51 protein-coding genes and 1 other RNA gene are annotated in these 56,548 nt (G+C 60.5%); 27 read left to right on the plus strand and 25 right to left on the minus strand.

Features of this window, described 5'->3' with window-relative positions:
- The first annotated feature begins 514 nt into the window (after positions 1-514).
- Positions 515-1,174, plus strand: coding sequence for a hypothetical protein (locus ACP7CJ_RS00005; RefSeq protein ID WP_426099722.1), 660 nt, complete (start codon positions 515-517; stop codon positions 1,172-1,174).
- 2 nt (positions 1,175-1,176) lie between these two features.
- On the opposite strand, the gene ACP7CJ_RS00010 is transcribed toward ACP7CJ_RS00005, so the two are convergent.
- Complete coding sequence (locus tag ACP7CJ_RS00010; protein WP_426099721.1) at positions 1,177-2,370, minus strand: DNA cytosine methyltransferase; 1,194 nt, start codon at positions 2,368-2,370, stop codon at positions 1,177-1,179.
- A 504-nt stretch (positions 2,371-2,874) separates the two neighbouring features.
- Positions 2,875-3,855, minus strand: a complete 981-nt coding sequence (locus ACP7CJ_RS00015; RefSeq protein WP_426099720.1) for a tyrosine-type recombinase/integrase — start codon at positions 3,853-3,855, stop codon at positions 2,875-2,877.
- Positions 3,856-4,037: 182 nt separating this feature from the next.
- Here ACP7CJ_RS00015 and ACP7CJ_RS00020 point away from each other — a divergent pair, with 182 nt between their 5' ends.
- Both ACP7CJ_RS00020 and ACP7CJ_RS00025 read left to right on the plus strand, forming a co-directional pair.
- The gene (locus ACP7CJ_RS00020; protein WP_426099719.1) at positions 4,038-4,682 is read left to right on the plus strand and encodes an MBL fold metallo-hydrolase; all 645 of its coding nucleotides are present in this window, start codon (positions 4,038-4,040) and stop codon (positions 4,680-4,682) included.
- 212 nt (positions 4,683-4,894) lie between these two features.
- The gene (locus ACP7CJ_RS00025; protein ID WP_276196562.1) at positions 4,895-5,668 is read left to right on the plus strand and encodes an OmpA family protein; all 774 of its coding nucleotides are present in this window, start codon (positions 4,895-4,897) and stop codon (positions 5,666-5,668) included.
- 68 nt (positions 5,669-5,736) lie between these two features.
- Here ACP7CJ_RS00025 and ACP7CJ_RS00030 read toward each other — a convergent pair whose 3' ends face one another.
- The 4 genes from ACP7CJ_RS00030 to ACP7CJ_RS00045 form a co-directional block, all read right to left on the minus strand.
- Positions 5,737-6,318 carry a BON domain-containing protein gene (locus tag ACP7CJ_RS00030; protein WP_247406343.1) on the minus strand — a complete coding sequence of 194 codons (582 nt, stop codon included), beginning with the start codon at positions 6,316-6,318 and terminating at the stop codon, positions 5,737-5,739.
- Positions 6,315-6,908: a phosphoheptose isomerase gene (locus tag ACP7CJ_RS00035; protein ID WP_247406346.1), complete on the minus strand. Its 594-nt coding sequence runs from the start codon at positions 6,906-6,908 to the stop codon at positions 6,315-6,317. The genes ACP7CJ_RS00030 and ACP7CJ_RS00035 overlap by 4 nt, the downstream gene beginning before the upstream one ends.
- A 92-nt stretch (positions 6,909-7,000) precedes the next feature.
- On the minus strand, positions 7,001-7,372 hold the full coding sequence (locus ACP7CJ_RS00040; protein ID WP_247406349.1) for a YraN family protein: 372 nt from the start codon (positions 7,370-7,372) through the stop codon (positions 7,001-7,003).
- On the minus strand, positions 7,372-9,183 hold the full coding sequence (locus ACP7CJ_RS00045; RefSeq protein WP_276196563.1) for a penicillin-binding protein activator: 1,812 nt from the start codon (positions 9,181-9,183) through the stop codon (positions 7,372-7,374). The genes ACP7CJ_RS00040 and ACP7CJ_RS00045 overlap by 1 nt, the downstream gene beginning before the upstream one ends.
- A 187-nt stretch (positions 9,184-9,370) precedes the next feature.
- Between ACP7CJ_RS00045 and rsmI the strand changes: the two genes are divergently transcribed.
- The 18 genes from rsmI (at position 9,371) to lpxC (ending at position 28,933) form a co-directional block, all read left to right on the plus strand.
- Positions 9,371-10,276 (plus strand): 16S rRNA (cytidine(1402)-2'-O)-methyltransferase, encoded by a 906-nt coding sequence (gene rsmI / locus ACP7CJ_RS00050; protein WP_426099718.1) that lies wholly within the window; start codon positions 9,371-9,373, stop codon positions 10,274-10,276.
- Positions 10,277-10,372: 96 nt separating this feature from the next.
- An RNA gene (rnpB, locus tag ACP7CJ_RS00055) (RNase P RNA component class A) lies at positions 10,373-10,726 on the plus strand.
- A 355-nt stretch (positions 10,727-11,081) separates the two neighbouring features.
- Positions 11,082-11,537 carry a division/cell wall cluster transcriptional repressor MraZ gene (mraZ, locus tag ACP7CJ_RS00060; RefSeq protein WP_003171868.1) on the plus strand — a complete coding sequence of 152 codons (456 nt, stop codon included), beginning with the start codon at positions 11,082-11,084 and terminating at the stop codon, positions 11,535-11,537.
- Entirely contained in the window at positions 11,534-12,481 is a 948-nt protein-coding gene (gene rsmH / locus ACP7CJ_RS00065) for a 16S rRNA (cytosine(1402)-N(4))-methyltransferase RsmH (protein WP_425262724.1), read from the plus strand. The genes mraZ and rsmH overlap by 4 nt, the downstream gene beginning before the upstream one ends.
- On the plus strand, positions 12,478-12,771 hold the full coding sequence (gene ftsL, locus ACP7CJ_RS00070) for a cell division protein FtsL (RefSeq protein WP_247403609.1): 294 nt from the start codon (positions 12,478-12,480) through the stop codon (positions 12,769-12,771). Before rsmH ends, ftsL begins: the two co-directional genes overlap by 4 nt.
- Positions 12,771-14,513: a peptidoglycan D,D-transpeptidase FtsI family protein gene (locus tag ACP7CJ_RS00075; RefSeq protein WP_426099735.1), complete on the plus strand. Its 1,743-nt coding sequence runs from the start codon at positions 12,771-12,773 to the stop codon at positions 14,511-14,513. Before ftsL ends, ACP7CJ_RS00075 begins: the two co-directional genes overlap by 1 nt.
- Positions 14,513-15,976, plus strand: a complete 1,464-nt coding sequence (locus ACP7CJ_RS00080; RefSeq protein WP_426099717.1) for a UDP-N-acetylmuramoyl-L-alanyl-D-glutamate--2,6-diaminopimelate ligase — start codon at positions 14,513-14,515, stop codon at positions 15,974-15,976. The genes ACP7CJ_RS00075 and ACP7CJ_RS00080 overlap by 1 nt, the downstream gene beginning before the upstream one ends.
- Positions 15,969-17,339 (plus strand): UDP-N-acetylmuramoyl-tripeptide--D-alanyl-D-alanine ligase, encoded by a 1,371-nt coding sequence (locus ACP7CJ_RS00085; protein WP_426099716.1) that lies wholly within the window; start codon positions 15,969-15,971, stop codon positions 17,337-17,339. Before ACP7CJ_RS00080 ends, ACP7CJ_RS00085 begins: the two co-directional genes overlap by 8 nt.
- Entirely contained in the window at positions 17,339-18,421 is a 1,083-nt protein-coding gene (gene mraY / locus ACP7CJ_RS00090; protein WP_247403613.1) for a phospho-N-acetylmuramoyl-pentapeptide-transferase, read from the plus strand. The genes ACP7CJ_RS00085 and mraY overlap by 1 nt, the downstream gene beginning before the upstream one ends.
- Positions 18,422-18,427: 6 nt before the next feature.
- Positions 18,428-19,774 (plus strand): UDP-N-acetylmuramoyl-L-alanine--D-glutamate ligase, encoded by a 1,347-nt coding sequence (gene murD, locus ACP7CJ_RS00095; protein WP_426099715.1) that lies wholly within the window; start codon positions 18,428-18,430, stop codon positions 19,772-19,774.
- Positions 19,771-20,994 (plus strand): putative lipid II flippase FtsW, encoded by a 1,224-nt coding sequence (gene ftsW, locus ACP7CJ_RS00100; protein ID WP_425262723.1) that lies wholly within the window; start codon positions 19,771-19,773, stop codon positions 20,992-20,994. The genes murD and ftsW overlap by 4 nt, the downstream gene beginning before the upstream one ends.
- A complete protein-coding gene (gene murG, locus ACP7CJ_RS00105) occupies positions 20,984-22,054 on the plus strand; it encodes an undecaprenyldiphospho-muramoylpentapeptide beta-N-acetylglucosaminyltransferase (RefSeq protein ID WP_247401415.1) in 1,071 nt (356 codons plus the stop codon). Before ftsW ends, murG begins: the two co-directional genes overlap by 11 nt.
- On the plus strand, positions 22,047-23,507 hold the full coding sequence (murC, locus tag ACP7CJ_RS00110) for a UDP-N-acetylmuramate--L-alanine ligase (RefSeq protein ID WP_247401411.1): 1,461 nt from the start codon (positions 22,047-22,049) through the stop codon (positions 23,505-23,507). The genes murG and murC overlap by 8 nt, the downstream gene beginning before the upstream one ends.
- Positions 23,504-24,472, plus strand: coding sequence for a D-alanine--D-alanine ligase (locus ACP7CJ_RS00115; RefSeq protein ID WP_247401410.1), 969 nt, complete (start codon positions 23,504-23,506; stop codon positions 24,470-24,472). The genes murC and ACP7CJ_RS00115 overlap by 4 nt, the downstream gene beginning before the upstream one ends.
- 3 nt (positions 24,473-24,475) lie before the next feature.
- Positions 24,476-25,345 (plus strand): cell division protein FtsQ/DivIB, encoded by an 870-nt coding sequence (locus tag ACP7CJ_RS00120; protein ID WP_276196572.1) that lies wholly within the window; start codon positions 24,476-24,478, stop codon positions 25,343-25,345.
- Between the two features lie 15 nt (positions 25,346-25,360).
- Positions 25,361-26,623 (plus strand): cell division protein FtsA, encoded by a 1,263-nt coding sequence (gene ftsA, locus ACP7CJ_RS00125; protein ID WP_017845923.1) that lies wholly within the window; start codon positions 25,361-25,363, stop codon positions 26,621-26,623.
- An 80-nt stretch (positions 26,624-26,703) separates the two neighbouring features.
- Positions 26,704-27,909: a cell division protein FtsZ gene (gene ftsZ / locus ACP7CJ_RS00130; protein WP_247401408.1), complete on the plus strand. Its 1,206-nt coding sequence runs from the start codon at positions 26,704-26,706 to the stop codon at positions 27,907-27,909.
- Between the two features lie 112 nt (positions 27,910-28,021).
- Positions 28,022-28,933 carry a UDP-3-O-acyl-N-acetylglucosamine deacetylase gene (gene lpxC / locus ACP7CJ_RS00135; protein WP_065900836.1) on the plus strand — a complete coding sequence of 304 codons (912 nt, stop codon included), beginning with the start codon at positions 28,022-28,024 and terminating at the stop codon, positions 28,931-28,933.
- 99 nt (positions 28,934-29,032) lie between these two features.
- On the opposite strand, the gene ACP7CJ_RS00140 is transcribed toward lpxC, so the two are convergent.
- From ACP7CJ_RS00140 to ACP7CJ_RS00165, 6 genes are all read right to left on the minus strand, one after another.
- On the minus strand, positions 29,033-30,520 hold the full coding sequence (locus ACP7CJ_RS00140; RefSeq protein ID WP_276196573.1) for a sensor domain-containing diguanylate cyclase: 1,488 nt from the start codon (positions 30,518-30,520) through the stop codon (positions 29,033-29,035).
- Between the two features lie 86 nt (positions 30,521-30,606).
- Positions 30,607-31,935, minus strand: a complete 1,329-nt coding sequence (locus ACP7CJ_RS00145; protein ID WP_276196574.1) for an OprD family porin — start codon at positions 31,933-31,935, stop codon at positions 30,607-30,609.
- Between the two features lie 404 nt (positions 31,936-32,339).
- Positions 32,340-33,704, minus strand: coding sequence for a heavy metal sensor histidine kinase (locus ACP7CJ_RS00150; RefSeq protein WP_276196575.1), 1,365 nt, complete (start codon positions 33,702-33,704; stop codon positions 32,340-32,342).
- Positions 33,694-34,371: a heavy metal response regulator transcription factor gene (locus ACP7CJ_RS00155; RefSeq protein WP_247401400.1), complete on the minus strand. Its 678-nt coding sequence runs from the start codon at positions 34,369-34,371 to the stop codon at positions 33,694-33,696. Before ACP7CJ_RS00155 ends, ACP7CJ_RS00150 begins: the two co-directional genes overlap by 11 nt.
- Positions 34,372-34,380: 9 nt before the next feature.
- The gene (locus tag ACP7CJ_RS00160) at positions 34,381-37,476 is read right to left on the minus strand and encodes a multidrug efflux RND transporter permease subunit (RefSeq protein WP_426099714.1); all 3,096 of its coding nucleotides are present in this window, start codon (positions 37,474-37,476) and stop codon (positions 34,381-34,383) included.
- Positions 37,473-38,639: an efflux RND transporter periplasmic adaptor subunit gene (locus ACP7CJ_RS00165; RefSeq protein WP_276196577.1), complete on the minus strand. Its 1,167-nt coding sequence runs from the start codon at positions 38,637-38,639 to the stop codon at positions 37,473-37,475. Before ACP7CJ_RS00165 ends, ACP7CJ_RS00160 begins: the two co-directional genes overlap by 4 nt.
- Positions 38,640-38,854: 215 nt before the next feature.
- On the opposite strand from ACP7CJ_RS00165, the gene ACP7CJ_RS00170 reads away from it, so the two are divergent.
- Complete coding sequence (locus tag ACP7CJ_RS00170; protein WP_247400083.1) at positions 38,855-39,088, plus strand: hypothetical protein; 234 nt, start codon at positions 38,855-38,857, stop codon at positions 39,086-39,088.
- Between the two features lie 169 nt (positions 39,089-39,257).
- Positions 39,258-40,046 carry a transporter substrate-binding domain-containing protein gene (locus ACP7CJ_RS00175; protein WP_276196578.1) on the plus strand — a complete coding sequence of 263 codons (789 nt, stop codon included), beginning with the start codon at positions 39,258-39,260 and terminating at the stop codon, positions 40,044-40,046.
- Here the strand turns inward: ACP7CJ_RS00175 and ACP7CJ_RS00180 are convergent.
- The 9 genes from ACP7CJ_RS00180 to ACP7CJ_RS00220 all read right to left on the minus strand — a co-directional run bounded on the left by ACP7CJ_RS00180 (position 40,043) and on the right by ACP7CJ_RS00220 (position 48,025).
- Positions 40,043-40,786 carry a YkgJ family cysteine cluster protein gene (locus tag ACP7CJ_RS00180; protein ID WP_426099713.1) on the minus strand — a complete coding sequence of 248 codons (744 nt, stop codon included), beginning with the start codon at positions 40,784-40,786 and terminating at the stop codon, positions 40,043-40,045. The two genes, ACP7CJ_RS00175 and ACP7CJ_RS00180, sit on opposite strands and share 4 nt — an antisense overlap.
- Before the next feature lie 108 nt (positions 40,787-40,894).
- Positions 40,895-41,377 (minus strand): GNAT family N-acetyltransferase, encoded by a 483-nt coding sequence (locus tag ACP7CJ_RS00185; RefSeq protein ID WP_247400089.1) that lies wholly within the window; start codon positions 41,375-41,377, stop codon positions 40,895-40,897.
- A 3-nt stretch (positions 41,378-41,380) separates the two neighbouring features.
- Positions 41,381-42,283, minus strand: a complete 903-nt coding sequence (locus ACP7CJ_RS00190) for a chemotaxis protein CheV (RefSeq protein ID WP_247400090.1) — start codon at positions 42,281-42,283, stop codon at positions 41,381-41,383.
- Between the two features lie 96 nt (positions 42,284-42,379).
- Entirely contained in the window at positions 42,380-43,354 is a 975-nt protein-coding gene (locus tag ACP7CJ_RS00195; protein ID WP_426099712.1) for a 2-hydroxyacid dehydrogenase, read from the minus strand.
- A gap of 295 nt (positions 43,355-43,649) precedes the next feature.
- Complete coding sequence (locus ACP7CJ_RS00200; protein ID WP_247400094.1) at positions 43,650-44,258, minus strand: hypothetical protein; 609 nt, start codon at positions 44,256-44,258, stop codon at positions 43,650-43,652.
- A complete protein-coding gene (locus ACP7CJ_RS00205) occupies positions 44,255-44,863 on the minus strand; it encodes a hypothetical protein (protein WP_426099711.1) in 609 nt (202 codons plus the stop codon). The genes ACP7CJ_RS00200 and ACP7CJ_RS00205 overlap by 4 nt, the downstream gene beginning before the upstream one ends.
- Positions 44,860-45,474 (minus strand): hypothetical protein, encoded by a 615-nt coding sequence (locus tag ACP7CJ_RS00210; protein WP_426099710.1) that lies wholly within the window; start codon positions 45,472-45,474, stop codon positions 44,860-44,862. Before ACP7CJ_RS00210 ends, ACP7CJ_RS00205 begins: the two co-directional genes overlap by 4 nt.
- A complete protein-coding gene (locus ACP7CJ_RS00215; protein ID WP_426099709.1) occupies positions 45,471-46,922 on the minus strand; it encodes a PAAR domain-containing protein in 1,452 nt (483 codons plus the stop codon). The genes ACP7CJ_RS00210 and ACP7CJ_RS00215 overlap by 4 nt, the downstream gene beginning before the upstream one ends.
- Before the next feature lie 134 nt (positions 46,923-47,056).
- Positions 47,057-48,025, minus strand: coding sequence for a LysR family transcriptional regulator (locus ACP7CJ_RS00220; protein WP_276196585.1), 969 nt, complete (start codon positions 48,023-48,025; stop codon positions 47,057-47,059).
- Between the two features lie 182 nt (positions 48,026-48,207).
- Here ACP7CJ_RS00220 and ACP7CJ_RS00225 point away from each other — a divergent pair, with 182 nt between their 5' ends.
- Genes ACP7CJ_RS00225 through ACP7CJ_RS00240 form a run of 4 tightly spaced genes read left to right on the plus strand, consistent with a single transcriptional unit; the run spans position 48,208 to position 52,992 of the window.
- Positions 48,208-49,719: an efflux transporter outer membrane subunit gene (locus tag ACP7CJ_RS00225; RefSeq protein WP_426099708.1), complete on the plus strand. Its 1,512-nt coding sequence runs from the start codon at positions 48,208-48,210 to the stop codon at positions 49,717-49,719.
- 10 nt (positions 49,720-49,729) lie between these two features.
- A complete protein-coding gene (locus tag ACP7CJ_RS00230; protein WP_276196587.1) occupies positions 49,730-51,931 on the plus strand; it encodes an FUSC family protein in 2,202 nt (733 codons plus the stop codon).
- Entirely contained in the window at positions 51,921-52,121 is a 201-nt protein-coding gene (locus tag ACP7CJ_RS00235; RefSeq protein ID WP_071486049.1) for a DUF1656 domain-containing protein, read from the plus strand. Before ACP7CJ_RS00230 ends, ACP7CJ_RS00235 begins: the two co-directional genes overlap by 11 nt.
- A 10-nt stretch (positions 52,122-52,131) precedes the next feature.
- Positions 52,132-52,992 carry an efflux RND transporter periplasmic adaptor subunit gene (locus tag ACP7CJ_RS00240; protein WP_426099707.1) on the plus strand — a complete coding sequence of 287 codons (861 nt, stop codon included), beginning with the start codon at positions 52,132-52,134 and terminating at the stop codon, positions 52,990-52,992.
- A 54-nt stretch (positions 52,993-53,046) separates the two neighbouring features.
- Here ACP7CJ_RS00240 and ACP7CJ_RS00245 read toward each other — a convergent pair whose 3' ends face one another.
- From ACP7CJ_RS00245 to ACP7CJ_RS00260, 4 genes are all read right to left on the minus strand, one after another.
- The gene (locus ACP7CJ_RS00245; RefSeq protein WP_276196589.1) at positions 53,047-53,448 is read right to left on the minus strand and encodes a DUF4440 domain-containing protein; all 402 of its coding nucleotides are present in this window, start codon (positions 53,446-53,448) and stop codon (positions 53,047-53,049) included.
- Positions 53,449-54,261 carry an SDR family oxidoreductase gene (locus ACP7CJ_RS00250; protein WP_426099706.1) on the minus strand — a complete coding sequence of 271 codons (813 nt, stop codon included), beginning with the start codon at positions 54,259-54,261 and terminating at the stop codon, positions 53,449-53,451.
- Positions 54,262-54,275: 14 nt separating this feature from the next.
- A complete protein-coding gene (locus tag ACP7CJ_RS00255; protein ID WP_276196591.1) occupies positions 54,276-54,740 on the minus strand; it encodes a multidrug transporter in 465 nt (154 codons plus the stop codon).
- Between the two features lie 276 nt (positions 54,741-55,016).
- Entirely contained in the window at positions 55,017-56,468 is a 1,452-nt protein-coding gene (locus ACP7CJ_RS00260; RefSeq protein ID WP_276196592.1) for a mannose-1-phosphate guanylyltransferase/mannose-6-phosphate isomerase, read from the minus strand.
- Between the last annotated feature and the right edge of the window lie 80 nt (positions 56,469-56,548).

The raw sequence follows: 56,548 nt of genomic DNA on the forward strand, positions 1-56,548 counted from the left end.
GCATTCAGCCAAGCCGTTCAAGTGGAATAAAACGGCTGAGGCCATCATTAGCTCGGTACATAAAGCGAAGCTGAGTGTGATAAAAAATAAATTAATGGATTAACCGCTCAGGCCACTAGCGTTCAGATCGGTTGGGAGCCCAACGAAGCAGTCACCCCTTCCGGGGTCACTAACACCGAGACCAGGAGTTAGGTCTGCAGGGCTTGAGCAGCCGAAGCCCGTCATTTCACATGCCCACGCAGGCGGTAAAGGCCAACACACTGCGTGCCTGATCGATAGATTTGACTACCGTCGCCAAAAAGTGTCATCCAAAAGTATCTCGAAGCCTATGAAAGCTCTACAGCTAATCCCCTTCCATTCCTTGAAAAAATTTGTCACCATTCGAATTTTTCAGTAAAAACTTGAAGTGCATTCTATTTTAAAGCACACAAGAAACATGGGGCTCTATATGAATCGACACTTTTAAATAGAGCAAAACAAACATCGTTTACAAATGAAGTAGGGACTACAAGTTATGAAAGGGTTTCAGGATGATGATCGCGAACTGGCCATGTGTAAGCTATTTGAACTGCGCAAAGACGAACTTGAAAACCGGTCAGGAATAGACGCATTCCTTGATCTTAATGGAACTTCCATACCGTTCGAGCTTAAAACCACCTCTAAAGGCTCAGTAACCACCGTTAGAGACTTCGGACTTGACCACATAGAAAAATGGGTAGGCAAGCATTGGCTAATCGGGTTTTTCCACAAAGGACACAACTTCTATATGTATGGCTCACCTTGCGCAATGGAGCCATGGATTAAAAGCAAAGAGAACTATATTGCGCCAGATATAAAGTTAACAGCAATTTCCTCTTCAAAGCTAGACATGCAAGACGTGACGGAAATACTAGGTGACAAGGATGTCTATACACTAGACGACGCAAAATCACTTCAGAAAAAGCAGTATTCCAGCTCCAGATACCGAGAACTAATGGATGTCCGCGGAGGCTACAGTAAGGAAAGAATGCTCGAAATCATGAAAGACCGAGCAACTTATCTTATGGCGCGAGGCAGCACCCTGAATAATCCTCACATCCCTCTTTCGTACTTCGAGGGATGGATTAAGATCGAAGATAATCATGCCCGTCAGCTACGTGCATTAGTAACCACTTATCTTCTTGAAAAAGGTTGATTTTAATCTTTCAGCGCTAATGCGACATTTTTAGCAACTTGATAAGCAACTGGAGGGGCAACAGAATTTCCTATTTGCCCCAACACTTGATAAACCGCGCCAGAAAATTTCCAGCTCTGCGGGAATCCCTGAAGTAGAGCGACATCCTGGACAGACAATCTAAAGTGTTGATTTTTTGCCGGGAAACTCGACGCTGCCAGCCTGTCCTGCTGGACCCCGTTTGGCCACACCTCCATATCACCCCAAGTTTTTTGCCCCGCTGAGCTATTGAGAACTGACGTAGTGTTTCTTTTACCTGTAAATCCACTTCGAATGGTTGGAGCCAAGTTATCAAACTTGGTATCACTTAAACCTAAAGCCTCTCTAACCCCCATCGTTCGTTGTAGAACGCCTTCAAACAATGGAATCGTTTCCTGCTCAGAAAATCCATCCTTTGGACGCCACTGATGAGTCGGCTGAGGGATTTCAAACCTGTTGAAATCCTTGGCGCTCCTGAACCCAACAAAAAAGACTCGACGTCGAATCTGCGGAACGCCGTAATCAGAGGAGTTCATTTCAAACTTTACTATCTTGTAGTCTTTTAATTTATCTAGAATATAAATTCTTACAAATTGCTCAAACTTTGGATTTAGAATACCAAGAACATTTTCCGCGACAAAAGCCTTGGGTTTTATCGTATTAACAGCACGAATAAACTCCCCCCACATATTGCGCTCATCGTCGATGCCTTTTTGCTCGCCTGCGATCGAAAATGGCTGACATGGCGGACCTCCATGAACAATATCAACACCACTCTTGTACGAATCCCACTCGACCTTCGTTACATCACCGGAGTCTGGACCGCCGAAAACAGTCCAATTTGGTCTATTGCCGGTAAGAGTTTCTTTGCAGATTGGGATTAGTTCATAGGACGCAACGTGACGATATCCTGCACGATCGAAGCCTAAATCCAAGCCTCCGCCACCAGAAAACAAACTCAGGCAGCTAAGATTATTGTCCTCCAGTTGAGGCATAAGTGCACATGCGTCAAGTCTGGGAACATTCACTTTATGCAGCGACGTCAGCAGGCCCAACTTGGCGGAGGACTTTGCCAAGCGGGAGTCTTGAGAAGTTTGACGATAGTCGTCTCGCTTTTTATCAGTGAGCACATACTCCCTTTTTGGTGAGTTTTTGTACACAGATACGCTGCTAGCCACTATTCAATCCCCATTAGAGCGCAAAATTCATGCTCGCTATCCTACCAGCCTCATTTCCGAAAGTCAGCTGCTTTTTTTGAAGCAGCAGTGGCATAGGTGATCTGAGACCGTGATGGCAGACTGCCTTGAGATTCGAGGGGGTTTCTAGCACAGCTAAGGGGTTAGCCGGCCACGCACGCCCAACACAAGGGGGCTGTACCGAATCCTCTTTTGATTGACCTGATGGTCTCGATATCAGTTCATGAGAGTTGGGGACTCGAAATAACCCCGTTAATTTTATGGAGAGACACTCGCCATCAATCATTTTTATCCGCAAGATTCAGGGTGTGTGATGGGCAAGAAAGATACGCCCAAGGTGCGGCGCTCAGGTATTCCTACTTTTGCGAAACTACGCTCAACGCCTTTGATTACGTTGCATTCGGCTTGCTATACCTTCGCTAACCTATGTGCTATTTCGGTAGGCTCACCGCATGGCACGCGAAGTCATAATCAGCGGGTTGAGTGCTAGGTGAGCTTCTTGGCTAAATCCTCTGTTTTAGGATGGTAATAACGCATGAGCATGCGCGTATCCTGATGGCCAGTGATCTTGGTCAGTTCGTGCAGGGGGAAGATTTCCGCTAGACGCGAGGTTGCCTCATGGCGTAGATCGTGGAAGCGCAAATCCATCAGGAACGGATCGGCCTGGATGCACTTATCGATCTTGTCCTGTGAGAGTTTCTTGTGTTTGAGGTGGAGGGACAGACCTTCCGTGTAGGCGTTGCGTGCATCGGCGATAGCATTCGCGAATGCTTTGGTGATTGAGTCGGGCCTGCTCCGAAAACAGCGACCATCCTCTCGCTCAGCAAGGTTACTCAATATGTCTACTGCCTTGCTGGAAAGAGGAACGCCACGGGAAGAGCCGTTTTTGGTCATCGGCAGCAGAGCAACTCGCTTGTCTAGATTGACGTTAGCGCTTTGTAAACCAGTTATTTCACTGCGTCGCATCGCTGTTTCTACAGCGAAAGTCATGATTTTGGGTAGCTCGGTCGAGCGAGAGTAGCGGCAAATCATTTCCAGCTCGTCCACGTGCTCGTAAAGCAGTTTCCCACCTTTTTGCGTGCATACATCGGCACTGAGAATCCGTCGCTCGCGTGAGTCGTCAACGCTTGGTTGGCGGATGAGTTCGACTGGATTGGTCAGAGACTCCATGCGCCACTCTTTGCGGGCGATGGTGAATACGTGAGAGATCAAGGCGAGTTCTCGGCGGACCGTGGCGGGGGCCAGCCCCTCTTCGAGGCGTCTATCACGGTAACTCGCCATATCGGAGCCTCGAATGCTGGCAAGCGAGCGAAGAGCCAGTGGGTGACGTTGCATGGCCTGGATACGTGACAGTTCTGAGGCGCTGCTGCGTTTTTTGCTGGTCACCTCCTTGGCGTACAGCTCCAGGGCGCTGGCGAAGGGGGTCGCTTCGGCTTCGCTGCGGCTGACGAATACGCCGGCATCCATTTCCCTCTCTATCATGGTCGCCCAGGTTTTTGCTTCGAGCTGGGTATTGAATGTGCGTGTCTGTTGGGGCCACCCTTTACGTCTGATCTGGGCGTGCCATTGGTGGGGGCCTTTCTTCCTAAACGTCGCCATCGCTTTTCGCACTGTGCCAAAAATGTGCCATTAACTTTACAGGAACACCCATGGAAGCCGCAAAGCCCTTGCTTATTCGCGAAACCTTCCCCGTTGGCCCTTTGCAGTGCAACTGCACCATCATCGGCGACCCCATCAGTAAAAAAGCCATCGTAGTCGACCCCGGCGGCAATCACGAACTGATCCTGGCGCGGCTCGATGCGCTGGGTCTCAAGGTGGTGAGCATCATTCACACCCACGCCCACCTGGATCACTTCCTGGCTTCCGGCCAGTTGAAGGAGAAGACCGGTGCAACCCTGCACCTGCACAAGGCCGACCAGTTTCTCTGGGACAACCTGGAGATGCAGTGTCAGATGTTTGGCGTGCCATATACGCCGGTGCCGTCCCCGGACCGTTGGCTGGCCGACGATGAAGAGCTGGCCTGCGGTTGCGGCGTAGCATTGCATACGCCGGGGCACACGCCGGGGTCGATGAGTTTCTGGTTTGCCGACGCCAAACTGCTGATTGCCGGGGATACGCTGTTTCGCCGGGGCGTGGGCCGCACGGATTTGTGGGGCGGGGACCAGGCGGCGATCGTGCGGTCGATCAAGCAGCGGTTGTATACGTTGGATGAGGCTGCGACGGTGGTGACCGGTCACGGGCCGGATACGCGACTGGGTGATGAGATGCGTGAGAACCCCTTTGTGCGCGCATGACTGCAGCGCAAGCGCTCAAGCCCTGTAGCAAAAAACTCAGCATGTGTTCAGCGTGCGTCTGCTACGGTTTGTGCCGCGACGGTAGTCCTGAATCTTTTGTTACAGGTCGGGATGTGTCCACGGAATTTTTACCGTTTGTCGCGTTCAAATCTCGGCAAAGATCCATTGTCCATGTCCTCTGCACCACAGAGTGCAAAAGTAGGAGCTCCTCCATGTTCACTCCGCGTCGTCTGCTAGTTGTCGCTACTGCCGTAGCCTTGTTATCTGGCTGTGCTTCACCTAATCCGTATGACGGTAGCAGTCAGGGACAGGCGAGTAATGAATCCGGTGGCATGAGCAAGACCGCCAAGTACGGCGGCCTCGGTGCCCTGGCCGGTGCGTTGGCCGGTGCGGCCATCGACCATAACAACCGTGGCAAGGGCGCGCTGATCGGTGCGGTCGTCGCGGGGGCAGGCGCAGCGGGTTATGGCTACTACGCCGACCAGCAGGAAAAGAAACTGCGCGAAAGCATGGCCAATACCGGTGTTGAGGTTCAGCGCCAGGGCGATCAGATCAAACTGATCATGCCGGGTAACATCACCTTTGCCACCAACTCGGACGCGATCTCCAGCAGTTTCTACATGCCGCTGAACAACCTGGCCAACTCGCTCAAGCAGTTCAGCCAGAACACCATCCAGATCGTGGGTTACACCGATAGCACTGGCAGCCGCCAACTGAACATGGACCTGTCCCAACGCCGTGCGCAGAGTGTGGCGAATTACCTGACATCCCAAGGCGTCAGCGCCGCCAACCTGAGCGCTCGCGGTGCCGGTCCGGATAATCCGATTGCCAGCAATGCCGACGTCAACGGTCGCGCTCAGAACCGGCGTGTAGAAGTGAACCTGGGCCCAATCCCAGGCCAGCAGTACGGCCAGCCTGCTGCCCAGCAACAGGCGCCACAGCAGAACAACCAGTTCCAGGGCAACCCGTACTCGCAATACCAGTAATCACCCGCTAATAAAAAGGGCGCCCTGCAGTGAATGCAGGGCGCCCTTTTTTATGGCTGTCGGTTACATCAATCGATGTACTCGAACACCTTCACGATCCGCTGCACGCCGGATACACCCTGTACCAGGTTCGCCGCACGGGTCGCTTCCGCCTGGGTCAGCAGGCCCATCAGGTAAACGATGCCGTTGTCGGTGACGACTTTGATGCGCGAACCGGGAATTGCGTTATCGGTCAGCATCTGCGCCTTGATCTTGGTGGTCAGCAGCGCGTCGTTGCTGATGGCCAGCAGGGTGATCGGGTCCATGACCTGCAATTCGTTGTGGACCTTCTTGACTCGCTGCACGGCCGAGGCGGCTTGTTCGGCCTGGGCCTTGAGGTCGGCACGCGGCGTTTGGCCGGCGAGCAGCACCACGCCGTTGAAGCTGGTCACGACGATGCGCGACGCGCCATTGCCCAGGTCCGTAGCGGCCTTGGCGACGTTGACCTCGACCTTGGTTTCGATCAGCGAGTCGTCAATCTTGCTGCCGAAGGTGCGGGTGCCCTTGTCGTCCTGGATAGGGGTGTCACGTGTCGCGGTGATTGCCGTGCTGCAGCCGCTGATGCCGAGGCACAGCGCGATCGCCAATAGGCTGAGGCGTTTAACGGTCATTCTTCACTCCCGAACAGTTGGCTGTCGATCAGATCGCACAGGCAGTGGATCGTCAGCAGGTGGACTTCCTGAATACGTGCGGTGACATTGGCCGGGACGCGAATCTCCACGTCCTCGGGCAGCAGCAGTGAGGCCATGCCGCCGCCGTCGCGACCGGTCAATGCTACGACAACCATTTCGCGATCATGTGCGGCCTGGATCGCCTGAATAATATTCGCCGAGTTGCCGCTGGTGGAAATCGCCAGCAGCACGTCGCCCGGTTGGCCCAGGGCGCGGATCTGCTTGGAGAAGATTTCGTTGTAGCTGTAGTCGTTGGCGATCGAGGTGATCGTCGACGAGTCGGTGGTCAAGGCAATGGCCGGCAGGCTAGGACGCTCGCGCTCGAAGCGGTTGAGCAACTCGGACGAGAAATGCTGGGCATCGCCGGCCGAGCCGCCGTTGCCGCACGAAAGCATTTTGCCCTCGTTGAGCAAGGCGTTGACCATGACCTGACTGGCTTGCTCGATGTGCGGTGCAAGTACGTCCATCGCCTGTTGCTTGGTGTCGATGCTGGCCTGGAAAAGCTGGCGAATTCGGGATTGCATGTCCATCTGTGTGACCTTAAGTAGCGCGGCTATTTGGCACAGGAATGTGCAGCCCGCAAAGCAAAGAGCAAAAGTGTGTGGTGAAGATGTCCGGCGAATCAGCTGTCGAAGGCATCTTTGAGCCAGTTCAAATCAGCTTTGCCAGACGGTGTGCTTTCAATGGCAACCACATCGAAACGGCAGGGGGAATCAGCCCAGCGATGCTCCTTGAGCAGGAAAAACTGCGCGGCGAGTATCAGCTTCTGACGCTTGCGCCCATCGATACTGGCGAGCGCGCCACCCCATTGTGCGTGTTTTCTGTAGCGGACTTCGACGAATACTACTGTATCGCCGTCAAGCATGACCAGATCAAGCTCGCCGCGGTTACACAACCAGTTCTGCGCCAGAAGGCGCAGACCCTGTTGTCGAAGGTACTCAAGTGCTTGGAGTTCGGCATCCTTGCCGCTTTGTGCGCTGGACCTCTCGGGCATCAGCGTGGGGTATCGGGCAGACGCTGGACTTCGCCTCCGACGAACTTCGCCCAGGGCATCTGGCGGTCAACGCGCTGGTTGGCGCTGATGCCCAGGCTGCCGGAGAGGCCGTCAATGCGTGTGTCTGGCAATGCCTTGAGTTGGCCCACGCGTGGCGCCAGGCGGTATGCATCGACGCCCATCGCGTACAGGCGGCCAAGGCTGCCATTGGCTTGTGGCCATTGTGCGGCAACCTGGTTGCGCAGCGGGTCGGTGGTGTTGAGCAGCCAAGGGGTCTCGCAGAACATGACGTTGGTCATGTCCAGGTACTGGTTTTTGTCGCCGCTGGCGCTGAACACGTGGGATGTCGCATACACCGGCACGTCACCGGCGTACTGGAAGTTCAGGGTCGGCTTGATCTGCTGGGCCAGTTGCGGGGGGACGGCCATGAAGATGAACTCGATGTCCTGGCGACGCGAAGGCTGTGCGGCGACGTCGGTGCCGACGGCGCTTTGCAGGCTCTTGGCACGGCCTTCGCTTTTACGCAGTTGGAACAGATCGGCAATTTGCTGGGCGAGGGCGACCGGTTGGTCGACGTACTCGACGCCGACAACGGTGCCGCCGTTGGCTTCCCAATCCTGACGGAAGGCCTTGTAGACACGCTCACCCCATTCGCCACGGGGCACCATCGCGGCGGCGCGGTGCAGGCCGTCGGCACGGGCGCGGCGCGAGACTTCGCGAGCTTCGTCTTCAGCCGCCAGGCCGAACTGGAACAGTTGCGCCGGGTTTTGATCGGTCTCGCTGTAGTTCAATGCCAGGGTGGTAATCGGCAATTGCGGGCGCGCGCTGAGCTGTTTGACCAGCGGTTTTTCCAGCGGGCCGACGACCAGTTGCACGCCGGCGGCCTTGGCCTTGGCGTAGAAATCGTCGAGGGACGTCAGGCGCGAGCTGTCATAAAACTCGATGACCGGCGGCTTCTGCCCGGCTTGTTCAGCCTGGTAGTGCGCGGCCATGAAGCCTTCGCGTAGCGCTTTGGCAACGGCGGCCAGTGGGCCTTCCTGCGGCAGCAGCAGGGCGATCTTGTTCAGCGGCTGGCTCGCCAGCTCCTTGAGTTTGGTCAGCGGCGTCGGCAGTTGCACGGCCGCCGGGTGGCCTGGGTTTTGCGCGCGCCACGTGTCAATGGCGGCTTGCTGTTGCTCCAGCGTGCCGGCGCCCTTGACCGCCTGGGCCAAGGTGATCCAGCCGTCGAGCGTCGGGTTGCCGCTGGCTTGCAGTTGTTCGGCCGGCAGCGCGGCAATCAACGCCCAGATGGCTTCATGGTTGCTCTTCGCGGCGTCGCCTGTCAGCAGTGGCGCCATGGCCACACGCTCACGAGCGGCGGCCAGGGTCTGGCCGTCGGCTTCATAAGCACGCGCATGTACGGTGCCGGTGCGAACCTGCTGTTCGGCCGGCAGCTCCTTCAGGTTTTGCAGGCTGGGGTGGTTCAACGCCGTCAGCGCGGCCTTGGGCTGGTTGCGCGCCATGGCCAGTTCGGCGGCCAGGGTGCTGGCGAATATCTGCGCGGCGGGCTTGAGAGCATCCAGTGGCACCTGCGCAAGAATCTGCGACGAGCGGCCTGCGTTGTTCTGGTGGTAGGCCATGTCCGCCGCACTCAGGCGCAGCAGCGCAGCTTTTTCGGGCGTGTTGGCGGTGGTCGCCTGTTCGAGCAGTTGTTCGATACTGGCGTCCGGGGTCCGTGGCAGGTCGCCAAGGCTGGACGAGGGCGAGCTGGCACAGGCGCCCAGCAAGGCAGCGAGGCAGAGGGCGGAGAGCAGCCGCAGACAAGGGATCATGTAAATGTTCCTGATACCGATCAAATTAGCGTGGAATTGTACCCAAGCACTGGCCCAGGCGCGATGTTACTGGCGTGAAACCGTCAATTTAGATGGTGCAAATGTTGCGTTTGGGTGGGTGCGCCCGACCGACGGCTGAAACGGCATCCATCTCGATGGCATATTTCCAGGGCGCCTACGCGCTACAATGTGGCTTTTGCCAACCATCGAGGTGTGCGTTTTGACTGCTCCAGGTCCTTTGAATTCCACTGCAGGCTCGCTTTTTGTCGTGGCGACGCCCATTGGCAACCTGGACGACATCAGTGCCCGGGCGCTTAAAGTGTTGCGCGACGTTAAATTGATCGCGGCGGAAGACACTCGGCACTCACAGCGTTTGATGCAGCATTTTGGAATCAGCACGCCATTAGCCGCCTGCCACGAGCATAACGAGCGCGAAGAAGGCAGCCGTTTTATCACCCGCCTGCTGGCCGGTGACGATGTGGCGCTGATCTCCGATGCTGGCACCCCGCTGATTTCCGACCCCGGTTACCACCTGGTGCGCCAGGCGCGTGCCGCCGGTATCAATGTAGTGCCTGTTCCGGGCGCATGCGCGTTGATTGCGGCGTTATCCGCCGCGGGGTTGCCATCGGATCGTTTTATCTTCGAGGGTTTCCTGCCTGCCAAGGCGGTGGGGCGTCGCGCACGTCTTCAGGCGCTTAAAGAAGAGCCGCGCACGCTGATCTTCTATGAAGCCCCGCATCGTATCCTCGAATGCCTGCAGGACATGGAGCTGGTGTTCGGTGGCGAACGCCTGGCGCTGCTGGCCCGTGAGCTGACCAAGACCTTCGAGACACTCAAGGGGTTGCCGCTGGAAGCGCTGCGCGCGTTTGTCGAGGGTGACAGCAATCAACAGCGTGGCGAGTGCGTGGTGCTGGTGGCGGGTTGGACGGCGCCGGAACATGAAGACGCAGTCGGTGGCGAAGCCATGCGTGTCCTGGATCTGCTGCTCAAGGAGATGCCCCTTAAGCGAGCGGCCGCGCTGGCGGCGGAAATTACCGGCGTGCGCAAGAATGTGTTGTATCAGGCCGCACTGGATAAACAGAAAGCCGAATAGTTCCGGGGTTAGGCCGGTATTCCGTCTGGACGTGATGGCATTGCTGCACTTTTAATACTTGTCCTAAGCCCGTCGTGCCGTTAACCTTCGCGGCGGAGAGTCGATTGGACAGTCGCTGCCTTCTATGAAAATTAGGGGGGGGAGGAAAGTCCGGGCTCCATAGGGCGAAGTGCCAGGTAATGCCTGGGAGGCGTGAGCCTACGGAAAGTGCCACAGAAAATAACCGCCTAAGCACTTCGGTGCCGGTAAGGGTGAAAAGGTGCGGTAAGAGCGCACCGCACGTCTGGCAACAGTTCGTGGCTAGGTAAACCCCACTTGGAGCAAGACCAAATAGGGTCCCAAGGCGTGGCCCGCGCTGGGACCGGGTAGGTTGCTAAAGATGTCCAGTGATGGCCATCGTAGACGAATGACTGTTCAAGACAGAACCCGGCTTATAGATCGACTCTCCACCTTTTTTCCTTCTGTCCGAATCTCGGACAGAAACCCGGTAGTAACGCAAGAATCCCTCCCTGCCAAATGATTGGCAGATGCATCTTCGTAATACCAAAAAAATCTTACTCTTAATAAATTACTTTAACTTTGAGCCATAGCTCTTTGAGCTATTAGTGCTTATTGAGCCAAAAATACCGCCGAACTCTGGTTTCTCCTCCTTTTACGCTCCTAAATCTCCGTTCTGTAAGGCTTTTCCTTGAATCCGCGCCTTGACGGTGTGGTGGGCGCATTCCTATAGTGTGCGCAAGTGGCGGAAAGTGGCACAAAGTGGGTTTTTTGAACGTAAAACGCTAAAATTGGGAGAAACGCATCTGTGTTTCGCGGAGCCAACGCTATCAGTCTCGATGCAAAAGGCCGTCTCGCTATGCCGAGCCGGTATCGTGACGAGCTCATTTCGCGAAGTTCCGGACAGTTGATCATCACTATCGATGCCGTTGACCCTTGTTTGTGTGTTTACCCCCTCGATGAGTGGGAGTTGATTGAAACCAAGCTGCGCGCCCTGCCTTCGTTGCGTGAAGAAAACCGCCGTCTGCAGCGTTTGCTGATTGGTAATGCCGTCGACCTCGAGCTCGATGGCAGCGGTCGTTTCCTGGTGCCACCGCGTCTGCGCGAGTACGCCAAACTCGACAAGCGCGCAATGCTGGTGGGCCAACTGAACAAGTTCCAATTGTGGGACGAAGATGCCTGGGATGCTGTTTCTGCAGCTGACCTGGCTGCTATTCAACAACCGGGCGCCATGCCTGATGAACTGCGTGATTTGATCCTGTGACTATTGATAGCGGCTTTAACCACATCACCGTACTGCTTGACGAAGCCGTTGAGGCTCTCGCCGTACGCGCGGATGGCTGCTATTTGGATGGCACCTTCGGCAGGGGCGGGCACAGTCGGTTGATACTCAGCCAACTCGGGTCCGACGGTAAACTCCTCGGGTTCGACAAAGACCCCCAAGCGATTGCCACCGGGCAAGCGCTAGCGGCCGAAGACGGCCGCTTTGTCGTTGTACAACGCAGCTTTGCCGAGCTGGGTGCCGAAGTCGCCGAACGCGGCATGGCAGGCAAGGTGGCCGGAGTTTTGCTCGACCTGGGCGTGTCTTCGCCACAGCTCGATGACCCGGAGCGCGGTTTCAGTTTCATGAACGACGGCCCGCTCGATATGCGCATGGACCCCACCCGTGGTGTCAGTGCTGCCCAGTTCATCGCCACCGCACCGGTGGAAGAAATCGCCCGGGTGTTCAAGGAATACGGTGAAGAGCGCTTCGCCGGCCGCATGGCGCGTGCGGTGGTCGAGCGCCGGGAAATCCAGCCGTTCGAGCGCACCGCCGACCTGGCCGAAGTGCTGAAAGTCGCCAACCCTGCCTGGGAAAAGGGTAAGAACCCCGCCACCCGTGCGTTCCAGGGCCTGCGCATTCACGTCAACAACGAATTGGGCGATCTGGAAGCGGGCCTCGACGCCGCACTGGAAGCCTTGGAAGTGGGTGGTCGCCTGGTGGTGATCAGCTTCCACTCCCTGGAAGACCGCATCGTCAAGCTGTTCATGCGTCGCCTGGTCAAGGGCGAATCCGACAACCTGCCGCGCAACCTGCCGGTACGTTTCGAAGCCTTCGTGCCGAAAATCAAAGTCCATGGCAAACCGCAGTTCGCTTCCGAAGCTGAACTCAAGGCCAACCCTCGTTCCCGTAGCGCCGTCATGCGCGTCGCGGAGAAGTTGCGGTGAGCAGGCTTTTCGCCAAGCCCCTCCCGGGCGGTAGCTTCTTTATGTTGCTGCTGTTTATTGGCGTCTTGGTGTCCGCGATCGCGGTGTCCTACAGCGCCCATTACAACCGCCAACTGCTCAATACCCTGTACGGGGAATTGAGCGTGCGCGATAAAGCGCAGGCAGAGTGGGGCCGGTTGATCCTCGAGCAAAGCACCTGGACTGCCCACAGCCGCATCGAAATACTGGCCACCGAACAGCTGAAGATGCACATCCCGAGCGCGGCCGAAGTTCGAATGGTGGCGCCATGATGAAACTCGAAGGCGCACTTTACCCGTGGCGCTTCCGTCTGATGCTCGGCTTGCTGGCCTTGATGGTCGGCGCAATCGCCTGGCGGATCGTCGATCTGCAGGTAGTCGACCGCGACTTCCTTATCGGCGAGGGCAATGCCCGTAGCCTGCGACATATTCCGATTCCTGCACACCGCGGGCTGATCACCGACCGTAACGGTGAGCCCCTGGCCGTCAGCACACCGGTGACCACACTGTGGGCCAACGCCAAGGAATTGCAGGTGGCCAAGGACAAGTGGCCACAGCTGGCTGCCGCGTTGGGTCAGGACCCGAAAGCCTTGGCCGAGCGCCTGGAAGCTCAGGCCAATAAAGAATTCATCTACCTGGTTCGCGGCCTCACCCCCGAACAAGGCCAGCAAGTGCTCGACCTAAAAGTCCCCGGTGTCTATGGCATCGAGGAGTTCCGCCGCTTCTATCCTGCCGGTGAAACCACCGCGCACATGGTTGGCTTTACCGACATCGATGACCATGGTCGCGAAGGTGTGGAGCTGGCCTACGATGAATGGCTGGCCGGCGTGCCTGGCAAGCGACAGGTCATCAAGGATCGACGCGGCAGACTGATCAAAGACGTCCAAGTCACCAAAAACGCCAAGGCCGGAAAGCCCTTGGCGTTGTCGATTGACCTGCGCCTGCAATACCTGGCCAACCGCGAGCTGCGTAACGCGATCATCGAGAACGGCGCCAAGGCTGGCAGCCTGGTGATCATGGACGTGAAGACCGGCGAGATTCTCGCCATGGTCAACCAGCCGACCTATAACCCGAACAACCGTCGCAACCTGCAACCGGCGATGATGCGCAACCGCGCGATGATCGACGTGTTCGAACCGGGTTCGACCATGAAAGCCATCTCCATGAGTGCCGCCCTGGAAACCGGGCGCTGGAAGCCCAGCGACAAGGTCGAGGTCTACCCAGGCACCTTGCAGTTGGGCAAATACACCATTCGTGACGTGTCCCGTACCGAAGGTCCGGTGCTGGATCTGACAGGTATCCTGATCAACTCCAGTAACGTGGGCATGAGTAAGGTTGCCTTCGATATCGGCGGCGAAACCATCTACCACCTGGCGCAAAAGATCGGCCTGGGCCAACCCACCGGCCTGGACTTTCCGGGTGAGCGCGTGGGCAACCTGCCTAACTACCGCGACTGGAAAAAGGCCGAGACCGCCACGCTCTCCTATGGCTATGGCCTGTCGGTGACAGCGATCCAACTGGCTCACGCTTTCTCTGTATTGGCCAATAACGGTCGAATGGTTCCTTTGAGCCTGATCCACGTCGACGAAGCGCCGAAAGCGACCCAGGTGATTCCGGAAAACGTCGCCAAGACCATGCAAGGCATGCTGCAACAAGTGATCGAAGCACCGCGCGGCGTATTCCGTGCCCAGGTGCCGGCGTATCACGTGGCTGGCAAGTCGGGTACAGCGCGTAAAACCTCGGTCGGCACCAAAGGCTATGCCGAGAACTCCTACCGCTCGCTGTTCGCCGGCTTCGGTCCGATGAGCGACCCGCGCTACGCGATCGTCGTCGTGATTGATGAACCTAGTAAAGCGGGCTACTTCGGTGGCCTGGTGTCGGCGCCGGTGTTCAGCAAAGTGATGTCCGGCACCCTGCGCCTGATGAACGTCACGCCGGACAACTTGGCGCCGACCCAACAAGCGAACGCCGGACCGCCGGCCGCCGCAGTAAAAGCCAATGGAGGGCGCGGCTGATGTCTCTTAGCCTGAACAAGATTTTTGCCCATGCCGGTCGCGATCTGCTGATCCGCGAGCTGAGCCTGGACAGTCGTAATGTACGCGCCGGGGACCTGTTCCTGGCGGTGCCTGGCGGCAAATACGATGGTCGTGCGCATATCGCCGATGCCCTGCAACGCGGCGCCGCAGCCGTGGCTTATGAAGTGGACGGCGCCACCGTGCTGCCAATCACCGACGTGCCGTTGATTCCCGTCAAAGGCCTGGCCGCGCAACTGTCGGATATCGCCGGGCGTTTCTACGGCGACCCGAGCCGCCACCTGAACCTGATTGGCGTGACCGGCACCAACGGCAAGACCAGCGTGACCCAACTGGTCGCCCAGGCCCTTGACCTGCTGGGTCAGCACTGTGGCATTGTCGGCACCCTGGGCACCGGTTTCTATGGCTCGCTGCAAAGCGGCCTGCACACCACGCCGAACCCGATCGCCGTGCAAGCGACCCTGGCCGACCTGAAAAAGGCCGGTGCCAAGGCGGTTGCCATGGAAGTGTCGTCCCACGGTTTGCACCAGGGCCGCGTTGCCGCACTGGCCTTCGATGTGGCGGTGATGACCAACCTGTCCCGCGATCACCTGGACTACCACGGCACGATGGAGGCCTACGGTGCCGAGAAGGCCAAGCTGTTTGCCTGGAATGACCTGAAGTGCCGCGTGGTGAACCTGGATGACGCGTTCGGCCGCGAGCTGGCTGCCCAAGACAGCGAAGCGCGCCTGATCAGCTACAGCCTGGAAGATTCCCGCGCCTACCTGTATTGCCGCGAAGCCCACTTCAGTGACGAGGGCGTGCGCGCCACGTTGGTGACGCCGCAGGGCGAGCACCATTTGCGCAGCACCCTGCTCGGCCGCTTCAACCTGAGCAACGTGCTTGCCGCCATCGGTGCCTTGCTCGGCCTGGACTACGCCCTCGATGAAATCCTGCAGGTGCTGCCGAAGCTGGAAGGCCCGGCTGGACGCATGCAGCGTTTGGGTGGCGGTTCGCAGCCGCTGGTGGTGGTCGATTATGCCCACACCCCGGACGCACTGGAAAAAGTCCTCTTGGCCCTGCGCCCGCATGCTAAAGGCAAGTTGCTGTGCCTGTTTGGCTGTGGCGGTGATCGCGATCGCGGCAAGCGTCCGTTGATGGCCGAGATTGTCGAGCGCCTGGCCGATGGCGTGCTCGTCACCGACGACAACCCGCGCAGCGAAGAGCCAAGCCAGATTTTCGACGACATCCGCGTCGGCTTTAAAGACGCGTCCAAGGCCAGCTTCGTTGCCGGTCGCGGCGCGGCCATTGCCCAATTGATTGCCAGCGCCAGTGCCGGCGATGTCGTGGTACTGGCCGGTAAAGGTCACGAGGATTACCAGGAAATCAACGGCGAACGCCATGCCTTCTCCGACCTGGTCGAGGCCGATCATGCCTTGACCGCCTGGGAGGTCGCCCATGCTTAAAGCGATTAAATTCAGCGAGCTGACCCAGGCCCTCTCGGCGCGCATGCTGTCGGGTGATTGCAGTTTCAATGGCGTCAGTATCGATAGCCGCGCGATCAAGCCAGGCCAACTGTTTGTCGCTCTGGCCGGTCCGCGTTTCGACGGCCATGACTACCTGAATGACGTTGCCGCCAAAGGCGCGGTCGGTGCCCTGGTGCAGCACGAAGTGGCAGATTCGACCTTGCCGCAATTGCTGGTGGCCGATACACGCCTGGCCCTGGGTCAACTTGGCGCGCTGAACCGTGCTGCCTTCGATAAGCCCGTGGCAGCCATCACCGGCTCCAGCGGCAAGACCACGGTCAAGGAACTGCTCGCAGGTGTCCTGCGCACGCGCGGGCCGGTGCTGGCCACCCGTGGCAACCTGAACAACGATTTCGGCGCACCGCTGACCCTGCTCGAACTGGCCCCGGAACACACGGCGGCCGTGATCGAGCTGGGTGCTTCGCGTGTCGGCGAAATCGCCTATACCGTGGCGCTGACCAAGCCTCACGTGGCAATTATCAACAACGCCGGAACCGCTCACGTCGGCGAGTTCGGTGGCCCGGAAAAAATCGTCGAAGCCAAGGGTGAAATCCTCGAAGGCCTCGATGCCTTGGGCACTGCTGTTTTGAATCTTGACGACAAGGCCTTCGAGACCTGGCGTGTACGCGCCGCCGGTCGCAAGGTGCTGACGTTCGCCGTACTGAATGCAGCGGCCGATTTCCACGCGTCGAACATCACGCTCGACGCCCGTGGTTGCCCGTCCTTTACCTTGCATACGCCGCAAGGCGAAGAGCGCGTGCAGTTGAATCTGCTGGGCAACCATAACGTCGCCAACGCCTTGGCGGCTGCGGCTGCGGCTTACGCCCTGGGTGTGTCGCTGTTTGGCATCGCCACCGGCCTGGGCGCGGTGCAACCGGTCAAGGGCCGTACCGTCGCGCAATTGGCGAGTAACGGCATGCGTGTGATCGATGACACTTACAACGCCAACCAGTCCTCGGTCTGCGCCGCCATTGACCTGCTCAAGGGCTTTGATGGGCGCAAGGTGCTGGTGCTGGGCGATATCGCCGAACTGGGCGACTGGGCCGAACAGTCCCATCGTGAAGTCGGCGCTTACGCTAGCGGCAAAGTCGACGCGTTCTACGCTGTCGGCCCGAACATGGCCCATGCCGTCGATGCCTTCGGCCCCGGAGCGCGGCATTTTGCGACCCAGGCTGAGCTGATCCAGGCGCTGCGTGCGGGCGAACAAAATAAACACACAACCATTTTGATCAAGGGATCGCGCAGCGCGGTGATGGAAAACGTCGTCGTGGCCTTGTGTGGCTCAAGTACGGAGAAACATTAATGCTGCTGCTGCTGGCTGAGTATCTGCAACAGTTCCACAAAGGCTTCGCGGTCTTTCAGTACCTGACCCTGCGCGGGATTCTGGGTGTGCTGACCGCGCTGTCGCTGTCGCTGTTCCTGGGGCCGTGGATGATCCGCACCCTGCAGAACCTGCAAATTGGTCAATCGGTTCGCAATGACGGCCCGCAGTCGCACCTGTCCAAATCCGGCACCCCGACCATGGGCGGCGCGCTGATTCTGTCGTCCATCGGTATCAGCACCTTGCTCTGGGCCGACCTGCACAACCGCTACGTCTGGGTAGTGCTGGCGGTGACCTTGTTGTTCGGCGCCATCGGCTGGGTCGATGACTATCGCAAAGTGATCGAGAAAAACTCCAAGGGCCTGCCAAGCCGCTGGAAGTATTTCTGGCAATCGGTCTTCGGCCTGGCTGCGGCGATCTTCCTCTACACGACTGCTCCAAGCGCGGTCGAGACTACCTTGATTATCCCGATGCTCAAGGATGCGAGCATTCCGCTGGGCATCGGCTTCGTTGTGCTGACCTACTTCGTCATCGTCGGCTCCAGCAACGCGGTGAACCTGACCGACGGCCTCGACGGCCTGGCGATCATGCCGACGGTGATGGTGGGCGGTGCGCTCGGCATCTTCTGCTACCTGTCGGGTAACGTGAAATTCGCTGAATACCTGTTGATCCCGTATGTGCCGGGCGCCGGTGAACTGATCGTGTTCTGCGGCGCGCTGATCGGTGCAGGCCTCGGCTTCCTGTGGTTCAACACCTATCCCGCACAAGTGTTCATGGGCGATGTCGGCGCACTGGCGCTGGGCGCGGCCCTGGGCACCATCGCGGTGATCGTCCGCCAGGAAATCGTGCTGTTCATTATGGGCGGTGTGTTCGTGATGGAAACCCTGTCGGTGGTCATCCAGGTGGCGTCCTTCAAATTGACCGGGCGCCGCGTGTTCCGCATGGCGCCGATCCACCACCACTTTGAACTCAAGGGCTGGCCTGAACCGCGTGTGATCGTCCGATTCTGGATCATCACCGTGATTCTCGTACTGGTCGGCCTTGCCACCCTGAAACTGAGGTAGAAACGAGTGTCCCTGATCGCTTCAGACCACTTCCGCATCGTTGTCGGCCTCGGCAAGAGCGGCATGTCCCTGGTTCGCTTCCTGGCGAACCGGGGCACGTCGTTTGCTGTCGCCGATACGCGGGAAAATCCACCGGAGCTGGTCACGCTGCGCCGTGACTACCCGCACGTGGAAGTGCGTTGTGGCGAGTTGGATGTCGAGTTTCTGTGCCGTGCCGACGAGCTTTACGTAAGCCCCGGCCTGGCCCTGGCGACACCGGCCCTGCAAGCCGCAGCGGCGCGTGGCGTAAAACTGTCCGGCGATATCGACCTGTTCGCGCGCAACGCTAAGGCGCCGATCGTGGCGATCAGCGGTTCCAATGCAAAAAGCACCGTGACCACCCTGGTTGGTGAGATGGCGGCAGCGGCTGGCAAGCGCGTGGCCGTGGGCGGCAACCTCGGTACCCCGGCGCTGGACCTGCTCAGCGACGACGTCGAGCTGTACGTGATGGAGCTGTCGAGTTTCCAGTTGGAAACCACCCACGACCTGGGCGCTGAAGTGGCCACCGTGCTGAATGTCAGCGAAGACCACATGGACCGCTACAGCGGCCTGCCGGCCTATCACCTGGCCAAGCACCGGATTTTCCGCGGTGCCAAACAAGTGGTGGTCAACCGCCAGGACGCCTTGAGCCGTCCGTTGATGGGCGAGGGCCTGCCGTGCTGGACCTTTGGCCTGGGCAAACCCGACTTCAAGGCTTTCGGCATTCGTGAAGAGAACGGCGAGAAATACCTGGCCTTCGAATTCCAGAACCTGATGCCTGTGCGCGAGCTGAAAATCCGTGGTGCGCACAACCAATCCAATGCCCTGGCGGCTCTGGCCCTCGGGCATGCCGTTGGTTTGCCGTTCGACGCCATGCTCGCGAGCCTGCGCACCTTCGGCGGCCTTGAGCATCGCTGCCAATGGGTACGCGACCTGAATGGCGTCAGCTATTACAACGATTCCAAGGCCACCAACGTCGGTGCCGCATTGGCCGCCATCGAAGGCCTGGGTGCCGATATCGACGGCAAGCTGCTGCTGATCGCCGGTGGCGACGGCAAAGGCGCCGATTTCAAGGACCTCAAGGGGCCGGTGGCCGCCCATTGCCGCGCCGTGGTGCTGATGGGGCGCGATGCCGACTTGATCGCCGCCGCCCTCGGTGATGCGGTGCCGCAAGTGCGCGCCAGCTCCCTCAACGATGCGATTGCCCAGTGCAAAGCCTTGGCCCAGCCGGGTGATGCGGTGTTGTTATCGCCGGCGTGCGCCAGTTTCGACATGTTCAAGAACTACGAAGAGCGCGGCCAGCTGTTCGCCCGCGCCGTGGAGGCCTTGGCATGAATATCAATTTGCGTAACATCATCAAGCCGTACCCGTCGCCGATCATTACCGGGCGCGGCATCGACCTTGACTTCCCGATGCTCGCCGGTTGCCTCGCGCTGCTGGGCCTGGGGCTGGTGATGATTACGTCGGCGTCTTCCGAAGTGGCTGCCGTGCAGTCGGGCAACACCTTGTACATGATGATCCGTCACCTGGTGTACCTGGTGATCGGCCTCGGCGCGTGCATCGTCACCATGATGATCCCCATCGCGACCTGGCAGCGCCTGGGTTGGCTGATGCTGATCGGGGCATTTGGCTTGCTGATCATGGTGATCCTGCCCGGCATCGGCCGCGAGGTGAACGGTTCGATGCGCTGGATCGGCTTCGGTGCGTTTAACGTGCAGCCGTCGGAAATCGCCAAGGTGTTCGTGGTGATCTACCTCGCCGGTTACCTGGTACGTCGTCAGAAGGAAGTGCGCGAGAGCTGGATGGGCTTCTTCAAGCCGTTCATCGTGCTGCTGCCCATGGCGGGCCTGCTGCTGATGGAACCCGACTTCGGGGCCACCGTCGTGATGATGGGCGCCGCCGCAGCGATGCTGTTCCTCGGCGGCGTCGGGCTGTTCCGCTTCACCTTGATGGTGGTGCTGGCGGTGGCCGCCGTGACCGTGCTGGTGCAGGCGCAACCTTACCGGATGGCCCGTCTGATCACCTTTACCGACCCGTGGTCCGACCAGTTCGGCTCCGGCTACCAGTTGACCCAGGCGCTGATCGCCTTCGGTCGCGGCGAGTGGCTGGGCGTGGGCCTGGGCAACAGCGTGCAGAAACAATTCTACCTGCCGGAAGCGCACACTGACTTCGTGTTCTCGGTGCTCGCCGAAGAACTGGGCGTGGTCGGCTCGCTGTGTACCGTCGCGCTGTTCGTGTTCGTATGTGTGCGCGGCATGTACATCGGCTTGTGGGCCGAGAAGGCCAAACAGTATTTCGCTGCGTATGTGGCGTATGGCTTGTCGTTCCTGTGGATCGGCCAGTTCCTGATCAATATCGGCGTGAACGTCGGCCTGCTGCCGACCAAGGGCCTGACCTTGCCGTTCCTCAGTTACGGCGGCAGTTCGTTGGTGATCTGCTGCGCCTGTCTCGGCTTGCTGTTGCGCATCGAGTGGGAGAGTCGCACCCACTTGGGCAGCGAAGAGATGGAGTTCAGCGAAAGCGACTTCGCCGAGGAGCCGACCCATGGGCGCTAACGTGCTGATCATGGCGGGCGGCACCGGGGGCCACGTGTTCCCGGCCCTGGCCTGCGCGCGTGAGTTCCAGAACCGTGGCTACACCGTGCATTGGTTGGGGACGCCGCGCGGCATCGAAAACGAATTGGTGCCGAACGCCGGCTTGCCGCTGCATCTGATCAACGTTACCGGCCTGCGCGGCAAGGGCAAGCTGTCTCTGCTCAAGGCGCCGTTCGTGTTGCTCAAGGCGGTGTGGCAGGCGCGCAACGTCATCCGTGAATTGAAGCCGGTGTGTGTGCTCGGTTTTGGCGGTTATGTGACCGGCCCCGGCGGCGTTGCGGCCAAACTCGCTGGCGTGCCGGTGATCGTGCATGAGCAGAACGCTGTCGCCGGCACCGCCAACCGCTTGCTGGTGCCGCTGGCGGCGCGGGTGTGCGAAGCGTTCCCGAATACCTTCGGCGCATCGGACAAGCGCCGCACCACGGGCAACCCGGTGCGCACCGAACTGTTTATGGACATCGCCCGTGACGCCTTGGCCGGGCGCAAGGCGCACCTGCTGATCCTGGGCGGAAGCCTGGGCGCCGAGCCGCTGAATAAATTGCTGCCGCAAGCGCTGGCGCAACTGCCTGTGGACTTGCGCCCCGAGGTCTTCCACCAGGCCGGCAAGCACCACGATGAAGTGACCGCCACGCGTTATCGCGAGGCCGGTGTCGAGGCTGATGTGCAGCCCTTCATCAAAGACATGGCCCAAGCCTATGGCTGGGCCGACCTGGTGGTCTGTCGCGCTGGTGCGCTGACCGTCAGTGAACTGGCCGCCGCCGGTCTGCCGTCCTTGCTGGTGCCTTTGCCCCACGCGATCGACGATCACCAGACCCGCAACGCCGAATATTTGGCCGGGGAGGGCGCTGCCTTCCTGCTGCCGCAAAGAACGACTGGCGCCGCCGATTTGGCCGCACGCCTGACCGAGGTTTTGATGCAACCGGAACGACTCAACAGCATGGCGAGCACCGCACGCCGCCTGGCCAAACCTGACGCAACCCGCACCGTGGTCGATATCTGCCTGGAGGTGGCCCATGGTTGAGAATCAGAAAGCCATGCCGCAACCGGAAATGCGCCGTATCCGTCGTATCCACTTCGTCGGGATCGGCGGCGTGGGCATGTGTGGTATTGCCGAAGTGTTGCTGAACCTGGGCTACCAGGTGTCCGGCTCTGACTTGAAAGAGTCGCCGGTCACCGAGCGGCTGAAGTCCTTCGGTGCGAAAATCTTTATCGGCCACCACGCCGAGAACGCCACCGAGGCCGACGTGCTGGTGGTGTCCAGCGCCGTGAACACCTCTAACCCAGAAGTGGCCACCGCCCTTGAGCGCCGCATTCCCGTGGTGCCCCGCGCCGAAATGCTGGCCGAGCTGATGCGCTATCGCCATGGTATTGCCGTCGCCGGCACCCACGGCAAGACCACCACCACCAGCCTGATCGCCTCGGTGTTCGCCGCCGGTGGCCTGGACCCGACCTTCGTGATCGGTGGCCGCCTGAATGCAGCCGGCACCAATGCCCAGTTGGGCACCAGCCGCTACCTGATCGCCGAAGCTGACGAAAGCGATGCCAGCTTCCTGCACCTGCAACCGCTGGTGGCCGTGGTCACCAACATCGACGCCGACCACATGGCGACCTACGACGGTGACTTCAACAAGTTGAAGAAAACCTTCGTCGAGTTCCTGCATAACCTGCCGTTCTACGGTTTGGCGGTGGTGTGCCTGGATGACCCGGTGGTGCGTGAAATCCTGCCGCTGGTCAAGCGTCCTACCTTGACCTACGGCTTCAGCGAAGACGCCGACGTGCGTGCGATCAATGTGCGCCAGCAAGGCATGCAGACGTTCTTCACTGTGCTGCGCCCGGACCGCGAACCGCTGGACGTGTCGGTGAACATGCCGGGCAACCACAACGTGCTCAATTCCCTGGCGACCATCTGCATTGCCTCCGACGAAGGCGTCAGCGATGAAGCCATTGTCGAGGGCCTGTCGGGCTTTGCCGGCGTTGGCCGGCGCTTCCAGGTCTATGGGCAACTGCCGGTGGAAGGTGGTGACGTGATGTTAGTGGACGACTACGGTCACCACCCGACCGAAGTCGCTGCCGTGATCAAGGCCGTGCGCGGTGGCTGGCCGGAGCGTCGCCTGGTGATGGTCTACCAGCCGCACCGCTACAGCCGCACCCGCGACCTGTATGACGATTTCGTCAATGTACTGGCCGATGCCAACGTGCTGCTGCTGATGGAAGTCTATCCGGCCGGTGAAGAACCGATCCCCGGGGCGGACAGCCGCAAGCTGTGCAACAGCATCCGTCAGCGTGGCCAGTTGGACCCGATCTACATCGAACGCGGTGTGGACCTGGCGCCGATCGTCAAGCCGCTGCTGCGTGCCGGCGACATCCTGCTGTGCCAGGGTGCCGGTGATATCGGCGGCCTTGCGCCTAAATTGCTGGCGAGCCCCTTGTTCGTAAAAGAAGCGTTTGCCGCAGAAAAGGGGAAGTCGAAATGACCACCCACTACGGCTCCCTGTTCTCCACCATCGCCCCCGCCGACTTCGGCCGCGTGGCCGTGCTGTTCGGCGGCAAGAGCGCTGAACGCGAAGTGTCACTCAAGTCCGGCAATGCCGTGCTCGAAGCGCTGCAGAGTGCGGGCGTGAATGCGTTCGGTATCGACGTGGGCGACGACTTCCTCGCTCGCCTGCAGGCCGAGAAAATCGACCGCGCCTTCATCATCCTGCACGGCCGTGGCGGTGAAGACGGCAGCATGCAAGGCCTGCTGGAGTGCGCCGGGATTCCTTACACTGGCAGCGGCATCCTCGCGTCGGCGCTGGCCATGGACAAGTTGCGCACCAAGCAGGTGTGGCACAGCCTGGGGATTCCAACTCCGCGTCACCGCGTGTTGTGCAGCGAAGACGATTGTATTTCTGCAGCCAAGGAACTGGGCCTGCCTTTGATCGTCAAACCAGCCCATGAAGGCTCCAGTATCGGCATGGCTAAAGTGAACTCGGCCGCCGAATTGATCGACGCATGGAAAGCGGCAAGTACCTACGATTCGCAAGTGTTGGTGGAACAGTGGATCCAAGGTCCCGAGTACACCATCGCCACCCTGCGTGGCCAGGTATTGCCGCCCATCGCCTTGGGCACGCCCCACACTTTCTACGATTACGACGCCAAGTACCTGGCTTCCGATACCCAGTACCGGATTCCCTGTGGCCTTGACGCAAGCAAAGAACAGGAACTGATGGACCTCACGGCGAAAGCCTGTGAGGCGCTGGGTATCGCCGGTTGGGCGCGGGCAGACGTGATGCAGGACGACCAAGGGAATTTCTGGTTCCTGGAAGTCAACACCGCACCGGGCATGACCGACCACAGCCTGGTCCCTATGGCCGCGCGCGCAGCCGGTCTGGATTTCCAGCAGTTGGTGCTGGCAATCCTGGCGGCCAGCGTTGCCGGTGAAGAAAGGCAGCGAGGCTAAGACATGAAAGGCGCATCGCTTCGTCATCAGCCCCCACACGCACCCGGCCGCAAGCCGGTGCCACGGGGTGCCAGCCGGATGGTGGCTAAAGAGCCGATGTCGGCGCGCCTGCCGAAAGCCAATTTTGGTTTCCTCAAGGCGCTGTTCTGGCCGGTGTTGCTGGTGGTGTTGGGCTTCGGTACTTATGAAGGCGCGCAGCGTCTGTTGCCTTACGCCGACCGGCCGATCACCAAGATCAGCGTACAGGGCGACTTGAGCTACATCAGCCAGCAAGCGGTACAGCAGCGCATCGGTCCGTTCCTGGCGGCGAGTTTCTTCACCATCGACCTGGCCGGTATGCGCCGGGAGTTGGAGCAGATGCCGTGGATCGCCCACGCCGAAGTCCGCCGTGTATGGCCGGACCAGGTGACGATCCGCCTGGAAGAACAACTGCCCGTGGCCCGTTGGGGTGATGAAGCGCTGTTGAACAACCAGGGCCAGGCGTTCACCCCGCGTGAGCTGGCCAACTACGAGCACCTGCCGCAGCTGTTCGGGCCGCAGCGGGCGCAGCAGCAAGTGATGCAGCAGTACCAGGCCTTGAGCCAGATGCTGCGGCCGCTGGGCTTCTCCATTGCACGCCTGGAATTGCGTGAACGGGGCAGCTGGTTTTTGACGACCGGGGCAGGCAGTTCCGGCCCGGGCATCGAGTTGTTGCTGGGACGCGACCGCTTGGTGGAAAAGATGCGCCGCTTTATTGCCATCTATGAAAAGACCTTGAAAGAACAGATTACGAACATTGCGAGCGTCGACCTGCGTTACGCCAACGGCCTTGCCGTCGGCTGGCGTGAACCGGCTGCGCCCACGGCAGCGCAACCCGCTGTCGCGAAGAATTAAGAAGAGGCAGGACCCATGGCAAACGTGCAAAGCGGCAAAATGATCGTCGGTCTCGATATCGGCACCTCCAAAGTGGTGGCGCTGGTGGGCGAGGTCGGGGAAGACGGCACGATCGAAATCGTCGGTATTGGCACGCATCCGTCCCGGGGCCTGAAGAAGGGCGTGGTGGTGAACATCGAGTCCACCGTGCAATCGATCCAGCGCGCCATTGAAGAAGCGCAGCTGATGGCCGGTTGCCGGATTCACTCGGCGTTCGTCGGCGTGGCGGGCAATCACATCCGCAGCCTGAACTCCCATGGCATCGTGGCGATCCGCGACCGTGAAGTCAGTGCGGCCGACCTTGAGCGCGTACTCGACGCGGCCCAGGCCGTGGCGATCCCGGCTGACCAGCGCGTGCTGCACACCCTGCCGCAGGACTACGTGATTGACAACCAGGAAGGCGTGCGCGAGCCCCTCGGCATGTCGGGCGTGCGCCTGGAAGCCAAGGTCCACGTGGTGACCTGCGCGGTCAATGCCGCACAGAACATTGAAAAGTGCGTGCGCCGCTGCGGCCTGGAAATCGACGACATCATTCTCGAGCAACTGGCTTCGGCCTACTCGGTACTGACCGATGACGAAAAAGAACTGGGCGTGTGCCTGGTCGACATCGGCGGCGGCACCACCGACATCGCGATCTTCACCGAGGGTGCGATCCGTCACACCGCCGTGATCCCGATTGCCGGCGACCAGGTCACCAACGACATTGCCATGGCGTTGCGCACACCGACTCAGTACGCCGAAGAGATCAAGATCCGTTACGCCTGCGCCCTGGCCAAACTGGCCGGTGCCGGTGAAACCATCAAGGTGCCAAGCGTGGGCGACCGTCCACCGCGCGAGCTGTCGCGCCAGGCTTTGGCCGAAGTGGTCGAGCCGCGCTACGACGAGCTGTTCACCCTGATCCAGGCGGAACTGCGCCGCAGTGGCTACGAAGATTTGATCCCGGCCGGCATCGTGCTGACCGGTGGCACCTCGAAGATGGAAGGCGCGGTCGAACTGGCCGAAGAGATCTTCCACATGCCGGTCCGCCTGGGCGTGCCCCATGGCGTCAAAGGCCTGGGCGACGTGGTGCGCAACCCGATTTATTCCACCGGTGTGGGCTTGCTGTTGTACGGGCTGCAAAAGCAGACCGACGGCATTTCCCTGTCGGGCCCGAGCATCCGCGACAGCTACCGCGGCGACGACGAAGCGAAAGCACCGTTGTTCGAACGGTTGCAGGCTTGGGTCAAAGGCAATTTCTAACGATTTACCGCAGCACCGCACCACTGTTGTAGAAGCATGCAGTAGGCGAAAAAACTAGAGAAAACGAAAGGAGAGGGAACATGTTCGAACTCGTAGACAACATCCCCGCAAGCCCGGTCATCAAAGTGATCGGTGTCGGCGGTGGCGGCGGCAACGCTGTCAACCATATGGTCAAGAGCAACATCGAAGGCGTTGAATTCATCTGCGCCAACACCGATGCCCAGGCGCTGAAGAGCATCGGCGCGCGGACCATCCTGCAATTGGGCACCGCCGTGACCAAGGGCCTCGGCGCCGGCGCCAACCCAGAAGTCGGCCGTCAAGCCGCCCTGGAAGACCGTGAGCGTATCGCTGAAGTGCTGCAAGGCACCAACATGGTGTTCATCACCACTGGCATGGGCGGCGGTACCGGTACCGGTGCAGCGCCGATCATTGCCGAAGTGGCCAAGGAAATGGGGATTCTGACGGTCGCTGTCGTGACCCGTCCGTTCCCGTTCGAAGGTCGCAAGCGTATGCAGATCGCCGACGAAGGTATCCGTCTGCTGTCTGAAAGCGTCGACTCGTTGATCACCATCCCCAACGAGAAGCTGCTGACTATCCTGGGCAAGGACGCGAGCCTGCTGTCCGCGTTTGCCAAGGCTGACGATGTACTGGCCGGTGCCGTTCGCGGTATCTCCGACATCATCAAGCGTCCGGGCATGATCAACGTCGACTTCGCCGACGTGCGTACCGTGATGAGCGAAATGGGCATGGCGATGATGGGCACTGGCTGCGCCAGCGGTCCGAACCGTGCGCGTGAAGCCACTGAAGCGGCCATCCGCAACCCGTTGCTGGAAGACGTGAACCTGCAAGGCGCACGCGGCATCCTGGTGAACATCACCGCCGGTCCTGACCTGTCCCTGGGTGAGTACTCCGACGTGGGTAGCATCATCGAAGCCTTTGCTTCCGAGCACGCGATGGTCAAAGTCGGTACGGTTATCGATCCGGACATGCGCGACGAACTGCATGTAACCGTGGTTGCGACCGGCCTGGGCGCAAAAATCGAGAAGCCTGTAAAGGTCATCGACAATACCGTTCACACCAGTCACAGCAGTCACGCCAGCCAAGCGGCTGCCGCTCCAGCGCCTTCGCGCCAGGAACTGCCGTCGGTGAACTACCGTGATCTGGACCGTCCGACCGTGATGCGCAATCAGGCTCAGGCCGGTGCTGCGGCGTCCCGTAGCCCGAATCCGCAAGATGACTTGGACTACCTGGACATCCCGGCATTCCTGCGTCGTCAGGCCGATTAATGGAATGTATCAGGGCTATGAAGGTGATTGGTGTTCAGCAAAGGTCTGGTCTGCTATTATCGCCAGCCTTTGTTGATACCAGTTCGCAATTTGCGCTGAAGCGGTCCAAGCCATGATTAAACAACGCACCCTGAAGAATATTATTCGTGCCACAGGTGTAGGTCTGCACTCCGGGGAGAAGGTATACCTGACCCTCAAACCTGCACCTGTCGACACCGGCATCGTGTTTGTTCGTGCCGACCTGGACCCTGCGGTGCAGATTCCTGCTCGCGCGGAAAACGTCGGCGAAACCACGATGTCGACCACATTGGTCAACGGTGACGTCAAAGTGGACACGGTGGAGCACTTGCTCTCGGCCATGGCCGGTCTGGGCATCGATAACGCCTACGTCGAGCTCTCCGCGTCCGAAGTCCCCATCATGGATGGCAGCGCTGGTCCCTTCGTATTCTTGATTCAATCTGCCGGCCTGGAAGAACAGGACGCAGCCAAGAAGTTCATTCGCATTCTGCGGGAAGTGACAGTAGAAGACGGCGACAAGCGCGCCACCTTCGTCCCGTTCGAAGGCTTTAAAGTGAGCTTTGAGATCGATTTCGATCACCCGGTATTTCGTGACCGCACCCAAAGTGCAAGCGTGGATTTTTCCAGCACTTCGTTCGTAAAAGAAGTCAGCCGCGCCCGTACCTTTGGTTTCATGAGTGACATCGAGTACCTGCGCAAGCACAACCTCGCACTCGGCGGCAGCGTTGAAAATGCCATTGTGGTCGACGCGGATGGTGTACTGAACGAGGACGGCCTTCGTTATGAAGACGAATTCGTGAAGCACAAGATCCTCGATGCAATCGGTGACCTCTACCTGCTGGGCAATAGCCTGATAGGTGAGTTCAAAGGCTTCAAGTCGGGCCACGCCCTTAACAACCAGCTGCTGCGCAAGTTGATTGAGCAGACAGATGCTTGGGAAGTCGTGACCTTCGAAGATGCCAGCACCGCACCGATCTCTTACATGCGTCCCGTTGCGGCGGTGTAAGTAACAACTCTCTTTCTTTAGTTTTAAGGGCTGCCTTCGGGTGGCCTTTTTTATTGCTATGGCTCGCTCGCCACAATGGCCTGCTCGCTTCAGTCATCGTTACTGTGCATCCACGATGCGATTGCGCCCCGTGTGCTTGGCCTCATACAGCGCCTGGTCCGCACTGAGCATCAAATCCTCCAGGGACATGCCACTGCGCTTTTCCCAGGTACTCAGGCCGATGCTCACGGTGATCGGCCGTTCATCTCCCGCCACCCGTGGCAAGTGCTCGACGCCACTGCGGATATGCTCGGCAATCAGCCATGCGCCTCGGTCATCGGTAGCCGGCAACACCACGGCGAACTCTTCACCGCCATAACGTGCGGCCAGGTCGGCTGGGCGACGGATGTTGCTGCCGATCACCTGGGCGACGTTGCGCAACGCCTCATCGCCGCCGTGATGGCCGTGGCGGTCGTTAAATGCCTTGAAGTGGTCGACGTCGATCATCAACAGCGTCAGCGGTTCGGCAGAGCGCTGAGCGCGGTCCCATTCCAGGCGCAGGCGGTGGTCCAGTTTGCGCCGGTTGGCCAGGCCGGTGAGCGCGTCGGTGGCTGCCAGTTCTGACAGCACCTTCTCTGCGCGATAACGGCGTCGCAGTTCCCGGCGCAGCATCCAGGTCAGCCATAGAAGGCCCAGACACAGGATGCCCGTGGCGCCGCTTGTCAGCATCGCCGCGCGTTTCCACGGCGCGAACACATCGTCGCTGGACAGCGCCACCACCACAATCAGGGGCAGCTCACCGACATTGGTGAAGGTGTACAGGCGCTCCTTGTCGGTGATGGCTGAGATGGCCCTAAAGCTGCCGCTCCCATCGCGCAGCATGCGCTTGAAGTTGGGGCGATCACTCAGGTCCTTGTCGATCATGTCGCGCTCCAGCAGCGGTTGCTGGGCCAGGAGAATGCCGCGGTTGTTCAACAGGTTGACCGAGCTGCTATGGCCGATGGTCAGGCCTTTGAACAACTGATCGAAGTACGCCAGGCGCATGGTGGCCACGGCGACCCCGGCAAACTCGCCGTTGGCGCCGGTGACGCGGCGGCTGAATGCGATGCGCCAGACCTGCTCGCAATTGCACTCAACCCTGAACGGCCGGCTGATGAACAGGTCGGTCTGGCCGGCGTTCTTATGTGCGATGAAGTAGTCGCGGTCAGCGAAATTGCGCGGGGTTGGCTTGAGCGTCGAAGAGTCAGCGATGACGGCGCCCTTGGCGTCCAGCAACAGCACTTCGCCTTTGAACGGCGCGGCCGCTGACCGCTCAAATTGCACCAGGTGTCGGATGTCCGCTGATACCCGGGACAAATCCTTGCGCTGGGTGGCCGCGATCAGCCCTTGCAGTGCGAGGTCATAGAGTTCGACGTTACGCAGCACATCGGCGTTGATCAGTTGCGCGATGTTGGTGGTTGAGCGTTTGGCCGCCTCCAGAGCACTGGCGTGTTCGCGGATCAACAGCACCGAGACCATGATCACGATCAGCGCGACGGTGAGGCCACTGCCCAGCATCAGCAACAGCTCTGGGCGTTCAGGTGGTGTACGGACGGGGCGTTGACTCATCGGGCAGACTTCGACGATAAAGATGCTGGCAGTTTAGTTCTACCCGATGAAAATTGATTGATGGGTCAAAAAGAAAGATCTGCGCTTTAGAACACGTTGATCGGATAGTCGACGATCACCCGGTATTCATCCACATCCCGATCCACCGCCGAGTAGCCATTGCTGCCGCGGTTGGTCGCCCATTGCAGGCGCAGCGACAGATCCTTGGCCTTGCCGCCCTGCACCACGTATTTCATATCGATGTCCCGTTCCCAGTGCTTGGCGTCCTGGCCGTCGGCGCTGTACCAGGCGCTGTAGCCCCGGCTATTGGGGTCGACTTTGCTCAGGTCGGTCTTGCCGCTGCTATAGGACACGGCAGTGGTCAGGCCGGGCAGGCCGAGGCCGACAAAGTCATAAGCGTACTTGAGCTTCCACGAACGCTCGTTGGGGCCGTTGAAGTCCGAGTATTGCTGGGAGTTGTCCAGGTACACGCTGTCGCCCTGGGTGATGTAGTCGAACGGTGTGTTGCCGTTGACCCGCTGGTACGCGGCCGTGACGCTGTGGTTGCCCACGCCTACGGTGAAATGCAGGCTGTAGGTGTTGTTGTCGATGTTACCCAGCAGCGACTGGCCGCTGTCCTGGGTGTGGTAGTAGTGCAGGCCGGGGTTGAGGCTGACCAGATCGTTCAGTGCGTAGGTGTAGTCGAGGTCGTAGTAGTACTGGTGCCACACATCCTTGAGTTCGGAGGCGTACAGGTTGCTGGTCAGGCCCGGGATGCCGCTGAACGACACACCGGCCCAGTCCAGGTGCTGGCTGTCGGCGTGCTCCGGCAGTACGCCGTAGCTGGTGCCGATGCGCCCGTGGCCGCTCTGGTTATAGAGTTTGGTGAAACTGGCTTGGCCGCCTTCGATCATCCAGCCGTCAACGCTGTGGTTGGTCAGGCTCACGCCGCGAAAGGTCTGGGGCAGCATACGGGTCATGCCGCCGGCGATCACCGGGTTGTTGAGGAACAGGTCACCGGCTTTCAGTTCCGTGTCGAACGCGCGCATCTTCAGCGTGCCGCCAGCGGTGGAAAACGACCCCGGCGCCTTGCCGCTGCCGTCACTGTTGCCATACGGCAGGATGCTGGAACCGTCGGTGCCGCCACCGCCGTCGAGCTTGAGGCCGAGCATGGCGTGGGCATCCAGGCCGAAGCCGACAGTGCCCTGGGTGTAGCCGGATTCGAAGATGCCGAGAAAGCCCTGGCCCCATTCTTTGCTGTCATCGGTGTGGATGTCGCGACGGTCGCGGTTCATGTAGTAGTTGCGGGCGTTGAGTTTGAGGCTTGCGCCTTCGACGAAACCGTCGGTGGTGGAGGTGTCTGCCGCGTGGGCGAGGGGGGCGATCGTTGCTGCAATCGCGAGGAATAACGGGGTGAACGTCAGCGAGTTCTTCACCGGTGGAGCTCCTTTGGTCAAACGAAAACGGCCAATGTCGTGGGGGTGTGCCTGGCCTTTTTTACGGCAAAAAAAAAGCCGCTGAAGTCAGCGGCTTTAAGACTGTTTCCCAGTGTAGAGCCCTGGAAAAAAGTCGAGGGAAATTCGGGTAAGCGGGTCAGCTGTCTTTGCCGTCGCGCTCATCGATGCGTCAAATTAACGCAGGCGAGCGCTGCGATACAGAGTGTAACAAGATAATGACTGTTGCCCAAATCGCAACAGTCAGAGATTTAGCGCAAGCGGCGCGGTGCAGTGTGGGAGGGGGCTTGCTCCCGATAGCGGTGTATCAGTCACTGAAGTACTGACTGATCTGCCGCTATCGGGAGCAAGCCCCCTCCCACATGGGGCTGAAGTGTTCTCAAGATTTAGACGGGCAGGGTAATACCGAAGGTGTTGCCGCCCGCGTCACTGCGCACGAACACATCGCCGCCATGCATCAGCGCAATCGCCTTGACGATGGCCAGCCCCAGCCCGTGGTTGGCGCCGCTGTTGCTGCGTGATGCATCCACCCGATAGAAGCGCTCGAACAGTCGAGGCAGGTGCTCGCTGGCAATCGCGGCGCCGGGGTTGGTCACGGCGATCGCCACCTGATGCTCCTGCACGTCGATGTTCACCGCGATGACCTGCCCTGGCGCGGTGTGCTGCACGGCGTTGCTCAGCAGGTTGATCAGCGCGCGGCGCAGGTGGGCTCTTTCGATCTGTACCTGGGCGTCGCCGTGTACTTGCACCCGGACCTGGGCGTCTTCGAGGATGAAATCCAGGTAGTCGAGGGTGGTCGCCACTTCGTCGGCCAGGGAGCTTTCGATCAGCTTGGTGGCCTTGCTGCCCTGGTCGGCGCTGGCGAGGAACAGCATGTCGTTGATGATCGAACGCAGGCGCTCCAATTCTTCCAGGTTGGACTGCAGCACCTCGAAATAATGCTCGGCCGAGCGCCCGCGTGTCAGCGCGACCTGAGTCTGGCCGATCAGGTTGGTCAGGGGTGAGCGCAGTTCATGAGCGACGTCGGCGTTGAATGACTCCAGGCGCGAGTAGGCCTGTTCGACCCGGTCCAGGGTGGCGTTGAACGAGTTGACGAACTGACTCAACTCCGGCGGCAGTGGCGACAGTTGCAGGCGCCCGGAGAGTTTCGGCGGCGCGAGTTTCTGCGCCTCATCCGAGAGTTTGCCCAGCGGCTTGAGGCCGATGCGCGAGACCCAGAACCCCAGCAGCGCCGCCAGGACCACGCCGATGAACGCCAGGCTGATCAGCGCCACCAGCAAGTGGTGCTGGGTGGCGCGGAAGTTTTCGGTGTCGATGGCGATCATGAAGCGCAATGGCGGACGCTGGTCCTGGGCGGGGAACTGGCTCACCAGCACTTTGAACGGGTCGTTATGGCCGGCCAGGCGTAAGTCGCGTTTGCCGGTCGGGCCGGCGGCGAACGTGCGGATCTGCGCGTCCGGGCTGCCGTATTCGTAGTTCGGGTCGCTGCTCACCACCCAGAAACGGATGCGCTTGTCTTCCTCAGCCAGCAACTTGAGTTTGGCCTTGATCTTGGTCCAATGCTCCGGCGTGCCGAAACGTGTCACCGACGACTCCAGCACGCTGTAGCGCGCATCCAGTTCGGCCTCCGGTAACAGGCCCAAGCCTTGGTCCACTTGCTGATAGAGCGCGCCGCCGATCAACAGGAAGATCAGCAGCGCCACCAGGGTGAACATGCCGCTCAAGCGCAGGGCGATGGAATTAGCTGACACTGCGGCTCTCCAGCACATAGCCCATGCCGCGGATGGTGTGCAGCAGCTTGTGTTCGAACGGCCCGTCGAGCTTGGCGCGCAGGCGTTTGATCGCGACTTCGACCACGTTGGCGTCGCTGTCGAAATTAATGTCCCAGACCATCTCCGCGATGGCGGTCTTGGACAGAATCTCACCCTGGCGCCGAGCCAATACGCTGAGCAGCGAGAACTCCTTGGCGGTCAGGTCCAGGCGCACGCCGTTGCGGCTGGCCTTGCGGCTGATCAGGTCGATCCACAGGTCGGCGACGGTCACCTGCACCGGTTCGTGCCCGCCACTGCGGCGGGTCAGGGCTTGCAGGCGCGCCACCAGTTCCAGGAAGGAAAACGGCTTGCCCAGGTAATCGTCGGCGCCTTCACGCAGGCCGCGAATGCGGTCTTCCACGCGTTCGCGGGCGGTGAGCATGATCACCGGCGTTTGCTTGCGCGCACGCAAGGCGCGCAGCACGCCGAAGCCGTCGAGACCGGGCAGCATCACGTCGAGCACGATCACCGCGTAATCGTTTTCCAGCGCCAGGTGCAAACCCTCGACGCCTTCACGCGCCACGTCGACGGTGTAGCCTTGTTCCGTCAGGCCGCGATGCAGGTAGTCTGCGGTTTTTTCTTCATCTTCAACGATCAGGACGCGCATGACCCCGCCTTAATGTGTGGTCGCCAACGCGGGCGTTGGTGTGGGCCTGTGGAAAAACTTCTCAAGGTACAAGTATATGACCGGCGTGGTGAACAACGTCAGCGCCTGGCTCACCAGCAAGCCGCCGACCACCGCGATCCCCAGCGGTTGGCGCAGTTCCGCGCCGGGGCCTGCGCCGAGCATCAGCGGCACGGCGCCGAGCAGGGCGGCGAGGGTGGTCATGATGATCGGCCGGAACCGCGTGACACAGGCTTCGTAGATCGCTTCCTGCGGCGGCAGGCCTCGGACCCGCTGCGCTTCGAGGGCGAAGTCGATCATCAGGATGCCGTTCTTCTTGACGATGCCGATCAGCAACACCAGGCCGATCAGGGCCATGATCGAGAAGTCCTGGCCCAGCAGCCACAACATGATCAACGCGCCCAGGCCGGCCGAGGGCAAGGTGGAAATGATCGTCAGCGGGTGGACGAAACTTTCGTACAGCACGCCGAGAATGATGTAGACCGCCACCAGCGCCGCCAGGATCAGCCACGGCTGGCTGGCCAGCGAACTCTGGAACGCCTGGGCCGCGCCCTGGAAGTTGCCGAGGATGCTGGCCGGCATGCCGATTTCGTTCTTGGCCTGGTTGAGCATGATCACCGCATCCCCCAGCGCCACGCCGGGCGCCAGGTTGAACGACAGGTTGGCGGCCGGGAACATGCCGTCATGGCTGATGGACAACGGGCCCACGCTGGGCGGGTCGACCTTGGCCAAGGCCGACAACGGCACCATCTCACTGGTCAGCGGCGAGCGCAGGTAGAAATAATTGAGGCTTTCGGCTTTACCGCGTTGCTGGCTGTCGAGTTCCAGCACCACTTGGTACTGGTTGATCTCGGTCTGGAACTCGTTGATCTGGCGCTGGCCGAACGCGTCATACAACGCCTGGTCGACATCGGTGGCGGTCAGGCCGAAGCGCGCGGCGGCCTGACGGTCGATACTGATGTGGGTAATGCTGCCGCCCAGTTGCAGGTCGTTGGACAGGTCGCGAAACGCCGGGTTGGCGCGCAGTTTTTCGGTGAGGCGCTGGGTCCAGGTATTCAGTGTCGGGCCGTCGTTGCTTTTGAGCACGTACTGGTACTGGGCGCGGCTGGGGCCGGAACTGAGGTTGATGTCCTGGCCTGCACGCAGGTACAGCACGATGCCCGGCACCTTCGCCAGTTTTGGGCGGATGCGGTCGATGAACTGGCTGGCGGACACATCGCGATCGCCGCGGTCTTTCAAGGCGATCCAGAAGCGGCCGTTGGCGATGGTCTGGTTGCTGCCAGTGACGCCCACCGAGTGGGAAAAGTCTGCCACCGCCGGGTCATCCTTGATGATCTCGGCCAGGGCCTTGTGCTTGGCGACCATGTCCGGGTACGACACATCGGCCGCCGCTTCGCTGGTGCCGAGCACGAAGCCGGTGTCCTGCACCGGGAAGAAACCCTTGGGGATGAACACGTAGCCGAGCACCGCCAGCGCCAGCGTGACCACGAAGATCGCCAGCATGCTGCGTTGATGGGCCAGGGCGCGGCGCAGGTTGCGTGCATAAGCGGCCAGCAGGCGTTCGCTGAAACTAGGCTTGGCGTTGGCGGGATGGGTCGGGGCGCGCATGAACAGTGCCGCCAGGGTCGGCGCCAGCGTCAGCGAGACCACCACCGAAATCAGGATGGTCGAGGTCGCCGTCAGCGCGAACTCCTTGAACAAGCGCCCGACCACGCCGCCCATGAACAGCAGCGGAATGAACGCCGCTACCAGCGAGAAGCTGATGGACACCACGGTAAAGCCAATCTCGCTGGCGCCCTTGATCGCCGCTTCGCGCTTGCCCAGTCCGGCTTCGAGATGGCGGTGAATGTTCTCCACCACCACGATCGCATCGTCCACCACAAAACCCACGGAGATGACGATCGCCACCAGGGTCAGGTTGTTCAGGCTGAAGCCCATCAGGTACATCAAGGCGAAACTGGCGATCAGCGACACCCCGAGCACGCTGGACACAATCAACGTCGCCGACAACTGGCGCAGGAACAGCGCCATCACCGCCACCACCAGCAACACGGCGATCAGCAGGGTCACTTCCACTTCATGCAGGGAGGCGCGGATGGTCTTGGTGCGGTCGCTCAACACACTGACCTGCACCGACGCCGGCAACATGGCCTGCAGGCGCGGCAGTTGCGCTTGAATGCGGTCGACGGTTTCGACGATGTTCGCGCCGGGCTGGCGCGAGATCACCAGGTTGACCCCCGGCGTATCGCCGGACCACGCCTGTACGTAGGCGTTTTCCGAACCGTTGATGACTTTGGCGATGTCGCGCAGTTGAACTGGCGCGCCATTCTTGTAGGACACGATCAGTTGGGCGTAGTCCTCAGGCTGAAACAACTGGTCGTTGGTCGACAGGGTCGACACGCTGTTCTCCCCGTAGATCGCACCTTTGGCCAGGTTCAGGCTTGACTGCTGGATCGCCAAGCGGATGTCGGCCAGGGTCAGGCCGATGGCCGCGAGTTTGTCGGGCGAAGCCTGCACGCGAATCGCCGGGCGTTGCTGGCCGGTGATGTTGATCTGGCCGACGCCGTCGATCTGGCTGATTTGCCGTGCCAGCAGGGTTTCCACGTAATCGCTCAGCTCGGTGCTGGGCATGCTGGCGGAACTGACGCTGAGGATCAGCACCGGGCTGTCCGCCGGGTTGACCTTTTTCCAGGTCGGCAGGTTCGGCATATCGCTGGGCAGCTTGCCGGAGGCGGTGTTGATCGCCGCCTGGACTTCCTGGGCGGCGGTGTCGATGCTCTTGTTCAGGGTGAATTGCAGGGTCAAGAGGCTGGAGCCCAAGGCGCTGCTGGAGGTCATCTGGGTCATGCCGGGGATGGCGCTGAATTGCACCTCCAGGGGCGTGGCCACCGACGAAGCCATGGTGTCCGGGCTGGCGCCGGGCAGTTGCGCGGTGACCTGGATCGTCGGAAATTCCGCTTCCGGCAGCGGGGCGATGGCCAGTTGCGGGAAGGCAATCAGCCCGAGCAACACCAGGGCAAAAGTCAGCAGCAGCGTCGCGACCGGGTGGTCGACGCACCAGGCTGACGGCGAGCGGCTGTCGTTCATGGTTGCACCTTGGCGTCGACGGTCTGGATCACTTGCGGTGGCTCTTTGAGCACCTCGACCTGAGCGCCGGCCTTGAGCCGCGATTGGCCGTCGCTGACCAGCACATCACCGGCCTGTACGCCCTTGATGAGCGTCACATCGCTGTTCTGGTAGGTGACCTGCACCGGTACCACCTCCACCTTGTCGCCGTTGACCCGGTACACAAAGTGCGCATCCAGCCCGCGTTGCACCACGGTCGGCGGCACCACCAGGGCGTTCTTGTCGAGGCCGGTCTGGATCTTGATGGTCACCAGTTGCCCCGGCCACAGGCGCTGCGTGGCGTTATTGAACTCGGCCTTGGCGCGCAGGGTGCCGGTGGTGGAACTGATCTGGTTGTCGATCAGGCTCAAGTGGCCTTCGCCGAGCAGGTCGCCGGTCTGGCCGTCGGTGTCAGCGCCCAGGTAGGCGTCGACGCTGGCTGGGACGGGGGCCGCGATCAGGCCTTGCAAGGTGGGCAACATCTGTTGCGGCAGGGAAAACTCGACGGCAATCGGGTCGATCTGCGTGACCGAGAACAGGCCCTGGGTATCGCTAGTGCGCAGGAAGTTGCCTTCATCCACGGTGCGAATCCCCACGCGGCCGCTGACCGGTGAGCGAATCTGAGTGTAGGAAAGCTGCACCTTTTCCGCATCAATCGCGGCCTGATTGCCCTGGGTGGTGGCCTTGAGCTGGTTGACCAGGGCTTGCTGCTGGTCATAGGTCTGCTTGGACACGCCGTCGTCGACACTCAATGCCTTGTAGCGCTGGAGGTTGATCAGCGCCACTTGCAGTTGCGCCTGGTTTTCTCCCAGCAGGGCCTTGGCCTGGTCGAGGCTGGCGCGGATCGAGCGGTCATCGATGGTCGCCAACAGATCCCCTGCCTTGACCCGCTGGCCTTCCTTGACCAGCAATTGGGTGAGGATGCCGTCGACCTGCGGGCGGATCACCACGCTGTGCAACGACAGCACCGTGCCAATGCCGCTGACGAAACGCGGGATGTCCTGTTGCGCCACGCTCACCACCCGTACCGGGATCGCCGTCGGCGCCGCCAGCCTGGTTTTGGCCGGTCGCGTCAGCGCCCAGGCTGCAATCGCCAGCACCAGCAGGACACCCACGATCAGGGCAGTTTTTCGTTTAATTTGCATGGGGGTGAGGCGCCAGGGCAAAGGAACGGAAGAGTGAGGTGTCTTTATAGCCCGTCAACCCGGTCAGCAAGGTGACTGCTAACTGACAGCGCTGTCAGTAAACGCCGACCATTCGTACAGGCAGTGGTTAAAGATCCGAAGGGCGCAGGTATACTGCTCGCCAGTGTGGGCCGCAAGCTGGCCCCGCATCATTTTTTGCATGCTCCGGAGCTTCCATGACTTCCCCGACACAACCCCCTGTTGAAGCGGCCGACCTCGTCGATCCGGCCAGCGCCGAAGGCGTTGAAAAAACCGAGGTCCCGGCGTTTAAGTTTCCGTTCAAACCGGGTGAACTGGCCGGGGCCAAGAATGCCGCCCAGCCTTGGTACAAGAATGGCGCGAAGAACGGGCACACCAAGTCCCCAGGCATGGCGCCGCCGGGCACCCGTCGTTCGATGGGTAAACGCTGAGAGTAATGCGTCGCACGCTGTGTCGACTACGTCCTACAACGTCCGCTGATATTTCTGATTGTAGAGCCACGACTGTTTCTTGAAAGCTTGCACAGCCTGCGCTGCGCCCCGGCTTTTTCCGCCGGGGTGGGATGGCTGAGGCTGGACTTTCCGGAAAAGGACGTTTCCTGTGGCTCTGATACACATGTGTGCAGTGCTCGCGTTATTGCTGTCGGTTGATAGCGTTGCCGCCAGTGATCCGCCACGGCGTGAAATTCGCTTTGCCGTTGCTGCGCAATTCTCCCCGTTCCAGAGCCGCAACCCGCAAGGGCAACTGGTCGGCCTGAACATCGACCTGGGTAACGCGCTATGCGTGCAGTTGAATGTGCGCTGTACCTGGGTCGATCAGGTGCTGGTGGAAAATTTCCCCGCCCTCGAAGCCCGGCAATTCGACGCAATCATGGGCATGGCGCCCACGTCGATACGTCGGCGCTGGGTGAACTTCACCGATGAACTCTATCCGTTCACCACGCGCTTGGTCGCCCACAGAACATCAGGCCTGATGCCGACCGTGCGCTCGCTCAAGGGCAAGCGTGTCGGGGTGTTGCTGGGTAGTAATCGCGAAGCCTTCGCCCATGCGCAGTGGGCGCCCAAGGGCGTTATTGTCAAGAGCTTCTGGCTCAATGACGAACTGATTCGCAGCCTGGTGGCGGGGGATATCGATGCGACCCTGCAAGGTACCGTGGAAATTCGCGAGGCACTGCTCGATACCGTCGATGGCCAGGACTTCGACTTCCTCGGCCCCGCGATTTCGGCCGAGCTATTGGGCAGCGGCGTGGCAATCGCGGTGCGCAAACCCGATACCGCCCTGCGCAATGCACTCAACCGCGCCCTTGAACAGCTGGTGCAGAACGGCGAATACCAGCGGATCATTCAGCCCTACCGCCTGGATACAGTCCCCGTTGCGCCAAAAGACTAGGCTGTGCGCAGCGGAATAAACGCATAGTTGGCCGGCACCTCGGTGGCAAGCTGTGCCCCCGCATCCAGCAACTGCTCGGCGATGTCCATCCCGGACACATGAAACACCCACTCATTCGCCACGCAAGGCTGGCTCGCCGCCCGCTCGATCGCCTGGGCAAAGGCATCCATCTGCGGCAGGTACGCAGTAAAACCATCGCCCTTGAGCGCTGTGGTGCGAATCCCCAGCAGGGTGCACACCGCTTCTTTGGTCTGTACATCGTCGCGGTCGGCCTGGCGTGAGCGGCGGATCAATTCAGCCAGTTCTTCATCCATCAGTTCGCCACCGGCAATCAACACCGGGCCCTGTTCCCACGACTCCGGCGGGCATTCCTTGGCGGCAGGGTTGAACGGGATGTGCGGGTTGATCTCCATCGGATAGATGCGGCAGACCAACGGCCGGCGGTCATAGATGCGGCACAGGTTGTCTTCGTCAAGATTCCGGCAGCGTCCGGGGTTGTAGGCGGCAAAGGTGATGGCCACGAATGCCTGGGTCTTACCGCTGGGTACCAGCACCGAACGGCGTTCGGCATGCTCGCGTTGTTGCAGCGGCAGGCCAAGGCCGTTGCCGAGAAAACCTTCCACCAGAACGATCACGCTGCCGCCGTCAGCCGCCCATTGGCGGGCTTCTTCGAGGGTCAGGGGCACATGGTGGTCGGTGCAGCATTTGCCACAACCGACGCAGGAAAAATGAGTGTTCATGGCAGATCTGTCACCAGGCTAGGTCAGAGGGCACGCTCGAACGGTGACGGGTTTTCGCCTCTTTTCAGCGTTCAAGGGCACTGAAAGCAAGTTGTGCGCCAGTGCCCGTCAGTCCTCGGTGACCGCATCGCGCAGCACAAACGTCATGCCGGCGCTTTCATAGAGCTGCCGGGCACGTTGGTTGCTTTCCAGGACCTTGAGGTCCACACAGGGCTCGCCGCGCTGTTTGAACACCTGGAAGGCGTGCAGCAACAAGGCGCGCCCCAGCCCCTGGCCCTGGGCGCAGGGATGGACGGCGAGGTTCTTGATGAAGGCGCTGGTCCAGCACTGGGCCACGCCGAGGATGCCTTCGGCATTGCTCGCCACCAGGCACAGCGTGGGGTCGAACTCGGCATCGGTCACGAATTGCTGCCGCCAGGTTTGCAGGTTGGCGACGCGGCCGCCGCCTTGTGCCTGGGTCATGCACAACACTGCATGAATCGCCGGGGCCCATTCGTCGCGGAAGTGATCCAGCTGTGTACCGGCCGGCCACTGCGGCGCGGGCAGGTCACGGGTGAGGTCGCGGCGTAGCAGTTGGAAATACTCGGTCACCGGTTACAGGCCTTTTTGCGCCACGGTCTGGGCGGCCACCACTAGGCATTTGGTCAGCTCGGGTGAGGAGAATTTGGTTAGCACGGCGTCGGCTCCGGCCACACGTGCTTTTTCGCTGTTCATCGCGCTGTCCAGGGAGGTGTGCAACAGCACGTAGAGGTCCTGGAAATCGGGGGTTTCGCGCAGGGTGCGGGTGAGGGCGTAACCGTCCATTTCGGACATTTCGATGTCCGACACCACCACGTTGATTTGCCCGGCGGTGCCCTGCAACTCCAGCAATACGTCGATGGCTTCCTTGGCGCTGCGCGCGGTGTGGCAGGTCAGGCCCAGGTTGCGCAGGGTGTGTACCGACTGTTGCAAGGCGACCTGGCTGTCATCCACCACCAGGATGCGCGCATTGCCCAGGACTTCGGCCTCTTCCATGGTCAAGTCGGTCGGCGCCATTTCAATCGGCACCGGCGCGATGGCGTGGATGACTTTTTCGATATCCAGCACCTGCACCAGGCCGCCTTCTACCTGGGTGACCCCGGTGATGAACGAGCGGTTACCGCCGGCGCCGAAGGGCGGCGGGCGGATATCGGTGGTCAGGCAATGCACGATCTTGCTCACCGCCTGCACATGCAGGCCCTGTTTGGAGCGGCTGACGTCGGTGACGATCAGGCAACCGCCGTCCGGGTCCACCAACGGCATTTCGCCGAGGGCGCGACTCAGGTCGATCACCGACAGCGAGGTGCCGCGCAGCATTGCGATGCCTTTGACGTGGGGATGAGACTCCGGCAGCTTGGTCAGCGGCGGGCAGGGGATGATTTCGCTGACTTTCAGCAGGTTAATGGCCATCAACTTGCCGCTGCGCAAGGTAAAGAGCAGAAGCGAGAGTGAGTCTGCGCGGGCTTTAGAAGTGGACATAAAAACCTTCTGTGGATCAGGGGGAATCATCTATGGAAGGTTATCGACTTCATCGGCCCAGGCTTTAGGGGCATGCGCCGATGAAGTCGGCTTATCTCAGCCCTTCCACACCTGTGGGTTGATCAGGTCCTGCGGGCGTTGGCCGAGCAGGGCGCTGCGCAGGTTGTCCAGGGCGCGGTTGGCCATGGCTGCGCGGGTTTCATGGGTCGCCGAGCCGATGTGCGGCAGGGTCACCGCATTGCTCAGTTGGAACAGCGGCGACTCGGCCAGCGGCTCCTGTTCATACACGTCCAGCCCCGCCCCGCGAATACGCTGGGTTTGCAGGGCTTCGATCAGCGCCGGCTCGTCGACCACCGGGCCGCGGGAAATATTGATCAGGATCGCGCTGGATTTCATCATCCCCAGCTCGCGATGGCTGATCAGGTGCCGGGTCTTTTCGCTCAACGGCACCACCAGGCAGACGAAATCCGCTTCAGCCAGTAACTGCTCCAGGCTGCGCATCTGCGCGCCCAGTTCCTGTTCCAGTGCGGTCTTGCGGCTGTTACCGCTGTACAGAATCGGCATGTTGAAGCCCAGGCGCCCGCGACGGGCGACGGCGCCGCCGATATTGCCCATGCCGACGATGCCCAATGTCTTGCCGTGTACGTCGCCGCCGAACAACGACGCGCCGACGCTGGCTTTCCACTGGCCGGCCTTGGTCCATGCGTCCAGCTCGGCGACCCGGCGTGCGCTGCTCATCAGCAGGGCGAAGGCCAGGTCGGCGGTGCTTTCGGTGAGGACGTCGGGGGTGTTGGTGAGCATGATCCCGCGTTCGTTGAGGTACGCCACGTCATAGTTGTCGTAGCCCACCGACACGCTGGACACCACTTCCAGTTGGCTCGCGCCTTCGAGCTGCGCGCGGCCCAGCTTGCGACCCACGCCGATCAGGCCGTGGGCGTGGGGCAGGGCTTCGTTGAACTGTGCGTTGATGTCGCCCAACTTGGGGTTGGGCGCGATCACCTCGAAATCCTGTTGCAGGCGTTCGATCATTTCCGGGGTGACGCGGCTGAAGGCGAGGACAGTCTTTTTCATTGCAGGCGGGCTCATCGACTACGGGAGAATGCCAAGCAAGCTAACATTTATCCCGTTAACGCAACACCACTGCAGGAGCGAGTTTGCTCGCGAAAAACGCCAAGACACCACGTAGGATCGTTCCTATGCGTGGGAACGCATACGGTGACGCTCTGCGTCCCGGCTTCACGAGCGAGACGCAGAACGTCCGGGCCTCACTCCCCCGCTGAGCGTGGGAACGATCAATAAACGGATCACCGACCATGCCAGTAGTAAGGTAATGGCCCGCCCGAGCACGCCACATCGCAGTTGTTGCTCAAGGTTGCACCCACGGGGTGGCCAGTTGGAAAGTGATTAGGTAGCGCTCTTCGTCGGGGTTTCGGTAGTCATGGAAGCGACGAACGCCCACCATTAGCTGATACTGATCACCTGCTTGCCAATAGAACGTCCCGCCACCGTCAGAATCTCTCAGTTTGGCACGCCACTCAGGCGTATCGGCCAGCTCCGGGTTGCTCGCTTCATGAATGAGCACCCAGCCACCCTTGCGCCATTGCCCCTGTAGGTCCATTACAACCTTGAGTGTGTCATCCAGAAGCAACGGTTCTACTTGAGGGGACATCGTAATGTTCTCGACCCGCTCGCGATTGAATGCCACCGTGAAAAAACGTGCCATTGGCGTCACGAAACCATATTGAGGATCGATGAAGCGAAGGCGTGCATCGGTACGCGTTTGCCTCCCCCAAAATGTTCCGGGGATGGCGGGATCGATTTCTGCACTGGACCGCTGGCGCATGTCCTCCCATGGCTCGCCAAGCATCACTGCGATTTCAGGTTCGTCGGCGTAGAGGCTGATCGCTGACCACGCCAGTAATAAGATGATGACCAGCCCGAGCACTCCACGTCGCCGGTTTGTGCTCAAGCTCATGGTTGCACCCACGGGGTGGCCAGTTGGAAAGTGATTAGGTAGCGCTCTTCGTCGGGGTTTCGGTAGTCATGGAAGCGACGAACGCCCACCATCAGCTGATACTGATCACCTGCTTGCCAATAGAACGTCCCGCCACCGTCAGAATCTCTCAGTTTGGCACGCCACTCAGGCGTATCGGCCAGCTCCGGGTTGTAATTGACCCGGATGGGAATCCATCCGCCTTTGCGCCATTGCCCCTGTAGGTCCATTACAACCTTGAGTGTGTCATCCAGCAGCAAAGGTTCTACTTGAGGGGACATCGTAATGTTCTCTACCCGCTCGCGATTGAATGCCACCGTGAAAAAACGTGCCATTGGCGTCACAAAACCATATTGAGGATCGATGAAGCGAAGGCGTGCATCGGTACGCGTTTGCCTCCCCCAAAATGTTCCGGGGATGGCGGGATCGATTTCTGCACTGGACCGCTGGCGCATGTCCTCCCATGGCTCGCCAAGCATCACTGCGATTTCAGGTTCGTCGGCGTAGAGGCTGATTGCTGACCACGCCAGTAATAAGATGATGACCAGCACGAGCACGCCACGTCGCCGGTTTGTGCTCAAGCTCATGGTTGCACCCAAGGGTTTGCCAAGGCCAACTTGATAAGATAGCGCTCTTCTGTGGGGTGTCGATCATCCTTGAATCGATTGACTACCAGCATGACCTGATATTGATCAGCTACTTGCCAGTAAGATGTTCCACCGCCCATCACGTCTCGTAGCTGATCACGCCACTGCAGAGTATCGGCGAAAGGCGGATCGCTCTTTTCATGAATGGGTATCCAGCCACCCTTGCGCCACTGCTCCTGTAAGTCCAATACGACCTTGAGCGTGTCATCGAGCAGTAAGGGTTCGATTTGCGGGGACATTCGTACACCTGTGACGCGTTCTTCGCCGAAACTTATGCTAAAAAATCTAGCCAATGGCGTCACGAATCCGTATTGAGGATCCATAAAACGAAGGCGGGCATCAGTCCTTGTTTGTCTCCCCCAGTAGTGCCCCGCAATCGCCGGGTCGATATCCGCGCTGGAGCGTCGACGCATCTCTTCCCAAGGTTCGTCCAGTAGCAGCCTGATTTCGGGATCGTCTGCGTTTAGGCGGGCCGCCGTCCATGCCAGTAATAAGGTAATGACCAGCCCGAGCACGCCACGTCGCCAGCCTAATGTCGCCAGTCGGCTCATTGCAGGTTCCTGCCAAAGGCGATGTCGTCGATAGACTGTTCGATACGAATGCGTTCGGCGCTTTGCAGTAGCTCGTTGAACCGGGCTGCAGCTTTGAGCACAAAAGTCATGCGTTGTTGAATATCGGACAGGTCGGCGAAAGGGGAGTTGCTGAAGCTGACGCTACGCCCGTCATGGGTTGGGCTGCACTGGCTGGTCAGCGTCAGTTCAATTGCCTGCGCGACGCCGGAGGGTATGCCTGTAACGTAGGATAGATGGTTGGCTCGCAGCAGATTGACCAGTTTTGTGTCGCTGTAGAGGGTTGGTTGGAGGATATTACGCTGTTCGTGCCAAGCCAGATAAACAACGCCTTCAGCGATATCGTCGACTTCGATAGCTTGGAACGCTTGCAAGATTTCGTTATAGCTTTCTCCGAATTTCAACGTCCGGTGTCCAACCGGCCATAGCACCGAATGGCCACTCCCGTAAATGTTCGCGCGTAAAGGCAAGCACGTCTCCAATTCCGCCAACCCCCGCTCCCTAAAAAACAAATGCAGCGCATACACATCTAAAAACAGCGTGGTATTGCCCATCGCCATCATTTCGTACACATGCTGGTAAAGCTGCTGTACCGCAGAAAACGGTTCCTGCTCTTGCCGCCAGTCGATACCGGGCACCGGGTTGTTGCGCCGGGCCTGTTCATAGTCGCGTTGGCGCTGTTCGTACTCGCCCAGCTTGGTGCGCCGTTCACGCTCTTCAGTGCTGAACAGCCCCCAGAAACCTTTTCTTGCATCTCTCTTCAGTTGCTCTTGTGCCTCATGTTCAGCCTGAATGCCTTCAATTGATTGCGCCGCATGCAGCAATCCACAGCCCACCTGCTTGGAGGCGAACGCCGCGAGGCCCGCCCACTGAAAGCGTGGGTCCGCACGCCACAGTTGGGCGTAGGCTGAGTTGATGGCGCGGTTACGCGCCTTGGGATCGGCGATCAGTACACCGTTGGGTGCCACGATAGCTTCGGCTCTGTCCTGGTACTGACGCCAAAGGTTTTCGCAGGTTGGCGCAGGCGTTTTGTTGACGCTTGTTGAGAGCGGCGTCTGCGGGGATTTGGCAGCAGAAGGCGACGCACTTTTAGTGGGTTCTGGTGCTGCTGCACGGCTTCGAGGCTGCGCGGCGGGCGGTGCCACGTCAATAATCTGTGAGCTGATGGTCTGATGGGCAATCAGCCGAGGCGGCGGGTCGCACTTGCAGCGACAGATATCGCCGTCCAAGGCCGTGTTGACACCGTTTATTGTATCTACCAGCCGTGGCCCTTCGCAGACGATAACGCCGACTGTTTTGCAGGCAGGGCAATAGACCTGATCGCCTTCGCACGCTTGAGCCTGGTCGATAATGCTGCTGAGATCGCTACCGCTGCGCACGATACCGCCAGCTGTGGTTCTGTCCCCTACCGTGATGTGAAAGCGCTCCATCCCAGATATATCCCTTTGTAATCCTCAGGAAGGGCCACGGTAGGGAGGGTGGGATGAAGCGAAAAGTCAGACGCTTCCTGGTCTGGTGTAGGTGAGCTCCGTAATGATCGTTCTCTGCGTCGGAGCGGTCAGTTTCAGTTCGCCAACCGCACGCCGCCCAGGCTGCCGCTCAACTCATACGCGACCAACTCAGCCTGATGCGCCGCGAGAATTTCCGGCAGCGAGCCGCGCAGGTATTCCACCCAGGTCTTGATCTTCGCATCCAGGTACTGACGCGACGGGTAAATGGCGTACAGGTTCAGTTCCTGGGAGCGGTAGTTGGGCATCACCCGTACCAGCGTGCCGTTGCGCAGGCCTTCGATGGCGGCGTACACCGGCAACAGGCCGACGCCCATGCCACTGGTGATGGCGGTTTTCATCGCATCGGCCGAGTTCACCAGGAACGGTGATGTGTTGATCGCGACACTTTCCTGGCCGTCGGGGCCGTTGAAGCTCCATTTGTCCAGCAGGACGACCGGGCTGACCAGGCGCAGGCAGGCGTGGTTGAGCAAATCGTTGGGCCGTTGCGCGCAGCCTTTGGCCTTGACGTAGTCCGGCGACGCGCAGGCGATGCTGTAGGTGATGCCCAGGCGCTGGGACACGAAGCCCGAGTCCGGCAGTTCGCTGGCCAGCACGATGGACACGTCGTAGCCCTCATCGAGCAAGTCCGGCACGCGGTTGGCCAGGGTCAGGTCGAAGGTCACGTCCGGGTGAGTGCGGCGGTAGCGCGCAATGGCGTCGATGACGAAATGCTGGCCGATACCGGTCATGGTGTGCACTTTCAATTGGCCGGAGGGGCGCGCGTGGGCGTCACTGGCTTCGGCCTCGGCTTCCTCGACATAGGCCAGGATTTGCTCGCAGCGCAATAAATAGCGTTTACCGGCTTCCGTGAGCGCAATGCGGCGGGTGGTGCGGTTGAGCAAGCGGGTTTGCAGATGGGCCTCAAGGTTGGAGACCGCGCGCGAGATGTTGGCGGTGGTAGTGTCCAGTTGTGCGGCGGCGGCGGTGAAGCTGCCGGCCTCGGCCACACAACTGAAAGCGCGCATGTTTTGCAAAGTGTCCATGGGGTGTTCTCAAGGGAGATGACAAATTGTGACAGAAAGTTACGTAGACCAGTGATCCCTACGAAGGGATTATCGCCTGAACGGTAATAAAGATTCACAGGAATACCAGCTTATCGCCATTCCCCTTGCGTCCTAGAATTGTGCCACCTACCCCGCATCACCCACCTCAGGAATTCGCAGCAGTGCCGCGTCGCATCAGCAGAGAGCTGAAGACTCTCAGTGTTTGGGCCTTATCGTTAGCAATCAGCGGCTGCATCGGAACCGGAGGAATCGCCCCCCAAGACCAGGCCCTCAACGCCAATACCCTGGCCACCGACGAGGCGATTCAGAGCGCCGCCCGGGACGCCCACTGGCCCACCGCACAATGGTGGCAGGTCTACGGTGACCCCCAACTCAACCGTTGGGTCGAACTCGCCACCCATGACAGCCCGAGCCTGGCCATGGCTGCCGCACGTGTGCGTGAAGCGCGGGCCATGGCCGGGATTGCCGAGTCGGCCGAGTCGTTGCAGATCAACAGCGACACCACCCTCAAACGCCACAACTGGCCGAACGATCAGTTCTACGGCCCGGGTGCATTGAGCGGTGCCAACACCTGGGACAACAATACCTCCCTGGGTTTCAGCTACGCCCTCGACCTGTGGGGCCGTGAAAGCAACGCCACCGAGCGTGCCGTTGACCTGGCGCACATGAGCGCGGCCGAAGCACGCCAGGCCCAGCTCGAACTGCAGAACAACGTGGTGCGCGCCTACATCCAGCTGTCGCTGCACTACGCCAACCGCGATATCGTCGCGGCCACGCTGGCCCAGCAACAGCAGATTCTCGATTTGGCGAATAAACGCCTGAACGCGGGCATCGGTACGCATTTCGATGTAAGCCAGGCCGAAACCCCGTTGCCCGAGACCCATCGCCAGCTCGATGCCCTGGACGAAGAGATCGCCCTGAGCCGTAACCAGTTGGCGGCATTGGCGGGCAAAGGCCCGGGCGAGGGCGCGCACCTGCAACGTCCGACCTTATCTCTCGGCGCGCCGCTTAAATTGCCGTCCAGCTTGCCCGCGCAATTGCTCGGCCAGCGCCCGGACGTGGTCGCCAGCCGCTGGCAGGTGGCAGCGCAGGCGCGTGGCATCGATGTCGCGCACGCCGGCTTCTACCCCAACGTCGATCTGGTCGGCAGCCTCGGCTACGTGGCCACCGGCGGCGGCATGCTGAGCTTTCTGACCGGCAAGAAACTCAACTACAGCGTCGGCCCGGCCATCACCCTGCCGATCTTCGACGGCGGCCGCCTGCGTTCGGAACTGGGTGAAGCCAGCGCCGGCTATGACGTCGCCGTGGCGCATTACAACCAGACCCTGGTCAACGCACTCAAGGGCATCAGCGACCAGTTGATCCGTCGCGAATCCATGAACAAGCAACAGGGCTTCGCCGCGGAATCGGTGGCCTCGGCGCAGAAAACCTACGACATCGCGATGATCGCCTACCAGCGCGGCCTCACGGACTACCTCAATGTGCTGAACGCCCAGACCCTGCTGTTCCGCCAGCAGCAGGTCGAGCAACAGGTGCAGGCCGCGCGTCTAACGGCCCATGCCGACCTGGTGACCGCCCTGGGCGGCGGGCTTGGCGCTGGCAACGATGTTCCGCAAGCTACCAAGACTGTCCCGAGCAAAACCCCGGCGGCGCTCGCCGTGTTTGATCACTGAGTAGGATTTAATGACTCCCTTGCCTGCACCGCTGCGCTGGCTGTATTCCCTTGAGTGGCGCCGTGGCTTTTTCGACTGGGCACGCAGTGATGGCGTGACCTGGGTGTACATCTTCAAGGTGCTGATCGCCGCGTTCGTCACGCTGTGGCTGGCCATGCGCCTGGAACTGCCGCAACCGCGCACCGCGATGATCACCGTGTTTATCGTGATGCAACCGCAGAGCGGCCAGGTGTTCGTCAAGAGCTTTTATCGCTTCCTCGGTACTTTGGCCGGGTCGGCGGCGATGGTGTTTCTGATCGCCTTGTTTGCGCAGAACACCGAGCTGTTCCTCGGCTCGCTGGCGATCTGGGTAGGTCTCTGCACCGCCGGCGCCACGCGCAACCGCAACTTTCGCGCGTATGGGTTTGTGCTCGCCGGTTACACCGCCGCGATGGTCGGCCTGCCGTCCCTGGCCCACCCGGACGGAGCGTTTATGGCGGCTGTGTGGCGCGTGCTGGAAATTTCCCTGGGGATTCTCGTCTCCACGTTGGTCAGCGCAGCGATCCTGCCGCAGACCTCCAGTGCGGCCATGCGCAACGCGCTGTACCAGCGGTTTGGCGTGTTCGCGCTGTTCGTCACCGACGGCTTGCGTGGGCGCAGCCAGCGCGAGAACTTCGAAAGCACCAACGTGCGCTTTATCGCCGAAGCCGTCGGCCTGGAAGGCCTGCGCAGCCTCACCGTGTTCGAAGACCCGCACATGCGTCGGCGCAACGGCCGGCTCAGCCGCCTCAACAGCGAGTTCATGAGCATCACCACGCGCTTCAACGCCTTGCACCAGTTGCTCGAACGCCTGCGTGCCGATGCCGCAGACCACGTCGTCGCTGAAATCAAACCGGGTTTGCAGGACTTGGCCGAAGTGCTCGACGGGTTCTCCGGCCGCGCCCTCACCAGCCCCGACGCGGCGCGGTTGGTCACCCAGTTGAGCGTCTACAAGGACGGCTTGCCCGCCAAGGTCCGCAGCCTGCGAGCGATCTTCCAGGAAGGCAACCCGAGCGAAGCCGAGCAGCTGGATTTTCATACCGCCTACGAATTGCTCTACCGCTTCGTCGATGACCTGCACAACTACGCGCAGACCCACGCCTCCCTGGCCGATCACAGCCATGCGCGGGAACAGTGGGACGAAACCTTCATCCCCAAAACCAACTGGCTGGCCTGCGTGGCCTCGGGGGTGCGGGCGTCGTTCATCCTGATCGTGCTCGGCAGTTACTGGGTGGCGACCGCCTGGCCCAGCGGCGCGACCATGACCATGATCGCCGCCGCCACCGTCGGCCTGTCCGCCGCCACGCCGAACCCCAAACGCATGGCGTTCCAGATGGCCTGCGGCACCTTGATCGGGGCGTTGGTGGGCTTCGTCGAAATGTTTTTCGTGTTTCCCTGGATCGACGGCTTCCCGCTGCTGTGCGTGATGCTCGCGCCGGTGATCATCCTTGGTGCCTTCCTCGCCTCACGCCCGCAATACGCCGGGGTCGGCGTGGGCCTGCTGATCTTTTTCAGCACCGGTTCGGTGCCGGACAACCTCACGGTCTACAACCCCTACACCTTCATCAACGACTACATCGCCATGATCATCGGCATGCTGGTGTGCGCGGCGGCGGGTGCGATCATCCTGCCGCCCAACAGCCGCTGGTTGTGGCGCCGCCTGGAACAGGACCTGCGCGAGCAAGTGGTGTACGCGATCAGCGGCAAGCTCAAGGGCTTGGCGTCGAGTTTCGAAAGCCGCACCCGCGACCTGCTGCACCAGGCCTACGGCCTTGCCGTCGGCCAGCCGCAAGTGCAACGCAACCTGCTGCGCTGGATGTTCGTGGTGCTGGAAGTCGGCCACGCGATCATCGAACTGCGCAAGGAGCAGGCGATCCTGCCGGTCCACCCGGCCTATGCCGAATCCCAGCCCTGGCGCCAGGCGATCCGCGTGATGGGCCGCTCCCTGGTGCGCCTGTTCCTGCAACCCAGCGCCAGCAACCTGGAGCGCGGGCTGATTGCCGTCGACCACGCGATCAGCCGCGTGCAGGCCACCGACGAACCCTTCGCGCCGCACTTCGATACCTCGGCCCTGCGCCGGGTGAAAAGCTACCTGCACTTTATCCGTACTTCGCTGCTGGACCCGCAATCGCCGCTGGCGGCCTACAAGCCCCAAGGCGCGCTTATGTTGAAAGGAGCTGGGCATGCCTCGTGAAATCGCGTTCCACGGCATTTACATGCCGACCATGACCCTGATGTTTTTGATCGCGGCGGGGTTGGCCTGGGCGCTGGACCGCTTCCTGGCCGGGTTCGACCTGTACCGTTTTTTCTGGCACCCGGCGTTGCTGCGCCTGAGCCTGTTCGTTTGCCTGTTCGGCGCCCTGGCGCTGACCGTCTACCGTTGAGAATGCCCCGATGAAAAAGTTTTTCAGCCTGCTCGCGACCTTGCTGGTACTGGCTCTGGCGATCTGGATTGGCCGCACGCTGTGGGTGCATTACATGGAAACGCCCTGGACCCGCGACGGCCGCGTGCGCGCCGACATCATCAACGTCGCCGCCGACGTCACCGGCGAAGTGGTCGATGTGCCGGTGCGCGACAACCAGTTGGTGAAAAAGGGCGACCTGCTGATGCAGATCGACCCCGAGCACTACCGCCTCGCCGTCAAACAGGCGCAAGCCCTTGTCGCATCACGTAAAGCCACCTGGGAGATGCGCAAGGACAACGCCCACCGCCGCGCCGACCTCGACGCGCTGGTGATCTCCAAGGAAAATCGCGACGATGCCAGCAACATCGCCGACGCGGCCATGGCCGACTACCAGCACGCCCAGGCACAACTGGAAGCCGCCGAACTGAATTTGAAACGCACTCAAGTCGTGGCGGCCGTCGACGGCTACGTCACCAACCTCAACGTGCATCGCGGTGACTACGCGCGCATCGGCGAAGCCAAGATGGCCGTGGTCGATATGAACTCGTTCTGGGTCTATGGCTTCTTTGAAGAAACCAAACTGCCCCACGTCAAAGTCGGTGATAAAGCCGATATGCAGTTGATGAGCGGCGAGACGTTGAAAGGGCATGTAGAAAGCATCTCGCGTGGCATCTACGACCGCGACAATCCCGAGAGCCGCGAGCTGATCGCCGACGTGAACCCGACCTTCAACTGGGTGCGCCTGGCGCAACGGGTGCCGGTACGGATTCATATCGATGAAGTGCCGGAAGGCGTGTTGTTGGCGGCCGGCATCACCTGCACGGTGATCGTCAACCAAACGCCGAACTGAAAGGTGGGAGGGGCGGTGCGACGATTCGACTTGCCCCTCCCACAATTGACCGCGTTAAGCCTTGATAAATGTCTCATGCAGATGGCGCCATAGCAGCGCGCCGCTGGCCTGCTTCTCGAACACCACGGTGGCGCGGCGATCGGTCCGGGTGCCGCTGTCATCGACCTGGTGTTCGCGGTACGTCACCGTGGCACCCCGCGCATGGCGGTCAATCCCGGTCATTTCACTCAAGGTGATTTTCAACCCCGGGCGCATGCCGCCCAGGCGAGTGAACAGGGCATTGACCCCAGCCGCATTGACCCGGGTGCCGGTGGCGGGGGCGACCATGCTGAACTCGGGTGAGAAGCGCGCCAGCAAATTGTGCAAGGTGCCCTCGGGCGCAACCCCGGCAAACCATTGTTCGATCTCGACGTGGGTCTGGATCACTTCTTCGAAAAAGTCGCTGTAGTCGATCATTTATAAACTCCCATTCAAACCAAAGCGTCGCTTCAACACTTTTTCCAATAATCCTTTGGGCAGTAACGCCGCCATCAACGGCAGCGCTCGACTGCCGTTGCCCGCGCGTAATAACCGCGGCGGTGTTGGTTGTTGCACGGCTTTCAGGACGTGGTTGGCAAATTGGCTGGCCGGTGTCGGGTTGTCCTGGGAGGCCTGGGAGCGCGCGCGGATACCGTCGCGCAACGGCCACCACGGCGACTGCTCATTGATCAACAACTCAGCCTGGGCCCCGGCGTTTTTTGCAAAACGCGTATCGATCGCCCCCGGTTGCACTTCCATCACCCGCACGCCAAACGGCGCCAGCTCCATGCGCAGGGCATCGCTCAAGGCATGCACGGCTGCCTTGGAGGCGCAGTAGGCACCGGCGAACGGCGTGACCAGCACCCCGGAAACGCTGCCGATATTCACCACCAGGCCTTTACCGCGACGCAGCGCGGGGAACAGCGCCTGGGTCACGCCGACGATGGAAAATACGTTGGTCTCGAACTGGCGCTGCATCGCTTCGGTGCCGCCGTCGAGCAACGGGCCCATGGCGCCGTAGCCGGCGTTGTTGATCAGCACATCCAGTTCGCCCCACTGCTCGGCCAGGTGTTGCAAGGCGGCGCTGTCGTTGACGTCCAGTTGCACCGCGTTGAAGCCGGCGGCGGACAAGTGGGCGACGTCTTCCGGTTGGCGGGCGCTGGCCCACACGTCGAAGCCGGCGGATTTGAAGGCCTCGGCCAAGGCGCGACCAATACCACTGGAACAACCGGTGATGAGTACGTTGGGCATGGATCAGTCCTTTGTCAGTCCGAGAAGCTGCCTTGCACATGCTCGGCGCGAAACTCTAGGGTTTGCGGGCGGTAGCCAGGGCGTAGCGGCGGGGTGGGCAGGCAATCGTCCCAGGTGGCGCCGGCCTGCAACTCGCCGGGGCCGCGATAGCGCGGGGCGGCGTAGACGTTGTCGGCCAGGTTGATCGTGTCGCCCGGCGCATAGGCGGCGACGCGCCAGCGCAGTTCGGTCAGCGGTACGTCGTTGCCGTTGTTCAGGCTCAGTTTCAGTGGGCGATCGGCGGGGCAGTCCTGTGGGGCGTAGATGATGCGCAGCTCCAGGCGCGCCAGTTGCGACGCTTCGCGATTGTCCAGCCACACCACCCACACCGCGACCAGGCCCAGGCCGACTGCAGCGGCCAGCGACACCGGCAGTGCCTTGGCCGGGTAGCGCAGCAACAGGACCAGCCAGGTGATGATCAGTAGAACGCCGAAAAACATGGAGACCACCTCGAATAGGGAACGAGCATCCTAACTTAAGCGTAGGTGGGATTGGCTACCTTGAGATGTGAGGTGGCTGGGCTGACGCCATCGGGGGCAAGCCCCCTCCCACATTCGACCGCATTCCAAATGATGTACTCGGTCCAAATGTGGGAGGGGGCTTGCCCCCGATGAGGCCCTCAGCACCACCACAACCCCAAAAACAAAAAGCCCCCACCCAAGCCACTGCGGATAGGGGACGCAATGACCTGGGCGAGGGCTTCTTGTACGACTGTTTTACTGCGCGATCGTTTTCACCGACACACCGCGCTCAATCGGGGTCGAGCGACCATAGATATCTTCAAACCGCTCGATATCGTCCTCACCCAAATAGCTGCCCGATTGCACTTCAATGATCTCCAACGGGATCTTGCCCGGGTTGCGCAGGCGGTGTACCGAGGCGATCGGGATGTAGGTGGACTGGTTCTCGCAGAGCAGGAACACGTTCTCGTCACAGGTGACTTCAGCGGTGCCGCTGACCACGATCCAGTGTTCGGCGCGGTGGTGGTGCATTTGCAGCGACAGGCACGCGCCCGGCTTGACCGAGATGTGCTTGACCTGGAAACGCCCGCCCATGTCGACCGAGTCGTAGGAGCCCCACGGACGGTAGACTTCGCAGTGGTTCTGGGTTTCGCTGCGGCCCTGTTCGTTGAGGGTGTTGACCATCTGCTTGACGCCCTGGACCTTGTCCTTGTGGGCAATCATCATCGCGTCCTTGGTTTCCACCACCACGATGTTTTCCAGGCCGATCACCGATACCAGCTTGCCGTTGCCGTGGATCATGCAGTTCTTGCTGTCCTGGATCACCACGTCGCCCTTGGTGACGTTGCCGTTGACGTCTTTATCGTTGACCGCCCACAGCGATGCCCAGCAGCCCACGTCGCTCCAGCCCGCGCTCAGCGGCACCACGCAGGCGCGTTGGGTTTTTTCCATCACGGCGTAGTCGATGGAATTGTCCGGGCAGCAGGCGAAGGTGGCTTCGTCGAACGTCACGGTGTCGGCGTCTTGCGCGCTGCGTTCGAGGGTCAGCACGCAGGTGTCGTAGATGTCCGGATCGTGCTTTTTCAGCTCTTCGAGGAAGCGGCTGGCGCGGAACAGGAACATGCCGCTGTTCCAGAAATAACCGCCGCTTTTGACGAACTCGACGGCGCGTTTTTCATCGGGTTTTTCCACGAACTGTTGCACGCGGCTCACGCCTTCGGGCAACAGCGAGTCGTTGGTGGATTTGATGTAGCCATAACCGGTTTCCGGACGGGTCGCCGGTACACCGAACAGCACCATCTCGCCGCGCTCGGCGGCCACGGTGGCCAGGGCCAGGGCGCGTTGCAGGGCTTTCTGGTCGTCGATCACGTGGTCGGCGGGCAGCACCAGCATCAGCTCGTCGCGGCCTTCATTGACCAGCATCATCGCGGTCAGCGCCACGGCCGGCGCGGTGTTGCGGCCGAAGGGCTCCATCAGGATGCGCTGGGTTTCCAGCTTGCGCACGCTCAGTTGCTCGTTGACGATGAAGCGATGGTCTTTGTTGCAGACCACGATGGGGGATTCCATTCCATCGAATACCAGGCGCTCCAGGGTTTGCTGGAACAGCGTGTGCTCGCCGGTCAGGGCCAGGAACTGTTTAGGAAACTGTTTACGGGAAAGCGGCCAAAGACGTGAGCCGCTACCACCGGAAAGGATTACTGGGATCATGCTGTTTCTCCTTGAATCGATTTGGGTCAGAGCTACGAAGGTTTGTCGTTTCACTCTTGTTTTTGTCTCGGGCCGGACTG

Source organism: Pseudomonas sp. PSPC3-2, assembly GCF_049897085.1.
Taxonomy (GTDB): Bacteria; Pseudomonadota; Gammaproteobacteria; order Pseudomonadales; family Pseudomonadaceae; genus Aquipseudomonas; species Aquipseudomonas paraveronii.

Bases quoted from the DNA above. Each gene is read 5' to 3' on its own strand.
- ACP7CJ_RS00005 (WP_426099722.1), top strand. From the start codon at position 515: ATGAAAGGGTTTCAGGATGATGATCGCGAACTGGCCATGTGTAAGCTA.
- ACP7CJ_RS00015 (WP_426099720.1), bottom strand. From the start codon at position 3,855: ATGGATGCCGGCGTATTCGTCAGCCGCAGCGAAGCCGAAGCGACCCCC.
- ACP7CJ_RS00020 (WP_426099719.1), top strand. From the start codon at position 4,038: ATGGAAGCCGCAAAGCCCTTGCTTATTCGCGAAACCTTCCCCGTTGGC.
- ACP7CJ_RS00025 (WP_276196562.1), top strand. From the start codon at position 4,895: ATGTTCACTCCGCGTCGTCTGCTAGTTGTCGCTACTGCCGTAGCCTTG.
- ACP7CJ_RS00030 (WP_247406343.1), bottom strand. From the start codon at position 6,318: ATGACCGTTAAACGCCTCAGCCTATTGGCGATCGCGCTGTGCCTCGGC.
- ACP7CJ_RS00035 (WP_247406346.1), bottom strand. From the start codon at position 6,908: ATGGACATGCAATCCCGAATTCGCCAGCTTTTCCAGGCCAGCATCGAC.
- ACP7CJ_RS00040 (WP_247406349.1), bottom strand. From the start codon at position 7,372: ATGCCCGAGAGGTCCAGCGCACAAAGCGGCAAGGATGCCGAACTCCAA.
- ACP7CJ_RS00045 (WP_276196563.1), bottom strand. From the start codon at position 9,183: ATGATCCCTTGTCTGCGGCTGCTCTCCGCCCTCTGCCTCGCTGCCTTG.
- rsmI (WP_426099718.1), top strand. From the start codon at position 9,371: ATGTGGCTTTTGCCAACCATCGAGGTGTGCGTTTTGACTGCTCCAGGT.
- ACP7CJ_RS00075 (WP_426099735.1), top strand. From the start codon at position 12,771: ATGAAACTCGAAGGCGCACTTTACCCGTGGCGCTTCCGTCTGATGCTC.
- ACP7CJ_RS00080 (WP_426099717.1), top strand. From the start codon at position 14,513: ATGTCTCTTAGCCTGAACAAGATTTTTGCCCATGCCGGTCGCGATCTG.
- ACP7CJ_RS00085 (WP_426099716.1), top strand. From the start codon at position 15,969: ATGCTTAAAGCGATTAAATTCAGCGAGCTGACCCAGGCCCTCTCGGCG.
- mraY (WP_247403613.1), top strand. From the start codon at position 17,339: ATGCTGCTGCTGCTGGCTGAGTATCTGCAACAGTTCCACAAAGGCTTC.
- ftsW (WP_425262723.1), top strand. From the start codon at position 19,771: ATGAATATCAATTTGCGTAACATCATCAAGCCGTACCCGTCGCCGATC.
- murG (WP_247401415.1), top strand. From the start codon at position 20,984: ATGGGCGCTAACGTGCTGATCATGGCGGGCGGCACCGGGGGCCACGTG.
- murC (WP_247401411.1), top strand. From the start codon at position 22,047: ATGGTTGAGAATCAGAAAGCCATGCCGCAACCGGAAATGCGCCGTATC.
- ACP7CJ_RS00115 (WP_247401410.1), top strand. From the start codon at position 23,504: ATGACCACCCACTACGGCTCCCTGTTCTCCACCATCGCCCCCGCCGAC.
- ACP7CJ_RS00120 (WP_276196572.1), top strand. From the start codon at position 24,476: ATGAAAGGCGCATCGCTTCGTCATCAGCCCCCACACGCACCCGGCCGC.
- ftsA (WP_017845923.1), top strand. From the start codon at position 25,361: ATGGCAAACGTGCAAAGCGGCAAAATGATCGTCGGTCTCGATATCGGC.
- ftsZ (WP_247401408.1), top strand. From the start codon at position 26,704: ATGTTCGAACTCGTAGACAACATCCCCGCAAGCCCGGTCATCAAAGTG.
- lpxC (WP_065900836.1), top strand. From the start codon at position 28,022: ATGATTAAACAACGCACCCTGAAGAATATTATTCGTGCCACAGGTGTA.
- ACP7CJ_RS00140 (WP_276196573.1), bottom strand. From the start codon at position 30,520: ATGAGTCAACGCCCCGTCCGTACACCACCTGAACGCCCAGAGCTGTTG.
- ACP7CJ_RS00155 (WP_247401400.1), bottom strand. From the start codon at position 34,371: ATGCGCGTCCTGATCGTTGAAGATGAAGAAAAAACCGCAGACTACCTG.
- ACP7CJ_RS00160 (WP_426099714.1), bottom strand. From the start codon at position 37,476: ATGAACGACAGCCGCTCGCCGTCAGCCTGGTGCGTCGACCACCCGGTC.
- ACP7CJ_RS00165 (WP_276196577.1), bottom strand. From the start codon at position 38,639: ATGCAAATTAAACGAAAAACTGCCCTGATCGTGGGTGTCCTGCTGGTG.
- ACP7CJ_RS00170 (WP_247400083.1), top strand. From the start codon at position 38,855: ATGACTTCCCCGACACAACCCCCTGTTGAAGCGGCCGACCTCGTCGAT.
- ACP7CJ_RS00180 (WP_426099713.1), bottom strand. From the start codon at position 40,786: ATGAACACTCATTTTTCCTGCGTCGGTTGTGGCAAATGCTGCACCGAC.
- ACP7CJ_RS00190 (WP_247400090.1), bottom strand. From the start codon at position 42,283: ATGTCCACTTCTAAAGCCCGCGCAGACTCACTCTCGCTTCTGCTCTTT.
- ACP7CJ_RS00195 (WP_426099712.1), bottom strand. From the start codon at position 43,354: ATGAAAAAGACTGTCCTCGCCTTCAGCCGCGTCACCCCGGAAATGATC.
- ACP7CJ_RS00200 (WP_247400094.1), bottom strand. From the start codon at position 44,258: ATGAGCTTGAGCACAAACCGGCGACGTGGAGTGCTCGGGCTGGTCATC.
- ACP7CJ_RS00205 (WP_426099711.1), bottom strand. From the start codon at position 44,863: ATGAGCTTGAGCACAAACCGGCGACGTGGCGTGCTCGTGCTGGTCATC.
- ACP7CJ_RS00210 (WP_426099710.1), bottom strand. From the start codon at position 45,474: ATGAGCCGACTGGCGACATTAGGCTGGCGACGTGGCGTGCTCGGGCTG.
- ACP7CJ_RS00215 (WP_426099709.1), bottom strand. From the start codon at position 46,922: ATGGAGCGCTTTCACATCACGGTAGGGGACAGAACCACAGCTGGCGGT.
- ACP7CJ_RS00220 (WP_276196585.1), bottom strand. From the start codon at position 48,025: ATGGACACTTTGCAAAACATGCGCGCTTTCAGTTGTGTGGCCGAGGCC.
- ACP7CJ_RS00230 (WP_276196587.1), top strand. From the start codon at position 49,730: ATGACTCCCTTGCCTGCACCGCTGCGCTGGCTGTATTCCCTTGAGTGG.
- ACP7CJ_RS00235 (WP_071486049.1), top strand. From the start codon at position 51,921: ATGCCTCGTGAAATCGCGTTCCACGGCATTTACATGCCGACCATGACC.
- ACP7CJ_RS00240 (WP_426099707.1), top strand. From the start codon at position 52,132: ATGAAAAAGTTTTTCAGCCTGCTCGCGACCTTGCTGGTACTGGCTCTG.
- ACP7CJ_RS00245 (WP_276196589.1), bottom strand. From the start codon at position 53,448: ATGATCGACTACAGCGACTTTTTCGAAGAAGTGATCCAGACCCACGTC.
- ACP7CJ_RS00250 (WP_426099706.1), bottom strand. From the start codon at position 54,261: ATGCCCAACGTACTCATCACCGGTTGTTCCAGTGGTATTGGTCGCGCC.
- ACP7CJ_RS00255 (WP_276196591.1), bottom strand. From the start codon at position 54,740: ATGTTTTTCGGCGTTCTACTGATCATCACCTGGCTGGTCCTGTTGCTG.
- ACP7CJ_RS00260 (WP_276196592.1), bottom strand. From the start codon at position 56,468: ATGATCCCAGTAATCCTTTCCGGTGGTAGCGGCTCACGTCTTTGGCCG.